At 53.3% G+C, this 57671-nt stretch carries 55 protein-coding genes, 1 tRNA gene, 1 other RNA gene, 1 pseudogene and 1 other annotated feature (2 of these 59 only partly in view); of the genes and pseudogenes, 31 read left to right on the plus strand and 27 right to left on the minus strand.

What is annotated here, in order from left to right; all coding sequences use genetic code 11:
* Positions 1-182: the 3' portion of a YciN family protein gene (locus KWG64_RS05245; RefSeq protein WP_152325942.1), read on the plus strand. 70 nt of this gene lie to the left of the window's left edge; the window shows 182 of its 252 coding nt (coding positions 71-252); its start codon lies off the left edge, out of view; the stop codon is at positions 180-182.
* A gap of 115 nt (positions 183-297) precedes the next feature.
* On the opposite strand, the gene sohB is transcribed toward KWG64_RS05245, so the two are convergent.
* Positions 298-1341 carry a protease SohB gene (gene sohB, locus KWG64_RS05250; RefSeq protein WP_218521152.1) on the minus strand — a complete coding sequence of 348 codons (1044 nt, stop codon included), beginning with the start codon at positions 1339-1341 and terminating at the stop codon, positions 298-300.
* A gap of 357 nt (positions 1342-1698) precedes the next feature.
* On the opposite strand from sohB, the gene KWG64_RS05255 reads away from it, so the two are divergent.
* Together KWG64_RS05255 and cobO are read left to right on the plus strand one after the other, a co-directional pair.
* Positions 1699-2460: a YciK family oxidoreductase gene (locus KWG64_RS05255; protein ID WP_195812563.1), complete on the plus strand. Its 762-nt coding sequence runs from the start codon at positions 1699-1701 to the stop codon at positions 2458-2460.
* A gap of 11 nt (positions 2461-2471) precedes the next feature.
* Entirely contained in the window at positions 2472-3062 is a 591-nt protein-coding gene (gene cobO, locus KWG64_RS05260) for a cob(I)yrinic acid a,c-diamide adenosyltransferase (RefSeq protein ID WP_195824562.1), read from the plus strand.
* Between the two features lie 42 nt (positions 3063-3104).
* Here cobO and cobT read toward each other — a convergent pair whose 3' ends face one another.
* The 7 genes from cobT to KWG64_RS05295 all read right to left on the minus strand — a co-directional run bounded on the left by cobT (position 3105) and on the right by KWG64_RS05295 (position 9335).
* Complete coding sequence (gene cobT, locus KWG64_RS05265; RefSeq protein WP_218521153.1) at positions 3105-4148, minus strand: nicotinate-nucleotide--dimethylbenzimidazole phosphoribosyltransferase; 1044 nt, start codon at positions 4146-4148, stop codon at positions 3105-3107.
* Positions 4149-4174: 26 nt separating this feature from the next.
* Positions 4175-4771, minus strand: a complete 597-nt coding sequence (gene cobC, locus KWG64_RS05270; protein ID WP_218521154.1) for an alpha-ribazole phosphatase — start codon at positions 4769-4771, stop codon at positions 4175-4177.
* A 16-nt stretch (positions 4772-4787) separates the two neighbouring features.
* Entirely contained in the window at positions 4788-5540 is a 753-nt protein-coding gene (gene cobS, locus KWG64_RS05275) for an adenosylcobinamide-GDP ribazoletransferase (protein WP_218521155.1), read from the minus strand.
* 13 nt (positions 5541-5553) lie between these two features.
* Complete coding sequence (cobU, locus tag KWG64_RS05280) at positions 5554-6108, minus strand: bifunctional adenosylcobinamide kinase/adenosylcobinamide-phosphate guanylyltransferase (protein ID WP_218521156.1); 555 nt, start codon at positions 6106-6108, stop codon at positions 5554-5556.
* Between the two features lie 122 nt (positions 6109-6230).
* Complete coding sequence (gene rluB, locus KWG64_RS05285) at positions 6231-7151, minus strand: 23S rRNA pseudouridine(2605) synthase RluB (RefSeq protein ID WP_255562107.1); 921 nt, start codon at positions 7149-7151, stop codon at positions 6231-6233.
* Between the two features lie 568 nt (positions 7152-7719).
* Entirely contained in the window at positions 7720-8340 is a 621-nt protein-coding gene (locus KWG64_RS05290; protein WP_195812569.1) for an L-threonylcarbamoyladenylate synthase, read from the minus strand.
* A gap of 71 nt (positions 8341-8411) precedes the next feature.
* Complete coding sequence (locus KWG64_RS05295) at positions 8412-9335, minus strand: PHP domain-containing protein (protein ID WP_255562092.1); 924 nt, start codon at positions 9333-9335, stop codon at positions 8412-8414.
* Between the two features lie 337 nt (positions 9336-9672).
* Positions 9673-9775, plus strand: a sequence feature (Trp leader region).
* Positions 9776-9817: 42 nt separating this feature from the next.
* Here KWG64_RS05295 and KWG64_RS05300 point away from each other — a divergent pair.
* The 6 genes and pseudogenes from KWG64_RS05300 (at position 9818) to KWG64_RS05330 (ending at position 16932) form a co-directional block, all read left to right on the plus strand.
* Positions 9818-11380, plus strand: a complete 1563-nt coding sequence (locus tag KWG64_RS05300) for an anthranilate synthase component 1 (protein ID WP_218521157.1) — start codon at positions 9818-9820, stop codon at positions 11378-11380.
* Position 11381: 1 nt separating this feature from the next.
* Positions 11382-12985 (plus strand): annotated as a pseudogene (gene trpD, locus KWG64_RS25605) (bifunctional anthranilate synthase glutamate amidotransferase component TrpG/anthranilate phosphoribosyltransferase TrpD).
* A 3-nt stretch (positions 12986-12988) separates the two neighbouring features.
* Positions 12989-14353 (plus strand): bifunctional indole-3-glycerol-phosphate synthase TrpC/phosphoribosylanthranilate isomerase TrpF, encoded by a 1365-nt coding sequence (trpCF, locus tag KWG64_RS05315; RefSeq protein WP_218521158.1) that lies wholly within the window; start codon positions 12989-12991, stop codon positions 14351-14353.
* 43 nt (positions 14354-14396) lie between these two features.
* A complete protein-coding gene (gene trpB / locus KWG64_RS05320; protein ID WP_152325927.1) occupies positions 14397-15587 on the plus strand; it encodes a tryptophan synthase subunit beta in 1191 nt (396 codons plus the stop codon).
* The gene (gene trpA, locus KWG64_RS05325; RefSeq protein ID WP_095921656.1) at positions 15587-16393 is read left to right on the plus strand and encodes a tryptophan synthase subunit alpha; all 807 of its coding nucleotides are present in this window, start codon (positions 15587-15589) and stop codon (positions 16391-16393) included. The genes trpB and trpA overlap by 1 nt, the downstream gene beginning before the upstream one ends.
* 224 nt (positions 16394-16617) lie before the next feature.
* Positions 16618-16932: a BON domain-containing protein gene (locus KWG64_RS05330; protein ID WP_218521159.1), complete on the plus strand. Its 315-nt coding sequence runs from the start codon at positions 16618-16620 to the stop codon at positions 16930-16932.
* A 72-nt stretch (positions 16933-17004) separates the two neighbouring features.
* Here KWG64_RS05330 and ompW read toward each other — a convergent pair whose 3' ends face one another.
* The gene (gene ompW, locus KWG64_RS05335; protein WP_195812572.1) at positions 17005-17637 is read right to left on the minus strand and encodes an outer membrane protein OmpW; all 633 of its coding nucleotides are present in this window, start codon (positions 17635-17637) and stop codon (positions 17005-17007) included.
* 292 nt (positions 17638-17929) lie between these two features.
* Between ompW and KWG64_RS05340 the strand changes: the two genes are divergently transcribed.
* The 4 genes from KWG64_RS05340 to yciA all read left to right on the plus strand — a co-directional run bounded on the left by KWG64_RS05340 (position 17930) and on the right by yciA (position 20333).
* Positions 17930-18331 carry a YkgJ family cysteine cluster protein gene (locus KWG64_RS05340; RefSeq protein WP_218521160.1) on the plus strand — a complete coding sequence of 134 codons (402 nt, stop codon included), beginning with the start codon at positions 17930-17932 and terminating at the stop codon, positions 18329-18331.
* A gap of 88 nt (positions 18332-18419) precedes the next feature.
* The gene (locus KWG64_RS05345; protein ID WP_218521161.1) at positions 18420-19175 is read left to right on the plus strand and encodes a YciC family protein; all 756 of its coding nucleotides are present in this window, start codon (positions 18420-18422) and stop codon (positions 19173-19175) included.
* A 99-nt stretch (positions 19176-19274) separates the two neighbouring features.
* Positions 19275-19814: a septation protein A gene (locus KWG64_RS05350; RefSeq protein ID WP_152325921.1), complete on the plus strand. Its 540-nt coding sequence runs from the start codon at positions 19275-19277 to the stop codon at positions 19812-19814.
* Between the two features lie 78 nt (positions 19815-19892).
* Positions 19893-20333 (plus strand): acyl-CoA thioester hydrolase YciA, encoded by a 441-nt coding sequence (gene yciA / locus KWG64_RS05355; RefSeq protein ID WP_104921632.1) that lies wholly within the window; start codon positions 19893-19895, stop codon positions 20331-20333.
* Positions 20334-20411: 78 nt separating this feature from the next.
* Here the strand turns inward: yciA and KWG64_RS05360 are convergent, their stop codons facing one another.
* The gene (locus KWG64_RS05360; protein WP_218521162.1) at positions 20412-21143 is read right to left on the minus strand and encodes an energy transducer TonB; all 732 of its coding nucleotides are present in this window, start codon (positions 21141-21143) and stop codon (positions 20412-20414) included.
* 213 nt (positions 21144-21356) lie between these two features.
* Here KWG64_RS05360 and KWG64_RS05365 point away from each other — a divergent pair, with 213 nt between their 5' ends.
* The 3 genes from KWG64_RS05365 (at position 21357) to KWG64_RS05375 (ending at position 22396) form a co-directional block, all read left to right on the plus strand.
* On the plus strand, positions 21357-21653 hold the full coding sequence (locus KWG64_RS05365; protein ID WP_218521163.1) for a YciI family protein: 297 nt from the start codon (positions 21357-21359) through the stop codon (positions 21651-21653).
* 174 nt (positions 21654-21827) lie between these two features.
* Positions 21828-22118 carry a zf-TFIIB domain-containing protein gene (locus KWG64_RS05370; protein WP_218521164.1) on the plus strand — a complete coding sequence of 97 codons (291 nt, stop codon included), beginning with the start codon at positions 21828-21830 and terminating at the stop codon, positions 22116-22118.
* Positions 22119-22234: 116 nt separating this feature from the next.
* Positions 22235-22396: a YnfU family zinc-binding protein gene (locus KWG64_RS05375; RefSeq protein ID WP_015697086.1), complete on the plus strand. Its 162-nt coding sequence runs from the start codon at positions 22235-22237 to the stop codon at positions 22394-22396.
* On the opposite strand, the gene KWG64_RS05380 is transcribed toward KWG64_RS05375, so the two are convergent.
* Entirely contained in the window at positions 22397-22579 is a 183-nt protein-coding gene (locus KWG64_RS05380; RefSeq protein ID WP_015697085.1) for a YciY family protein, read from the minus strand. It lies immediately after the preceding gene.
* Positions 22580-22868: 289 nt separating this feature from the next.
* Here KWG64_RS05380 and cls point away from each other — a divergent pair, with 289 nt between their 5' ends.
* Positions 22869-24329 (plus strand): cardiolipin synthase, encoded by a 1461-nt coding sequence (gene cls / locus KWG64_RS05385; protein ID WP_195812577.1) that lies wholly within the window; start codon positions 22869-22871, stop codon positions 24327-24329.
* A 75-nt stretch (positions 24330-24404) separates the two neighbouring features.
* Positions 24405-24734, plus strand: coding sequence for an HI1450 family dsDNA-mimic protein (locus KWG64_RS05390; RefSeq protein WP_195812954.1), 330 nt, complete (start codon positions 24405-24407; stop codon positions 24732-24734).
* Positions 24735-24930: 196 nt separating this feature from the next.
* Here the strand turns inward: KWG64_RS05390 and oppF are convergent, their stop codons facing one another.
* The 6 genes from oppF to KWG64_RS05420 form a co-directional block, all read right to left on the minus strand.
* A complete protein-coding gene (gene oppF, locus KWG64_RS05395; RefSeq protein WP_218521382.1) occupies positions 24931-25935 on the minus strand; it encodes a murein tripeptide/oligopeptide ABC transporter ATP binding protein OppF in 1005 nt (334 codons plus the stop codon).
* 29 nt (positions 25936-25964) lie between these two features.
* Positions 25965-26990 carry an ABC transporter ATP-binding protein gene (locus tag KWG64_RS05400; protein ID WP_195824549.1) on the minus strand — a complete coding sequence of 342 codons (1026 nt, stop codon included), beginning with the start codon at positions 26988-26990 and terminating at the stop codon, positions 25965-25967.
* Between the two features lie 11 nt (positions 26991-27001).
* Complete coding sequence (gene oppC / locus KWG64_RS05405) at positions 27002-27910, minus strand: oligopeptide ABC transporter permease OppC (RefSeq protein WP_152325915.1); 909 nt, start codon at positions 27908-27910, stop codon at positions 27002-27004.
* Between the two features lie 15 nt (positions 27911-27925).
* Positions 27926-28846, minus strand: a complete 921-nt coding sequence (gene oppB / locus KWG64_RS05410) for an oligopeptide ABC transporter permease OppB (protein ID WP_152325914.1) — start codon at positions 28844-28846, stop codon at positions 27926-27928.
* Between the two features lie 187 nt (positions 28847-29033).
* The gene (gene oppA / locus KWG64_RS05415) at positions 29034-30674 is read right to left on the minus strand and encodes an oligopeptide ABC transporter substrate-binding protein OppA (protein WP_195812579.1); all 1641 of its coding nucleotides are present in this window, start codon (positions 30672-30674) and stop codon (positions 29034-29036) included.
* Positions 30675-31850: 1176 nt separating this feature from the next.
* Positions 31851-32495, minus strand: a complete 645-nt coding sequence (locus tag KWG64_RS05420; protein ID WP_104921625.1) for a YchE family NAAT transporter — start codon at positions 32493-32495, stop codon at positions 31851-31853.
* 531 nt (positions 32496-33026) lie between these two features.
* Between KWG64_RS05420 and adhE the strand changes: the two genes are divergently transcribed.
* On the plus strand, positions 33027-35696 hold the full coding sequence (adhE, locus tag KWG64_RS05425) for a bifunctional acetaldehyde-CoA/alcohol dehydrogenase (protein WP_218521165.1): 2670 nt from the start codon (positions 33027-33029) through the stop codon (positions 35694-35696).
* Positions 35697-35816: 120 nt separating this feature from the next.
* Here adhE and KWG64_RS05430 read toward each other — a convergent pair whose 3' ends face one another.
* Entirely contained in the window at positions 35817-36425 is a 609-nt protein-coding gene (locus tag KWG64_RS05430; RefSeq protein WP_218521166.1) for a thymidine kinase, read from the minus strand.
* 615 nt (positions 36426-37040) lie between these two features.
* Between KWG64_RS05430 and hns the strand changes: the two genes are divergently transcribed.
* Positions 37041-37448 (plus strand): histone-like nucleoid-structuring protein H-NS, encoded by a 408-nt coding sequence (hns, locus tag KWG64_RS05435; protein ID WP_013575950.1) that lies wholly within the window; start codon positions 37041-37043, stop codon positions 37446-37448.
* 206 nt (positions 37449-37654) lie between these two features.
* Here the strand turns inward: hns and KWG64_RS05440 are convergent, their stop codons facing one another.
* From KWG64_RS05440 to rssA, 4 genes are all read right to left on the minus strand, one after another.
* A complete protein-coding gene (locus KWG64_RS05440; RefSeq protein ID WP_195824546.1) occupies positions 37655-38662 on the minus strand; it encodes an NAD-dependent epimerase in 1008 nt (335 codons plus the stop codon).
* A 9-nt stretch (positions 38663-38671) separates the two neighbouring features.
* The gene (locus KWG64_RS05445; protein ID WP_218521167.1) at positions 38672-40015 is read right to left on the minus strand and encodes a UDP-glucose/GDP-mannose dehydrogenase family protein; all 1344 of its coding nucleotides are present in this window, start codon (positions 40013-40015) and stop codon (positions 38672-38674) included.
* A gap of 214 nt (positions 40016-40229) precedes the next feature.
* The gene (gene rssB / locus KWG64_RS05450) at positions 40230-41243 is read right to left on the minus strand and encodes a two-component system response regulator RssB (protein WP_195812583.1); all 1014 of its coding nucleotides are present in this window, start codon (positions 41241-41243) and stop codon (positions 40230-40232) included.
* Between the two features lie 96 nt (positions 41244-41339).
* Positions 41340-42251, minus strand: coding sequence for a patatin-like phospholipase RssA (rssA, locus tag KWG64_RS05455; protein WP_152325907.1), 912 nt, complete (start codon positions 42249-42251; stop codon positions 41340-41342).
* Between the two features lie 138 nt (positions 42252-42389).
* On the opposite strand from rssA, the gene KWG64_RS05460 reads away from it, so the two are divergent.
* The 4 genes from KWG64_RS05460 to KWG64_RS05475 all read left to right on the plus strand — a co-directional run bounded on the left by KWG64_RS05460 (position 42390) and on the right by KWG64_RS05475 (position 44210).
* Positions 42390-42854: a YchJ family protein gene (locus tag KWG64_RS05460; RefSeq protein ID WP_218521168.1), complete on the plus strand. Its 465-nt coding sequence runs from the start codon at positions 42390-42392 to the stop codon at positions 42852-42854.
* A 46-nt stretch (positions 42855-42900) separates the two neighbouring features.
* Positions 42901-43749, plus strand: coding sequence for a formyltetrahydrofolate deformylase (gene purU / locus KWG64_RS05465; RefSeq protein ID WP_101076920.1), 849 nt, complete (start codon positions 42901-42903; stop codon positions 43747-43749).
* Between the two features lie 202 nt (positions 43750-43951).
* Positions 43952-44036 (plus strand) — tRNA-Tyr (locus KWG64_RS05470).
* Positions 44037-44080: 44 nt separating this feature from the next.
* A non-coding RNA gene (locus KWG64_RS05475) (RtT sRNA) lies at positions 44081-44210 on the plus strand.
* A gap of 55 nt (positions 44211-44265) precedes the next feature.
* Here the strand turns inward: KWG64_RS05475 and KWG64_RS05480 are convergent.
* The 3 genes from KWG64_RS05480 to KWG64_RS05490 are packed head-to-tail and all read right to left on the minus strand — an operon-like array spanning position 44266 to position 48673.
* Positions 44266-46086 carry an ABC transporter ATP-binding protein gene (locus KWG64_RS05480; RefSeq protein ID WP_218521169.1) on the minus strand — a complete coding sequence of 607 codons (1821 nt, stop codon included), beginning with the start codon at positions 46084-46086 and terminating at the stop codon, positions 44266-44268.
* A 1-nt stretch (position 46087) separates the two neighbouring features.
* Complete coding sequence (locus tag KWG64_RS05485) at positions 46088-47521, minus strand: M81 family metallopeptidase (protein ID WP_195824542.1); 1434 nt, start codon at positions 47519-47521, stop codon at positions 46088-46090.
* 12 nt (positions 47522-47533) lie between these two features.
* On the minus strand, positions 47534-48673 hold the full coding sequence (locus KWG64_RS05490; protein WP_195812588.1) for an ROK family transcriptional regulator: 1140 nt from the start codon (positions 48671-48673) through the stop codon (positions 47534-47536).
* Positions 48674-48897: 224 nt separating this feature from the next.
* On the opposite strand from KWG64_RS05490, the gene KWG64_RS05495 reads away from it, so the two are divergent.
* From KWG64_RS05495 to KWG64_RS05510, 4 genes are read left to right on the plus strand one after another with little or no spacing between them, the layout of a single operon-like run.
* On the plus strand, positions 48898-50442 hold the full coding sequence (locus KWG64_RS05495) for an ABC transporter substrate-binding protein (RefSeq protein ID WP_101076924.1): 1545 nt from the start codon (positions 48898-48900) through the stop codon (positions 50440-50442).
* A 27-nt stretch (positions 50443-50469) separates the two neighbouring features.
* Complete coding sequence (locus KWG64_RS05500) at positions 50470-51390, plus strand: ABC transporter permease (RefSeq protein WP_218521170.1); 921 nt, start codon at positions 50470-50472, stop codon at positions 51388-51390.
* Positions 51390-52256, plus strand: a complete 867-nt coding sequence (locus tag KWG64_RS05505; protein ID WP_218521171.1) for an ABC transporter permease — start codon at positions 51390-51392, stop codon at positions 52254-52256. The genes KWG64_RS05500 and KWG64_RS05505 overlap by 1 nt, the downstream gene beginning before the upstream one ends.
* The gene (locus tag KWG64_RS05510; RefSeq protein WP_218521172.1) at positions 52253-53182 is read left to right on the plus strand and encodes an ROK family protein; all 930 of its coding nucleotides are present in this window, start codon (positions 52253-52255) and stop codon (positions 53180-53182) included. Before KWG64_RS05505 ends, KWG64_RS05510 begins: the two co-directional genes overlap by 4 nt.
* Before the next feature lie 61 nt (positions 53183-53243).
* Here the strand turns inward: KWG64_RS05510 and KWG64_RS05515 are convergent, their stop codons facing one another.
* On the minus strand, positions 53244-54134 hold the full coding sequence (locus KWG64_RS05515; protein WP_218521173.1) for a dihydrodipicolinate synthase family protein: 891 nt from the start codon (positions 54132-54134) through the stop codon (positions 53244-53246).
* Between the two features lie 44 nt (positions 54135-54178).
* Positions 54179-54895 (minus strand): N-acetylmannosamine-6-phosphate 2-epimerase, encoded by a 717-nt coding sequence (locus KWG64_RS05520; protein WP_218521174.1) that lies wholly within the window; start codon positions 54893-54895, stop codon positions 54179-54181.
* 142 nt (positions 54896-55037) lie between these two features.
* Between KWG64_RS05520 and KWG64_RS05525 the strand changes: the two genes are divergently transcribed.
* The 3 genes from KWG64_RS05525 to KWG64_RS05535 form a co-directional block, all read left to right on the plus strand.
* Positions 55038-55910 carry an N-acetylmannosamine kinase gene (locus KWG64_RS05525; protein WP_218521175.1) on the plus strand — a complete coding sequence of 291 codons (873 nt, stop codon included), beginning with the start codon at positions 55038-55040 and terminating at the stop codon, positions 55908-55910.
* 102 nt (positions 55911-56012) lie between these two features.
* Positions 56013-56897, plus strand: a complete 885-nt coding sequence (locus KWG64_RS05530) for a MurR/RpiR family transcriptional regulator (RefSeq protein WP_218521176.1) — start codon at positions 56013-56015, stop codon at positions 56895-56897.
* Positions 56898-57197: 300 nt separating this feature from the next.
* Positions 57198-57671, plus strand: the 5' end (the start) of a protein-coding gene (locus tag KWG64_RS05535) for an MFS transporter (RefSeq protein ID WP_218521177.1). The gene runs 1056 nt beyond the window's last position; the window shows 474 of its 1530 coding nt (coding positions 1-474); the start codon lies at positions 57198-57200; the stop codon falls past the right edge of the window.

The raw sequence follows: 57671 nt of genomic DNA on the forward strand, positions 1-57671 counted from the left end.
ACGATGAGTATCTTAGCGGAATGGCTGCGACAGAAGTTGAACAGAAAGGCAATGTGCTGGTTTTCCGCGGTGAATTCTTCATGGATGAAAACGGTTTACCGACCCGAAAAACCACCGCGGTATTTAATATGTTTAAACACCTGGCCCATCTTTTTTCAGAAAAATACCATCTCGAAGATTGAGATAAAAAATCCGCTATAAATGAAAGCGCAACCGGTTAGCTTTCTCAGTAAACCGAGCCGATAAAAAAAGGGACCGAAGTCCCTTTTTCTTTGTGCTTTTAATGAGGCAAACCGTTTACAGCAACGGCTTCTGACTGCGCTGCAACCAGCGCAGGAACAGACGGTCAGCGCTTTCCGCCGCGCTGCCGGTGAATCTGTCCATCATGCGTTTACGGCGGGCATAACGCACCGCAATCACTTCATGATTTTTCATTTCAGCAATCAGTAAATCATCGCTTGTGCCGATGGCATCAATCAGCCCATTTTCACGCGCCTGCGTACCAAACCAGTGTTCACCGGTTGCCACGGTATCGATATCCAGTGAAGGACGATTCTGATGCACAAATTCCTTGAACAGCACGTGCGTTTCGTTGAGATCTTCGCGGAATTTCTCGCGCCCTTCTTCGGTGTTTTCACCGAGCAGCGTCAGGGTGCGTTTGAATTCTCCCGCCGTATGCAGTTCGATATCAATATCGTTCTTTTTCAATAAGCGGTTGAAGTTAGGGATCTGCGCAACGACGCCAATTGAACCGATAATGGCAAACGGTGCGGCGACAATGCGGTCAGCTACGCAGGCCATCATATATCCTCCGCTGGCGGCGACTTTATCTACCGCTACCGTCAGGCGGATCCCGCTCTGGCGCAGACGAACCAGCTGCGAAGCGGCCAGACCGTAACCGTGAACCACGCCGCCCGGGCTTTCCAGGCGCAACAGCACTTCGTCTTCCGGCGTGGCCACCGCAAGCACGGCTGAAATTTCTTCGCGCAGCGAAGTCACTTCATGCGCGTCCATACTGCCTTTGAAATCGAGAACATACAGGCAAGGTTTAGATTTGGTTCCCCCTGCTTTTGCCTGTAATTTTTTCTGTTTCGCTTCCGCTTTATCCTTTTTCTTCAATTCTTTACTGCGGATTTTCAGCTCCGCAGGACTCAGACGCGCGCTGCGCATTTCACGCTGCATTTCGCGGTACTGCTCCCCTAAATCGACCAGCTGCAACTCACCTTTTCCGTGAGATTTGCGATGACGAAGGCCAACCACCAATACCACCAGCGCACCAATGGCGATCACTACGGTCACTACTTTGGCCAAAAACAGCCCATAAAGAGAAAGTAAATCCACACAAACCGCCTTTTCGATGTGGTAATAAAACCGTTATGAAAGATGCTGAACATTCTAGACAATCGGCGCCGCGTCGTCTTGTTCGAAGATGACATCATGCCAGAGACTAAAAGTGAGTGCGCCATTGTTCCAATTTTGTTACAAAAGAGCTGTCTGTTTTTGGGTTAATTATTGAAACTCCAGCCCATTTAAGGCATATAACCGGTGATCAATTCCGAAACACCCCAAATTCACGCCAAAATGTCGGGCTCCGGTCGAGCGCAACTTCTCCCGTTCCCGGCATTTTTGATACTCAGCGCCCCTGATGTGAAGACGGCCATCGCCGCCACATCGCGCCCCGAACTATGAGGACTGCCCATGCATTACCATCCGAAATCTGACCTGCTCAACAACCGCATTATTCTGATCACCGGCGCAGGTGACGGCATCGGGCGCGAAGCGGCGCTGACCTACGCCCGCTTTGGCGCGCAGGTCATTTTACTCGGACGCACCGAAAGCAAACTGGCCAGCGTTCAGCAGGAAATTGCCGCGAAAAACCTGCGTCCTGCGTTCATTTATGCGCTCGATTTACTGACCGCCAGCGAGCAGGATTGCCAGCGCGTCGCCAGCCAGATTGCCGGATGGGTGCCGCATCTCGACGGCGTTTTACATAATGCCGGGCTGCTGACGGAGATTACGCCGATGGCCGAAATCAGATTGCAGGACTGGATGAACGTGATGCAGGTGAACGTCAACGCGACGTTTATGCTGACGCAGGCCTTGCTGCCGCTGCTGCTCAAACCGGCCAGCGCGTCGCTGGTGTTCACAACGTCCAGCGTCGGGCGCGAAGGCCGCAGCGGCTGGGGCGCGTACGCGGTATCGAAATTCGCCACCGAAGGCATGATGCAGGTGCTGGCCGAAGAACATAAACACACTGGTCTGCGGGTGAACTGCATTAATCCGGGCGGAACCCGCACCGGCATGCGCGCGTCGGCGTTCCCTGATGAAAACAAAGATAAACTCAAAACACCGGCTGACATCATGCCGCTGTATCTCTACCTGATGGGCGATGACAGCCGTCGTAAAACCGGTATCAGTTTTGATGCCCAGCCGGGCCGTAAAGCCGGTCCGGCCGAATAACGGAGCCGAACATGACTGAAGATCGCCACAAGCAGCGCCAGCAAAAGCTGAAAGAACAGGTTGATGCGCGCATTGACGCGGCAAAAGAGCAGCGCGGTATTTTGATTGTGTTTACCGGCAACGGCAAAGGCAAAACCACTGCCGCTTTCGGGACAGTAACCCGCGCCGTCGGGCACGGAATGCGCGCGGCGGTGATCCAGTTTATTAAAGGCGAATGGCCGAACGGCGAGAAAAATCTGCTGGAACCGCATGGCGTCGAATTTCAGGTGATGGCGACCGGTTTCACCTGGGAAACACAAAATAAAGAAACAGACACCGCCGCCTGTCAGGCCGTCTGGCAGCATGGAAAACGCATGCTGGCCGATGCCACGTTAGATCTCGTCGTGCTCGATGAACTGACGTATATGGTCAGTTTCGGCTATCTGGATTTGCAGGAAGTGGTTGATGCGCTTAATGCCCGTCCGGCGCACCAGACGGTGATTATCACCGGCCGCGGCTGCCATCGGGATCTGCTGGAGCTGGCCGATACCGTCAGCGAACTGCGTCCGGTGAAGCATGCTTTTGATGCGGGCATTATGGCGCAGCAGGGCATTGACTGGTAACACCCTGCTTTGCTTTTAAACGTAAGCGTTAAAACTTAAGTTTCAGAGCGTTATCTGACACTCCGCCAGTGTCGCCATTTCATTATGAACAGCGCAGGCAGCATCAATCAGCGGTAACGCCAGCGCGGCACCGCTGCCCTCGCCCAGACGCAAACTCAGATCAAAATAAGGCTGCAAACCCAGCGCCTCAAGGGCAATTGTCGCGCCCTGCTCCGCCGAAAGATGTGACGGAATAAGATACGGTTTCAGCGCCGGTGCCATCTGACAGGCCGCCAGTGCCGACGCGTAAGACAGGAAACCGTCCAGCACCACCGGAATTCCCGCCGCCGCCGCACCGATCATTGCGCCCGCCATACCGACAAGCTCGAACCCGCCGACTTTCGCCATCACATCCAGCGCATCCGCAGCATCCGGCTGATTCACCGCAATGGCTTTTTCCACCACGCTGATTTTATGGGCCAACCGCTCCGGCGGAAGATTAGCGCCCAGCCCGACCGTTTGCGCAGGGGCTGCGCCGGTGAGCACCGCCACCATCGCCGCCGCGGGCGTGGTGTTTGCCATGCCCAGCTCACCGACCGCCAGCAGAGATAACCCGCTTGCCGCTTTTGCAATCACACGCTCTGCGCTCCAGATCAGCAGCGATTCCGCCTGCTCACGGGTCATCGCCGGGCCGGTCGCAATATTGCCGGTGCCTTGCGCGACTTTGTGGTTCAGCGTGCCGGGAATGTCCGGGCCGAGTATCCCGCAGTCGACCAGCGTCACCTGCGCACCGGCGTTACGCGCCAGCACGGAAACACCGGCTTTTCCCTGCACAATATTCACCGCCTGAATTGCGGTGACGACCTGCGGCGAAGGCGTTACGCCTTCGTGCCATACGCCGTGATCGGCGGCCATCACCAGAATTTCTTTGCTGGGGAATTTCAGTGGTGCTTTACCGCGAATCGACGCCAGCTGAACGGCCAGTTGTTCCAGACGCCCGAGACTGCCCAGCGGTTTAACCAGGCTGTCCAGACGCTCTGCGGCAGCCCGTGCGGCCTCTGCGTCGGGTTCAGCAATCTGACGGATGATATTTGCCAGCGAAGCCATCGGTGTTCCTTATCGTGATTAAAAAGTTAAATACCGCTGTCGTTGAAACGTTGGATAACACAGGCGCCCGGGCTTAAATCGATTTCGCACAGGCAGCCTTGTTTAAACGGAAAGCGCCACATGTCAGCGGGCGCGAGTTTGAGCATCATCGCCAGCAGCAGGCTGAGCGACCCCTGATGCGCCACAATAGCCACGCGGTTTCCCTGCGGACGCAGGTGAATTTGCTGCAACGCCTGACGGATCCGCCCGGTGAATTCAGTGAAGGATTCGCCCTGAGGCACTGCCGCTTTTTGCCAGTCCTGACACCACTGCTGATAACCTTCTGCCTCCGAGGCCTCCAGCTCTTTGTGATGGCGCATTTCCCATTCGCCGAATCCCATTTCCCGGAGAAGAGGCTGGCTTTCTACAGCGATTTCGCGCCCTTTAACGATAAATTCTGCCGTGGCCAGGCTGCGCCGCATGCCGGAGTGGATCACGCAATCAAGCGGTGTTTGCGCCAGCTGGCGGGCGACGTGCTGCGCCTGGGTTTCGCCCTGCGCGGTCAGTGCGATATCGCTGCTGCCGCAGAAAACGCCGTCAACGTTTGCCTGAGTTTGTCCGTGTCGTATCAGATACAGTTTCATTTATTTTTTCCGGATCTCAGTGCCATAAAAGTAAGAACAGAAAAACCAGTTCGCTTAATTCGCAGGCCGCGCCTAACGTGTCACCGGTTTGTCCGCCTATGCGGCTGGCGACAAAGCGGCGGAAGGCAAAGGTAAAGCACAGCGTCACCAGCAGGGCAAACAGCGTGGAGAAACCGGCGATAAACAAAACCAGCGCAGCCATCAGCAGCAGCGTCGCATAAAAGCGCCCTTCGCTGATTTTGCCGATAAACAGGTTGCCCATGCCCGATTCCCGCGCGTAAGACTGCCTGAACATCATGACGGACATCATTCCCCGCCCGATAACCGGCGTTACGACCAGCACTGCAAACACTGCCAGCCCGTCGGCGCTTAACTGATAAATCAGCGTCGCGCGCAGCAAAATAGCGACAATCAGTGCCAGTGCGCCGTTGGTGCCAATGCGGCTGTCGCGCATAATCTCCAGAATGCGCTCCCGGCTGCGTACCGAAAACAACCCGTCGCAGGTGTCCGCCAGCCCGTCAAGGTGCAGTGCGCCGGTCAGCATAATGTGAGCGATAACCGCGGCAACCGCCGCCGGAAATGCGCCAACGTGCGGAACCAGAATCCCCCAGACCAGCGCAGAAAGCAGGCCGACTACCAGCCCGACGAATGGGAAACACACAATCCCGCGCGGGTAATCTTTCATTTCAACACCGTCACACCAGCGTTCTTTTACCGGTATGCGGGTGAGGAACTGCAACGTCGCGAGAAACAGACGCCATGTCATCATCGTAATATCCTTTTTACGCAGAAGTTTTTACCGGCACCGGGATCCCGGAAACCACCAGATATACGTCATCCGCCGCAGCCGCCAGTTGCTGGTTCACCCGCCCGGCGATGTCACGAAAGCGCCGCGACAACAGGTTATCCGGCACAATCCCCATACCGACTTCATTGGTGACGATAATCACTTCCGTTTCACAATGCTGCGCGGCGTCCGCCAGTCCAGTGATTTGCGCCAGAATATGCTGTTCGATGGCGGTGAAATCCATGGCTTCCGGCTCAGATTCACCGGCCATATCAAACAGCAGATTTGTGATCAGCGTTGTGATGCATTCAATCACGATCGTCGGGAATTCAGTCTGCTTCAGGCGCACAACGTCGCCTAAATCACGGTGACTTTCAAACGTGTGCCAGTGCGCCGGACGCTGCTGCTGGTGGAAGCGGATCCGCTCGGCCATTTCCGCATCCGTCACCGCTGACGTGGCGATATACAACACGTCTCCGCCCCGCTTTTCTGCGATCTGTTCAGCAAAACGACTTTTACCGCTGCGCGCACCGCCGGTAATCAGCATCATAATCGGCTCCCTTTGGATTGAGCGAACAATCATGTTTCGCCCTGATTTTTGTGCAAAAAAAACCGCAGCCGGTGAGAGCTGCGGTTTATGAGCATAACGGTTAGCCTTTCGCTTGTCAGCGATTAACCCCGTTTAGCCGGTCCGGTGGTACGACGTGCCGGAGCCACAGACGTGTGGCGCTTCACGGCGCGACGGATCTGGTTGGCTTTAACACGACGACGATCGCGCTCAACCGGCAGTTTGCTGACGGTTTCTTCGGTCATATCGACCAGTATGCGCAGATAGTTGATGTCCGGCAGATCCAGCTCTTTATAGCCGCCGCGAGGCAGGCCTTTAGGCAGGTTCAGGTCACCGTAACGCACGCGGATCAGACGGCTCACCTGAACGCCAACGGCTTCCCACAGACGGCGAACTTCGCGGTTACGCCCTTCTGTCAGGGTCACGTTGTACCACTGATTCAGGCCTTCGCCGCCCTGGAATTTGATGGAGCGGAAAGCGGCAGGGCCGTCTTCCAGCTGAACGCCACGGCTCAGTTGTTTGATTTTTTCATCATCAACCTGACCGAATACACGTACCGCATACTCACGTTCCACTTCACGGCTCGGGTGCATCAGGCGGTTAGCCAGTTCACCGTCGGTGGTGAATAACAACAGACCGGAGGTGTTAACGTCCAGACGACCCACGGCAATCCAGCGTGAACCGCGCATTTTCGGCAAACGGTCAAAGACGGTCGGACGCCCTTCCGGATCACTGCGCGTACACAGTTCGCCTTCCGGTTTGTAGTACGCCAGCACGCGGCAGACGGTGTCTTGAGACTCCATCACCGACAGGATGTGGCCGTCGAGACGGATTTTTGTCCCGCCGGTGACTTCAACACGATCGCCCAGCGTTGAGATTTTACCGTCAACGCTGACGCGGCCAGCCTGGATCATCGCTTCAACTTCACGACGTGAACCGTGGCCCGCACGCGCGAGAACTTTTTGCAGTTTTTCAGTTTGCCCTTCGGTGCTGTCCAGCGCATTTTTCGGCTTCTGGTACTTCACTTCTTCTTCGTCACCGTTTTCATCAAACAGTGCTTCAGCTTTAGGCTTGGTGCCACGTGGTTTCAGCGGACGCTTTTTATCATCACGCGCGTTGTCCGGACGTGCCGGTTTGCCCATGCGGGGTTTTTCAATGCGGGAATCAGAACGTGAATCGCTGCGACCTGCGTCAGCACGCGGTTTATCGGTACGCGGTTTGTCAGAACGTGGCTTATCGGTACGTGGCTTTTCACCACGCTTTTCAGCCCGCGACGGTTCCGGACGGCTTTTCGCTGCGCCGGAATTTCTGCCGCTTTTAGGCTTGTCACCAGACGAACGTGCCGGTTTGGATTTGTCGCTGGTGTGCTTCTGGGAATTATACTTCTCGCTCATTGAGCAGCCTCATTTGTCGCCTTCACAGGCGTCGGGGGGAGCCGGCAGCACAATGTGACCCATTGTCTGCCCGCCAAAATTCGTTTATTGCGCTTTAATACAACGACTTACAAAAAAGTCAGCCCGCCATTATACACATTTATCCGCAATTTGTATCCTGCTAAGGGATTTGCGGGCTGATTATTTTTCAAACAAGCAGTTACCGGAACGGCGTGGGATCGCCCGCGCCTTCGCGGACCACTTCCGGCGATGACTCGGTCAGATCGATGACCGTGGTCGGCTGCTGGCCCAGCGAACCGCCGTCAATGACCAGATCGACCAGTTTGCCCAGGTGATCTTTGATGTCTTCCGGATCAGACTCCGCAAAGTCATTGCCCGGCAGCATCAGCGTGGTGGACATCAGCGGCTCGCCCAGCGCGTCGAGCAGTGCAATTGCAATCGGGTTGGACGGCACGCGTAAACCGATCGTCTTACGCTTTTCGCTCATCAGACGGCGCGGCACTTCTTTCGTCGCTTTCAGAATAAACGTGTAGTTACCCGGCGTATTATTTTTGATCAGACGGAAAGCTGAGTTATCCACGTACGCGTATGTGGAAAGCTCAGACAAATCGCGGCAGACCAGCGTGAAGTTGTGGTTACCGTCCAGCTGACGGATACGGCAAATGCGCTCCATCGCGTTCTTTTCTTCCAGGCGACAGCCCAGCGCGTAGCCCGAATCGGTCGGGTAAACGATCACATTCCCTTTGCGCAGCAATTCAACCGCCTGACTGATCAGACGTGGCTGCGGATTTTCAGGATGAATATAGAAATATTGACTCATTGTTCCTCTCAATTCTTTTCAGGTCTGCCCTCTGTGACGTCAGCGTAAAAAATGACGTCATAAAGCAGGGTTCAGACCAGTTCAATTTCTGGCTTTTTTTCGGTGACCGGCCAGTTTTTCCACACCGGTTCCACACCTGCGGGAAGCCAAAGTTTGCGCCCCAGTTCAATCCACGAGCAGGGCTGATGGAAATCAGAACCTTGCGAAGCCAGCAGTTGATAATCGCGGGCAAAGGCCGCCAGCTGCGCGCGTTCGTTCGGCGCCTGCTGACACTGCGCGACTTCCATCGCATCACCGCCATGCTCAGAAAAATAGGCCAGCAGGCGTTTCAGCCATTTTGTCGACAGGTCATAACGTCCCGGATGCGCGACAACGGCCTGCCCGCCAGACTGATGAATAGCTTCAATAGATTGTTCTATTGTACACCACTGTGGCGGAACGTAGCCGGTCTTGCCTTTGGCGAGGTACTTTTTGAAGACCTGCGCGATGTTATCCGCCGCACCAAATTCAACCAGATACCGGGCAAAATGTGCGCGTGTGACCGCACCGCCCTGCGCCAGACGCAACGCTCCTTCCCACGCACCTTCGATGCGTGCTTTCGCCAACCGGCGACCCATTTCCTGCGCGCGCTGCTGGCGGAGTTCAGCCTGACTTTTCAGCAGACTCACCATCGCCGGATGTTCAGGGTCAATGCCTAATCCGACAATATGAATCTCATGGTTTTCCCACAGCGTCGAAATCTCAACGCCGTTCACCAGTTGCAGCGGAAGTTGCTTGCTGGCTATCGCCTGCGCTGCACGCGCCAGCCCTTCGATGCTGTCGTGATCGGTGATCGCCAGAACGCCAACCCGCATTTCAACGGCGCGGGCCACCAGCGCTTCGGGCGTTAAATAGCCGTCCGATGCGGTAGTGTGGCTGTGGAGATCGTAGATCCTGAATGCAGTGCCGGAAGTCTGATCGTCTGCTGAGGGTGAAGCTGTTGTTGGCGAAGTCATCGTCACGTCGGGGATTTAACCTGTTTCTGAATGCAGCACTTATCATAACGCGTTAGCGCTGTGCACGTTAGGGATGATTTCACCCGGTTTTTACGCACGGTTACGGTGCGATAACAATCTGACCGCACTAAAGGTGTGAAATCAGACAAATTGAGGGTTGACTTTGCCTTCATGAACTAGTTTACTAGTACGCAAGTTCACGGGATGATTCAGTAATGAACGGCGTGACAAACGAATTCAGAAAGTTTAGGTTTTAAGAACGCGCAGTTCTTATAAACACGAACTTTCCCAAACTTAAAAAGAGTGTCTGATGATGAAAACTCACATGATGGCGGTTCTCAGCTGGTGGCGTACTTCCCCTTGTCGGGCGGAGTAATCACGCATAGCTGTCATCAGACGCTGCAAGATTTCCGAAGCCCGCTTAACGCGGGCTTTTTTGTGGCCGTCTGTTTGAAAACGTTCAGAAAATTTCAGGAAGCAAAATGACTATTCAAAAACCACGTTTAGAATTGCTGACCGCACAAGGATGTTACCGCGGCGATCCAACGGCCATCTTTCATCAACTGTGCGGCGCGCGTCCGGCGACCCTGCTGCTGGAATCCTCAGAAGTCACCAGCAAGGAAAACCTGAAGAGCCTGTTGATTGTCGACAGCGCCCTGCGCATCACCGCGCTGGGTTCCCGGGTTTCCATTCAGGCACTGACACCGAACGGTGCGTCGTTGCTGCCGCTGATCGACAGCGCGCTGCCGTCTGAAATTCGCAATGACGTTCGCCCGAATGGCCGCGAACTGACTTTCCCGGCGATCGACCAGATGCAGGATGAAGATGCCCGTCTGCGTTCCCGCTCTGTTTTCGACGCCCTGCGCAGCATTCTGACTTCGGTGGAATCACCGGCACACGAGCGTGAAGCGATGTTCCTCGGCGGCCTGTTTGCTTATGACCTTGTTGCCGGTTTTGAAGATTTGCCGCAGTTAGCGTCCGACCAGCGTTGCCCGGATTTCTGCTTCTATCTGGCAGAAACCCTGCTGGTGCTCGACCACCAGAACCGCACCTGCCGTTTGCAGGCCAGCCTGTTTACGCCGTCTTCTGAGGAAAAACAGCGTCTGCATGAGCGTCTGGAACAGCTGCAACATCAGCTGCAATTGCCGCCACATAACATCCCGCACCAGAGCGTGCCGGAAATGCAGCTGAGCGTGAACCAGACCGATGAGGTTTTTGGTGCCGTGGTTGAGAAAATGAAAGTGGCGATCCGCGCCGGTGAAATCTTCCAGGTTGTGCCGTCACGCCGTTTCTCCCTGCCATGCCCTGCTCCGCTGGCGGCCTACGAAACGCTGAAAAACAACAACCCAAGTCCGTATATGTTCTTCATGCAGGACAACGATTTCACGCTGTTCGGCGCGTCACCGGAAAGCGCACTGAAATACGATGCAACTAACCGCCAGATTGAAATTTACCCGATTGCCGGTACCCGCCCGCGTGGTCGCCGTGCTGACGGCTCGCTGGATTTGGATCTCGACAGCCGCATCGAACTGGAAATGCGCACCGACCATAAAGAGCTGGCCGAGCATCTGATGCTGGTGGATTTAGCGCGTAACGATCTGGCGCGTATCTGCGAGCCGGGCAGCCGTTACGTCGCGGACCTGACCAAAGTTGACCGTTATTCCTTCGTGATGCATCTGGTGTCCCGCGTTGTTGGTACGCTGCGCGCCGATCTGGATGTGCTGCACGCTTATCAGGCCGTCATGAATATGGGCACGCTGACCGGCGCACCAAAAGTCCGCGCCATGCAGCTGATTTCAGCCTCTGAGCAAACCCGTCGAGGCAGTTACGGCGGCGCAGTGGGCTATTTCACCGCACACGGTGATCTGGACACCTGCATCGTCATCCGCTCCGCGTATGTGGAAGACGGCATTGCCACCGTTCAGGCGGGCGGCGGCGTGGTGCTCGATTCCGTTCCACAAGCCGAAGCTGACGAAACCCGTAATAAAGCCCGTGCCGTGCTGCGTGCCATCGCCACTGCCCACAATGCGAAAGAGGTATTTTAAGATGGCCGACATTTTACTCATCGATAACGTGGATTCCTTTACGTACAACCTGGTCGATCAGCTGCGTTCAAGCGGCCATAACGTGGTGATTTACCGCAATCAGATCCCGGCTGACGTGATTATCGAAAAACTCAGCCAGCTGGAAAAACCGGTGCTGGTGCTTTCTCCGGGCCCGGGTACACCGTCTGAAGCGGGCTGTATGCCGGAACTGCTGAAACGCTTGCGCGGTCAGTTACCGATTATCGGTATCTGTCTCGGACATCAGGCGATTGTGGAAACCTACGGCGGTTTCGTCGGTCAGGCAGGTGAAATCCTGCACGGTAAAGCCTCTTCTATTACGCATGACAACGAAGCGATGTTTGCGGGGATGAATAACCCGCTGCCGGTGGCGCGTTATCACTCGCTGGTCGGCAGTCAGATCCCGGAAGGGCTGACGGTTAACGCCCGTTACGGCGACATGGTGATGGCGGTGCGTCACGAAGAAGATCGCGTTTGCGGCTTCCAGTTCCATCCGGAATCCATTTTAACTTCACAGGGTGCGCGTCTGCTTGAGCAGACACTGGCCTGGGCTTTGGCGTAAGGAGAACTGTCATGAAAACGCAAACTATCCCCGGCATTCTCGAAAATCTGTATCAGGCTCAGGCGATGACACAGGAAGAAAGCCAGCAATTATTTACCGCCATCGTGAACGGTGAGCTGGAACCCGCGCAGTTAGCGGCGGCGCTGATCAGCATGAAGGTGCGCGGCGAGCAGCCCGCTGAAATCGCCGGTGCCGCAAAAGCGTTACTGGCACACGCCGAGCCGTTCCCGCGCCCTGATTACCCGTTCGCGGATATCGTCGGCACCGGCGGCGACGGCACCAACAGCATTAATATTTCCACCGCCAGCGCCTTTGTGGCGGCAGCCTGTGGTGCACGCGTGGCGAAACACGGCAACCGCAGCGTGTCCAGCCGTTCAGGTTCATCGGATTTACTGGCCGCTTTCGGCATTCGTCTGGATATGCCAGCGGAAGAGTCCCGCGCGGCGCTGGACGACTTGAATGTGTGCTTCCTGTTCGCACCGCAATATCACACCGGTTTCCGCCATGCGATGCCGGTGCGTAAAGCGCTGAAAACCCGCACGCTGTTCAACGTGCTTGGCCCGCTGATTAACCCGGCGCGTCCGCCGCTGGCACTGATTGGCGTGTACAGCCCGGAACTGGTGAAGCCGATTGCAGAAACCCTGCGCGCCCTCGGTTACGAGCGTGCGGCGGTGGTTCACGGCGGCGGAATGGATGAAGTGGCGATTCACTCGGCAACACAGGTTGCTGAACTGAAAGACGGCGAAATCACCACCTATGAAGTGACACCGCAGGACTTCGGGCTGGACAATTATCCGATCGAATCCCTGCTGGGCGGCGAGCCGGAAGAAAACCGTGACATTCTGGCACGCTTATTACAAGGTAAAGGTGATCCGGCCCATGAAGCCGCGGTAGCCGTCAATGTGGCGATGTTACTGCGTCTTTTCGGCCAGGAAGATTTGAAGCAAAACGCTCAACAGGCTTTAGATGTCATGCGCAGCGGTGAACCGTACCAGCGCGTGACTGCATTGGCAGCAAGAGGATAAGTGATGCAGCAGGAAACCGTGCTCCACAAGATTGTTCGCGATAAGGAAGTTTGGGTCGCGGAACGTAAAGAACAACAACCGCTGGCCAGCTTTCAGAACGAAATAACTCAAAGCCAGCGCAGTTTTTACGACGCGCTTCAGGGCGCAAGAACGGCTTTTATTCTTGAGTGCAAGCAGGCTTCTCCTTCCAAAGGAAAGATCCGCGAGAACTTTGATCCGGTAGAAATTGCCGGTGTTTACAAAAACTACGCATCGGCCATTTCCGTTCTGACGGACGAAAAATACTTCCAGGGCAGCTTTGATTTTCTGCCGCTGGTGAGCAAAACCGTCACGCAGCCGGTGCTGTGCAAAGACTTCATTATCGACCCGTATCAGATTCATCTGGCGCGCTTTTATCAGGCCGATGCCATTTTGCTGATGCTTTCCGTACTCAACGATGAACAATACGTGCAGCTCGCCGCCGTCGCACACAGCCTGAATATGGGCGTGCTCACCGAAGCCAGTAATGAAGAAGAGCTGGAACGTGCGGTGAATCTGAAAGCGAAAGTGGTCGGTATCAATAACCGTGATCTGCGCGATCTGTCGATTGACCTGAACCGTACGCGTGAACTGGCACCCCGCGTGCCGCACGGCGTGACGGTCATCAGCGAATCCGGCATTAATACCTACGGCCAGATCCGCGAACTCAGCCGTTTTGCCAACGGTTTCCTGATTGGCAGCGCGCTGATGTCAGAGCCAGACCTGAACACCGCCGTCAGCCGTGTGCTGCTTGGCGACAACAAAGTGTGCGGCCTGACCCGTGCGCAGGATGCGAAAGCCGCCCATGATGCCGGTGCGATTTACGGCGGACTAATTTTTGTCGACGCCTCTCCGCGTTTCGTGACGCAGCCGCAGGCGAAAGAAGTGCAAAACGGCGCACCGCTGAAATACGTCGGCGTATTCCGCGATACGCCACTGGCTGACGTCGCGCAAACCGCTCAGGCGCTGAATCTCACCGCCGTGCAACTTCATGGCGATGAAGATCAGGCGTATATCGACGCCCTGCGCAGCGAGCTGCCTTCTGCGGTGCAGATCTGGAAAGCGCTGAGCGTGAAAGACACGATGCCGGCACGCAATCTGAATCACGTTGACCGTTATGTTCTCGATAACGGTAAAGGTGGAACAGGGCATCGTTTCGACTGGAGCAAGCTGGCCGGGCAAGACCTGAGCAATGTTCTGCTGGCCGGTGGCCTGAGCGCAGATAATTGCGTCGAAGCCGCGCAACTTGGGTGTGCGGGTCTGGATTTCAATTCAGGCGTCGAGAGCGAACCGGGCATTAAAGATGCGGGTAAAATTACCGCCGTATTCCAGACATTGCGGGCTTATTAATTCCCCGCAGTGACGCAAAAATTGACAGACAGGATGGAATCACATGACTTTACTTAATCCCTATTTCGGCGAATTTGGCGGCCAGTACGTCCCGCAAATTCTGATGCCTGCGCTGGTGCAGCTGGAAGAAGCTTTTGTCAGCGCGCAGCGTGACCCGGCGTTTCAGGCTGAATTCATCGATTTACTGAAAAACTATGCAGGCCGCCCGACGGCGCTGACATTGTGTAAAAACCTGACCGCAGGCACTAAAACCAAGCTGTATCTCAAGCGTGAAGATCTGCTGCACGGTGGCGCACACAAAACAAACCAGGTGCTGGGTCAGGCGTTGCTGGCAAAGCGCATGGGCAAGACCGAAATCATCGCTGAAACCGGTGCCGGTCAGCACGGTGTGGCATCCGCTCTGGCCTGTGCCCTGCTCGGCCTGAAATGCCGGATTTATATGGGCGCGAAAGACATTGAACGCCAGTCACCGAACGTGTTCCGTATGCGTCTGATGGGCGCTGAAGTGATCCCGGTTCACAGCGGTTCTTCCACGCTGAAAGATGCCTGTAACGAGGCGCTGCGCGACTGGTCTGGCAGCTACGAAACCGCTCACTATATGCTGGGAACCGCTGCGGGCCCGCATCCGTATCCGACGATTGTGCGTGAATTCCAGCGCATGATTGGCGAAGAAACCAAAGCGCAAATGCAGGAACGCGAAGGCTGTCTGCCGGACGCCGTGATCGCCTGCGTCGGCGGTGGCTCTAACGCCATCGGCATGTTTGCTGATTTCATCGATGACACCAGCGTGAAGCTGATCGGTGTTGAACCGGGCGGGCTGGGTATCGAAACCGGGCAACACGGCGCGCCGCTTAAACACGGACACGTTGGTATCTATTTCGGGATGAAAGCCCCGATGATGCAAACCTCAGAAGGCCAGATTGAAGAATCTTATTCCATTTCTGCCGGTCTGGATTTCCCGTCTGTCGGGCCGCAGCATGCTTTCCTGAACAGCATCGGCCGCGCGGAATATGTGTCGATTACCGATGATGAAGCGCTGGACGCCTTTAAAGAATTGTCCCGCCATGAAGGGATTATTCCGGCACTGGAATCTTCACACGCGCTGGCTTATGCGCTGAAACTCATCAAGGAAACGCCAGAGAAAGAACAAATTCTGGTGGTGAATCTTTCTGGCCGCGGCGATAAAGATATTTTCACCGTACATGACATCCTGACTGCCCGGGGAGAAATTTAATGGAACGTTATCAGCAATTATTTAAGCGTCTGGAAAGCAAAAAAGAAGGTGCCTTTGTTCCCTTCGTGACGCTGGGCGATCCGGGCGTTGAACTGTCGCTCTCTATTATTGACACGCTGATTGAAGCCGGTGCCGACGCACTCGAGCTGGGCATTCCGTTCTCTGATCCGCTGGCCGATGGTCCGACGATTCAGAACGCCAACCTGCGCGCGTTTGCCGCCGGTGTGACGCCAACGCAATGCTTCAATATGCTGGCGCGCATTCGCGAAAAACATCCGGATATCCCGATTGGCCTGCTGATGTACGCCAACCTGGTGTTCCATAACGGCATTGAAACTTTCTACCAGCGTTGCGCTGAAGTGGGCGTAGACTCCGTACTGGTTGCCGACGTGCCGTTTGAAGAATCTGCCCCGTTCCGTGCGGCGGCGTTACGTCACGGCATCGCGCCGATCTTCATCTGCCCGCCGAATGCGTCAGACGATCTGCTGCGTGAGATTTCCTCTCATGGCCGCGGCTACACCTATTTGCTGTCACGCGCCGGTGTGACCGGGACGGAAAAACGCGCCCTGACACCGCTGAATCATCTGGTGGATAAACTGCGTGAATATAACGCAGCGCCGCCTTTGCAGGGCTTCGGTATTTCTGAACCTTCACAGGTGAAAGAAACGCTGGCCGCCGGTGCGGCGGGTGCGATTTCCGGTTCCGCGACGGTACGCATCATCGAGAATAATCAGCATCAGCCATCAGAAATGCTGGCTCAGCTTTCCCGTTTCGTCAGTGAAATGAAAGCCGCCACCCGCGCATAATCACAAGCGTTTCGGCGAACAGAACCTTATTCAATGCCTGACTAAGGTTCTGTTTCTTTTAAATTCTTACGTTTTTTTTCTCCATTCGATTTGTATAAACCCCGCCAATAATCCAAACTAAAATCACTCGGCAAATCAATAACAATACGGGTGCTCGAAGTATTGTTTGCCTGAGTCTGAATCGGGTGACTTTTGGTTTTATAACAAAGCATGGAGAGTTATTTATGAAGCTATTCAAGACATTGTCTGCTTTCTGCATTGCCGCTGTGGTCGTCATGGCCGTGGCTGCCTGCGCACCGACAAAAAAATCTGAAGGCACGGGTGGTTACATCGATGACACCGTAGTCACCACGAAAGTCAAATCCGCCCTGCTGGCCGATAAGACCATCAAATCACGGGAAATCAGCGTTGAGACCTTCAAAGGCCGCGTTCAGTTAAGTGGTTTCGTGACGTCAACGGCAGATGCAAACCGTGCGGTAGAAGTCACGCGTGGCGTGGCGGGTGTACGTTCCATCGAGAACGATATGCGACTGAAATAATCAGAGATCTTTCTGATGAAATGCGAAGAGGCGCCAGAGCGCCTCTTTTTTTATGCAACGTGACACGCAATATCAGAAACGATAGCCGACGCCAAACATAAAGACCCATGGATCAATCCGGGTGTTGATGTTTTGCTGCTCGCCACCCGCTTTGAATTTAACTTCTGTATCGATATCCATCCACCAGACGGACATGTTGATCAGCCAGTTATCATCCAGGTTATAATCCAGACCCGCCTGCGTGGCCACGCCCCAGGAATCTTTCACGCTCAGATCAGAAAGCCCGGCATCACGCCCGGTCTGGTTGAAATTCGTATCGTAGAACGTGGTGTAGTTGATACCCAAACCGAGGTACGGACGCAGTTTGTCACGCTTATCCCCGAAGTAGTATTGCGCCATCAATGACGGCGGTAACTGTTTAACTTCAGCGATTGTTCCGGTGCTATTCAGACCGACTTTATGCTGGAACGGCGTCGCAGCCAGCAGTTCCATCCCGATGTTGTCGGTGAACATGTAGCCGAGCGTCAAACCCATCTGCGTGTTGTTATTGATGTTAAAAGAACCCAGCCCCAGCACGTTGTCTGAACCTTCGGTTGGACGAACGGTTGCTGTCCCTACACGAACAATCACATCCCCTGCTTCATGTGCGCTCGCGATTGCCGGAAATGCCGCTGCTGCCACTAATGCCCAATATGCTGCTTTCATTGTCCCTTCCCTTTGTATGGTTTATTTATTGGCCGCGCGAATGATACCTACTCTTTGGTACGGTTTGATCAATGCGGGATCACATCTTTAAAACAATTTTCCAGAAATTGCATCTTTCTCAATCCGATCTAAATCTCTAAAAACAAAGGAATTGATCTGCATCAAAAACGAGGGGATTTTGCTGTTTCATGAAAGCCCGAAATTTCAGTTGCTAAAAAAAATGCCGCTGCGTAATTTGCATGAACCCTGTTGGTTTTGGTTTGGTGCCGTAAGGAGTCGGTAGCTTCCCAAGATGAGCGAAATTAATAATCCTTGTATGACCTGTGGCGCATGCTGCGCCTATTTCCGTGTTTCATTTTATTGGGCTGAATCTGAAGAGGCTGGCGGCGTTGTTCCGCAGGCACTGACAGAGCAAGTCACGCCTTTTTTGAGCTGCATGAAAGGCACCAACAGCAAGACGCCTCGCTGTGTGGCTCTGGAAGGGGAAGTGGGACAATCGGTTTCCTGTTCTGTTTACCTTAACCGCCCGACACCCTGCCGCGAGTTTGATCAGTCGGGGCTGAACGGTGTCGCCAATACGGCCTGCGATCGCGCACGTGCGCGTTACGGCCTGCCGCCGCTGGATGTGGATTTACCGATGATTGATGTCGGGGCTTTCACGCCAGTGCTGGCAGAGGTTCATCAGGCTGACTGACAGGAAGTCAGCGCAAAAGTATCGGCGGGGGCCTATTACAGGTTACAATCCCCGCCTTGTTATTTTTAGCTTGTGCCAAGGAGCGTCCATGTCTATCACGGCCAGTACGTTGTACCGTGACAGTTATAATTTTTCGCGTAATCAGCTGAGTAGCGTTTTCGCGCTTTCCCTGCTGGCCGCATTAATTACCGTCATATTGAGCTGGATTTTAAGCCCGTCAGCCGATCAGCTTGATGCTATCGGGCAACTTATGAACAACATGGCGGGCATGAGCGTCGCCGATATGATGGGTTTCATTGAACAACAGGTCACGCCGGAACAGCAAAGCGCCATTTTCCGCTACAGCATTGCGGCGCTGTTCTCAACGCTTGCCGGAAATGTGATTCTGGTTGGCGGGATCCTGACGCTGATCCAGCTGGTTTCACAGGGCGTGCGCGCCAGCGTAACCCAGGTGGTGACCGCTTCTTTGCCTGTGTTGCCGCGCTTAATCCTTTTGCTGTTCGTCTTCAGCGTGATGTTCCGTCTCGGTCTGGCACTGCTTTTCGTGCCTGCATTTCTGATTGCCATTGCCTGGTCAATGTCGCCAATCATCGCCTGTAAAGAGCAGGTCGGGATGTTTAAAGCCATGCGCCTGAGCACCCGTCTGGCCTTCAGCCATGTGCGCCTGGTTGCGCCGGGCGTTTTGATGTGGATTCTGGCGCAGGTGGTTCTGATGCTTTTCGTCGGCGCGTTAAGTGCGTTGAATCCGATGATAAGCGCGGTGATTTTCGGCGCGCTCAGCAATGTCATCACGGCATTTATCCTGATTTATCTGTTCCGTCTTTACATGAAATTACATGTTTAATAGTGACATAACTTTTTAAGGGGCGCTCCGGCGCCCTTTTCTTTTGTCCGGTAAATGATTCCGGTATAGTCATCACAAACATAAAACATGGAATGAAGTATGAAGCAGCTCCTCGATTTTCTTCCCCTGATTGTCTTTTTTGTGGTTTATAAGCTTTACGACATTTTTGTCGCATCAGGCGCGTTGATCGCTGCCACTGCGCTGGCGTTAGTCATCACCTGGGTGATGTATCGCAAAATTGAGAAAATGACGTTAATCACCTTCGCCATGGTGGCTGTTTTTGGCACCCTGACGCTGGTCTTCCATAATGATGAATTCATTAAATGGAAAGTCACCGTCATTTACGTTCTGTTCTCCGGCGCTTTACTGATAAGCCAGCTGGTTCTGAAAAAGCCTCTGATTCAGCGCATGTTGGGCAAAGAGCTGACGCTTCCCGACCACGTCTGGAATAAGCTGAATGTCAGCTGGGCGATTTTCTTCCTGCTGTGCGGTCTGGCAAATATCTACGTGGCTTTCTGGCTGCCACAGAATATCTGGGTTAACTTCAAAGTGTTCGGGCTGACTGTTCTGACGCTGGTCTTCACGCTGCTCAGCGGCATCTATATTTACCGGCACATGCCGGATGATGAAAAAAAATAAGCATTCTTCTGCACGGGCCTTCTTTTGAAGGCCTTCGTTGTTTTGAATAAAACATTGATCACTGTGAAGCAATCAAACATGAACGAAAAACAAAGTTTACCCAATGGTGAAATGGTACTGCGCACGCTGGCCATGCCGGCTGACACCAATGCAAACGGCGATATCTTTGGCGGATGGCTGATGTCACAGATGGACATGGGCGGCGCGATCCAGGCGAAGGAAATCGCTAAAGGCCGCGTAGTGACCGTTCGTGTGGACGGCATGACGTTCCTCAAGCCAGTAGCGGTAGGTGATGTGGTGTGTTGTTATGCACGCTGTATTCGTACCGGCAACAGCTCGATCACCATCAACGTTGAAGTGTGGGTGAAGAAGGTCTCCTCTGAGCCTATCGGACAGCGCTACAGAGCCACTGAAGCGGTGTTCACGTACGTTGCGGTAGATGAGTCTGGAAAATCCCGCCAGCTGCCTGATGGCCGCAGCAATTTCAGTGTCGATTCTGGCGGTGTTTCTCAGGATTAAACAGAACACGAACAGTATGAAAGACAAAGGTCGCCATGAAGGCGACCTTTTTTATGGAGCAACGGGCACGATGCCGCTTTATTCGACGGTGGTGCCGCCTTTGATTTTGAACACCAGGTTAACCACTAAGTTGCTGGCGGCCTTCGGTTCGTAACGCCATTTCCCCATCGCCTGTTTCACTTCACGCTCAAACATATTGCGCGGCTCAGCGGAAAGGACGCGGATATTTTGTACGCGGCCATCACCGTCGACATCAAACTGCACGCGGACACGCCCTTCGATACGCAGCGCCAGCGCACGCGCCGGATACATGGGTTCACCACGTTGCAGCGGTCGCGGCCCGGTATTGCTCTGGGCATTGGTGGACGCAGGTGGCTGGCTCACTGGCTTCGTCACCGGCTGATTGCTGGTGACGGGCGCGGTTTGTACCGTTTGCGTTGGTTTTTCTACCGGACGTTCAACCGGTTTCACTTTTGGCTTCACGACCGGTTTTTTCACCGGCTTAGGTTTAGGCTTCGGCGGTTCCGGGATCACAACCGCTTCCGGCGGCGGCGGAGGCTCTGGCACCACTTCCGGTTCAGGCTCAGGTTCCGGCGGTGTTGGCTCAGGCTGTGGTGGCGGCGGAGGTGGCGCAAAGTCAGCCGGGTTGACCATCGTCACACTCATGACTTTTTGTTCCTGCGTCGGCAACTTGATTGACTCACCGACTGCCATGTACAAAACACCCGCAATAACAGCAACGTGCAAAGTGACAGAAAGAACGGCAGGCAACGTAACCTTGCGGATAAATCTAAACTTTTTTAGCGGCATAATGATTCATTTTCCCCGTGAAGCCGCAAGTTTAAATGTAAATAGCAATCATATTCAACACCGAGATGACAACTATTCTCAAATAACCTTTGCTTTGATCCCACGCAAAGCACTTTCCCCGGGCTTCAGGTTTAGCTATGTTGATTCTGCAAAATGATCTGACTGCCGATGGCGGCCAGAAATTGCTCAATAAAAACCCATTAAAGGTGACTCATGCTTTACGTTATTTATTCTGAAGACGTTTCCGACTCACTGGAAAAACGCACGCTTGCGCGCCCGGCGCACATCGAACGTCTGAAAATATTACAGGAACAAGGCCGCGTCCTGATTGGCGGCCCGACACCGGCCATCGACAGCGAAGATCCGGGCGCTGCGGGAATGACCGGTTCCCTGCTAGTCGTCGAATTTGAAACGCTGGAAGCCGCCAAAGTGTGGGCTGACGCTGATCCGTATGTTGCCGCAGGTGTCTACAAATCGGTGACGGTGAAACCGTTCAAACGCGTATTCTGATTTCCGGCGGGCAGTCTCATGCTGCCCGCCTTCTGCTTATCTGCGCTTCATCCCTGCCGCTGCCCTTCTTTTAAGCAACTTTACTTTTGCTTACAGCAATTGATTGTCTAAATATCCGGTTACCTGAACATTCACTGCATCACTTATTAATCAATACCGAGCGGAGAGCCCGATATGCAATGTCCTGTATGCAAAGAAAGTCAGCTGGTTATGTCAGAACGTCAGGGGATAGAAATCGACTATTGCCCGGATTGCCGTGGCGTCTGGCTGGATCGGGGAGAGCTGGATAAAATCATCGAGAAATCCGCTGTGATTCAGCAGACGGAACGCCCTTCCGCACCGCGCTATGAAGAACCTGCGCGCCGCGACGATCACCGCCATCACAGCGAGCATAACAATCGCGGGCACTATTCCTCACAAAAGCCGTATAAAAAGAAGAGTTTTCTTTCTGAGCTTTTCGACTGAGTAACGGAAAGCGCGCGCCGCAGCAGAAACGCTCTGGCGCCATTTCTCCAAAGCCGTCACATTGCTTTCATCCGTTGTGTGTTAGGATGCCTACCCCTGCCCACGAGGTAAGCACTATGTCATTCTTCGACGGATTGAAGTTTCTAACCAGTACGACCACGAAGGTCACCTGCCCGGAATGCGGTTACGTTTCTGAACAGATGAGCGCTAAAGTTCGCAAAAACTCCACGCTGGTGTGTAAAAAATGTGGCGCGCTGTTTCAGCCTAAATCCCGCTAATCACGCATTCCATTCGTAGTTCACGGCATACAATGACAAACGCTGATGTTGCTGATGATGAATCTGACGAATTCGGTAGATGTGACGATAGCGTCTCGACTGACCTTCCAGCCAGCGGCTTCTCCGGCGCTGAGTCTGGCGTAACATGCGCCAGCGGCCGACTTCATTTTTACTGCGTTTCATTCACCTGTGTCCCGTGATGACCGTTATTAACGGAAGCGTTTCTTAGCCGGAAAATTTCTCATCGTAAAAAACTGCGGGGACATTATAGGCCGATGACGTTGTGATCCAAGTCTTGTTTTTCCCTTATTCAGCGTTATCAGCTAACCTTGATGTCAGGACAGTGAAAGTTTTATTAATCGGATACAGATTTAAGAGGTAGCTGATTGATTGGTGGGATAAAGTTGGTTAAATGTTCCCCCCTTTCCCGTACACTCACTTCGACAGCTTGCGAACAGGATTTTTCGCCTTTATGACAACATTTTATACGGTAATCAGCGGACTTCTGGTTTTCGGTTACTGGTTACTGATTGCCGGCGTGACCTTGCGCATTTTGATGAAACGCCGCGCAGTGCCTTCCGCCATGGCGTGGTTGCTGATTATCTACATCATTCCGCTGGTCGGTATTATTGCCTATCTTTCATTCGGTGAACTGCATTTAGGTAAACGCCGCGCCGAGCGAGCAAAAGCCATGTGGCCTTCAACGGCGCGCTGGCTGAACGATCTCAAAGACTGCAAACGTATTTTTGCCACTGAAAACAGCGAAATTGCCGCGTCACTTTTTCAGCTCTGCGAACGCCGCCAGGGCATCGCCGGTGTTAAAGGCAATCAGCTGCAATTGCTGACAACCAGTGATGACGTGCTGAAAGCCATGATGCGCGACATCGGTCTGGCACGCAGCAACATCGAGATGGTGTTTTACATCTGGCAACCCGGCGGGCTTGTGGATCAGGTTGCAGAATCGCTGATGGCCGCATCGCGTCGCGGGATCCACTGCCGTCTGATGCTGGATTCCGCAGGCAGCGTCGCATTCTTCCGCAGCCCTTATCCGGCCATGATGCGCAATGCCGGTATTGAAGTTGTGGAAGCGTTGCAGGTGAATCTTTTCCGCGTGTTCCTGCGCCGCATGGACTTACGTCAGCACCGTAAAGTCGTGCTCATCGACAACTATGTGGCCTATACCGGCAGCATGAATATGGTCGATCCGCGCTTCTTTAAACAAAATGCCGGCGTGGGTCAGTGGATTGATCTGATGGCACGTATGGAAGGCCCGGTGGCGACCACCATGGGCATTGTGTATTCCTGTGACTGGGAAATTGAAACGGGTAAACGCATTCTGCCGCCCGAACCCGATCTCAATCAGATGCCGTTCGAGCAGGAAAGCGGCCATACGATTCAGGTGATCGCGTCCGGTCCGGGTTTCCCGGAAGATATGATCCATCAGGCGCTTCTGACCGCCACGTATTCTGCGCGTGAACAACTGGTGATGACCACGCCCTATCTCGTGCCGAGCGATGATTTATTGCACGCGATTTGTACCGCCGCACAGCGTGGCGTGGACGTCAGTATTATTCTGCCGATGAAGAATGATTCAATGATGGTTGGCTGGGCGAGCCGGGCATTCTTTGGCGAACTGCTGGAAGCTGGTGTCAAAATTTATCAGTTTGAAGACGGTCTGTTGCATACCAAAAGTATTCTGGTCGACGGCCAGCTCAGTCTGGTCGGCACCGTGAATCTGGATATGCGCAGCCTGTGGCTGAATTTCGAGATTACGCTGGTCATTGATGATGCCGGGTTTGGTGATGATCTGGGGCGTGTTCAGGAAGATTATATTGCCCGTTCGCATCTGCTGGATGTTGAGGCGTGGCTGAAACGGCCTTTCTGGCACCGCATCGTCGAACGTTTGTTCTACTTTTTCAGTCCGCTGCTGTAAAAGCCGCGTCGGGCGTGATGTAATACACGCAGTACCGGCTTGTATAAGCCTGAATACATTCATCTGTAAACGAGAATTAATATGGACCTGAATAATCGCCTGACCGAAGACGAAACGCTTGAACAAGCCTATGACATCTTTCTGGAGCTGGCCGGAGATAACCTTGATCCGGCAGATATCCTGATCTTCAATCTGCAATTTGAAGAACGCGGCGGCGCTGAATTATATGATCCGGCGGAAGACTGGGTTGAGCATGTTGATTTCGACTTAAACCCGGATTTCTTCGCCGAAGTCGTCATCGGCCTGGCCGATGCGGAAGACCAGCCGATTAATGATATTTTCGCACGCGTTTTATTGTGCCGCGAGAAAGATCACAAGCTGTGTCACATCCTCTGGAAAGAATAATCTTACCCGTCATCCTTCAAGCTGTCCCTGCGTTGGCTGCCTTCATTCACCCCGGTCACATACTTATGTATGCTCCCGGGAATTTATTCAGTTGCCGCCTTGATATAGCTTGAATGATTTAGGGTTAGTTGGATGCTGAAGAAGAAAAACCTGCCAATGGCAGGTTTTTTTATGCGTCAGTTTTGGCGCCTGGTCATCAGAGCGGATCAACTTTCAGGCAGGAAACCGCATGGCGGAAACTGCCTTCCAGCAACGGGCGGGTTATCGCACATTCCGGACCGGCAATCGGGCAGCGCGTACGGAACACACACCCGGATGGCGGGTTGATCGGCGAAGGCAACTCCCCTTCCAGCAGCTGGATGGTTTTGTTGCGCTCTTTGTCCGGGTCCGGAACCGGCACCGCAGACATCAGCGCGCGGGTATACGGATGCTGAGGATTGTTATACACCTCGTCATACGTGCCCAGCTCAACCGCGTGGCCCAGATACATCACCAGAACACGGTCAGAAATATGTTTAACCACCGCCAGATCGTGCGCGATGAAAATCAGTGACAGGCCCATTTCACGCTGCAATTGCTGCAACAGGTTGACGACCTGCGCCTGAATAGAAACGTCCAGCGCTGAAACCGGTTCGTCACAGATAATCAGTTTTGGCTCAAGGATCAGCGCGCGGGCAATACCGATACGCTGGCACTGGCCGCCCGAAAATTCGTGAGGGTAACGGTTGATCAGGTTAGGCAACAGCCCGACCTTCAGCATCATCGCCTTCACTTTTTCTTTCACCTCGGTACGAGGCATTTTCGGGTTATAGGTTTTCAGCGGCTCAGCGATGATTTCGCCGATGGTCATACGCGGATTCAGGGACGCCAGCGGATCCTGGAAAATCATCTGGATATCGCTGCGCGTGTGACGCCATTCGCTGTCAGACATGTTCAGCAGATCTTTGCCCAGCCAGGCCACACGCCCGTCTGTGGCTTTAACCAGGCCAATCAGTGCGCGGGCAAACGTCGATTTGCCGCAACCCGATTCGCCTACCACGCCCAGCGTTTCGCCTTCGTAAAGACGCAGCGTCACGCCGTCTACCGCTTTCAGCGTTTTGGACGATTGCCAGAACCATTGTTTGCCGTCTTTGATGTCGAAATGGACTTTAAGATCCGCCACTTCGAGCAGGACTTTTTTCTCGGGCGCGAACGAATTCATAGCCGCACTGTTCATTACTGTGTTGTCTGTCATACCAGTTCCTCCAGCGGCTTGTAGCAGGCACGTAAGCGACCATCACCGAAACGCTCAAGCGGCGGCGCAGAGGCACAAATATCCATGGCATGCGGGCAACGTGGCTGGAACGGACAGCCTTTCGGCAGACGCAGCAGGTTCGGCGGGTTGCCAGGAATGGTCAGCATCGCCCCACCCTCGGCATCCAGACGCGGAACTGCATTGAGCAGGCCGATGGAATACGGATGGCAAGGTTCGTAGAAGACATCGCGTGCGCGGCCATATTCCATGGTGCGACCGGCATACATCACCAGCACTTTGTCGCAAATACCGGCAACCACACCCAGGTCATGGGTAATCATGATAATGGCGGTATTAAACTCAGCTTTCAGCTCGTTGAGTAAGGTCATGATCTGCGCCTGAACGGTCACGTCCAGCGCCGTGGTTGGCTCATCGGCAATCAGCAATTTCGGGCGGCACAACAAGGCCATTGCAATCATGACGCGCTGGCGCATACCACCCGAGAATTCATGCGGGTACATTTTCATACGCTTGCGGGCTTCCGGCATTTTCACCGCATCCAGCATACGCACGGACTCTTCAAACGCTTCGCGTTTGCTCATCTTTTTGTGCAAAACCAGGACTTCCATCAGCTGTTCGCCAACGCGCATGTACGGGTTGAGGGACGTCATCGGATCCTGGAAAATCATCGAAATCTGTTCTGCACGCAGCTTATTCAGCTGGTGTTGTGGCAGGTTCAGGATTTCGCGACCGTTGAATTTCGCCGTTCCGCCGATGCGGCCGTTGCTGGCCAGCAACCCCATCAGGGCGAAGGCGGTCTGGGATTTACCGGAACCGGATTCCCCGACAATACCGAGCGTTTCACCGGCACGCAGATCGAAGTTAAGGTCGTTAACGGCGGTAACATCACCGTCCGGTGTCCCGAAGGTCACGCGCAGGTCTTTGACATCTAAAAGAATCGGCGACGCTGTGCCCTCAGTTGCGGCAGGTGCTGCAAATGTGGAATGTTCAATTGTGCTCATGGTCGCACTCCTTAACGATCTTTCGGGTCGAGGGCATCACGCAGGCCATCGCCGATAAAATTGAAACAGAACAGAGTGACAACCAGGAAACCTGCCGGGAACAGCAGCAACCAGGGTGAAACTTCCATCGAGTTGGCGCCGTCGCTCAGCAACGCGCCCCAGCTGCTCAGTGGCTCCTGCGTACCCAAACCCAGGAAGCTCAGGAAGGATTCGAACAGGATCATGCTTGGAACCAGCAGTGACGCATACACCACCACAACGCCCAGCACGTTAGGAACGATGTGACGCAAAACGATATTGCGCGTGTTCACACCACTCACCAGCGCGGCTTCGATGAATTCTTTGCGTTTCAGGCTGAGGGTCTGGCCGCGAACAATACGCGCCATGTCCAGCCAGGACACCATCCCGATTGCCACGAAGATCAACAGGATATTCTGCCCGAAGAACGTCACCAGCAGGATAACGAAGAACATGAACGGGAAGGAGTTAAGGATTTCCAGCAGGCGCATCATGGCGGAGTCGATTTTCCCCCCCAGATAGCCGGACAAAGATCCGTACAGCGTTCCGAGGATCACTGCCACCAGGGCCGCAGCCACACCTACCATCAGGGAAATGCGTCCGCCGATAGCCACACGCACCAGCAAATCACGGCCAGAAGAATCGGTGCCGAAATAGTGGTGAGAGGCGAAATCAGGCGCGCCAGACATCATGTTCCAGTCAGTATCGTCGTAGGCAAACTGTGACAACATCGGCGCAAACGTAACGAAGAGTGCGATAAATGCCAGCACAATCAGGCTGGTAACCGCAGCGCGGTTATGCATAAACCGGCGTCGCGCATCCTGCCACAAACTGCGGCCTTCAACTTCCAGCTTTTCGCTGAAGTTTTCGACGACGTCGCTATTTTTTTTACTTAAGATCATTGACGTACTCCGGCATTAATAACGGATTTTCGGGTCGATGACGGCGTACAGCACGTCGACGATTGCATTGAACAAAATGGTCAATGCGCCCACCAAAATGGTCAGGCTGAGAACCAGCGAGTAGTCACGGTTTAATGCTCCGTTAACAAACAGCTGGCCGATGCCCGGCAATCCGAAAATGCTCTCGATAACCATAGAACCGGTGATAATCCCAACGAAAGCCGGCCCCATATAAGACAGTACCGGCAGCAGCGCGGGTTTCAGTGCGTGACGCAGGATAATGCGACGCAGCGGTAAACCTTTGGCGCGAGCCGTACGGATGAAGTTGGAGTGCAGAATTTCAATCATAGAACCGCGGGTGATACGCGCGATACTGGCAATATACGCCAGTGAGAGTGCGACCATCGGCAGGATCATGTATTTCGCTCCGCCGCCATTCCAGCCACCGCCCGGCAGCCATTTCAGGGTAATCGCAAATATCAGCACCAGTAACGGCGCAACCACGAAACTGGGGATAACCACCCCGGTCATCGCGACGCCCATCACGGTATAATCCCATTTCGTGTTTTGATTCAGCGCAGCAACAACCCCCGCCGAGACACCAAAGAAAATCGCCATGATAAATGCCGCCAGCCCGAGTTTCGCGGAAACCGGGAACGAGGCCGCAACCAGATCATTAACGGTGTAATCCTTGTACTTGAACGACGGGCCGAAATCGCCTTTCGCCAGCTGTTCTAAATAGTGGAAATATTGCTTATACATCGGGTCATTGAGGTGGTATTTCGCCTCAATGTTCGCCATCACTTCTGGCGGAAGATTACGCTCACCCGTAAAAGGGCTGCCCGGTGCGAGACGCATCATAAAAAACGAAATGGTGATCAGAATGAATAGCGTCGGAATCGCTTCCAGACAGCGGCGTAAAATAAACTTTAACATTGCCCGTACCTGTTTCTAAGCCTGTCACTACAGCTTGATAGTTTATGGCTTGGTCACGACGGCCATCGGGTGATTACCGTCGTGGTGGCTCTTTGCTTCAGCACGAAAATTTCGCGCTAAAAACTTTACCTTCATCAAAATATAACGAGCAGGGCAGCTCGGGGATGCCCTGCTCAGCACTATTTAATTAGTGTTTGATGATGTACAGATCTTTCACGTAGACGTTGTCTTGTGGATCTTTACCGGTGTAACCCCCGACGTAAGGTTTCACCAGACGGGCGTTCACATAGTAATAAACAGGTACGATGGCAGAGTCTTTATCCAGCTGAGTTTCCGCTTTCTGATACAGCGCCGCGCGTTCTTCGTCAGTTTTCACATTCAGAGTATCAGCGATGTCTTTATCAAACGCCGGGCTCTTATAGTGCGCGGTGTTGTTGCTGCTGTCAGACAGCATGGTGTTCAGGAAGGAAGAAGGTTCGTTGTAGTCAGAGCACCAGCCCGCACGCGCAACGTCGAAGTTGCCCTGATGACGGCTGTCGAGGAAGGTTTTCCATTCCTGGTTGACCAGTTTAACGTCGACGCCCAGGTTTTTCTTCCAGATAGCGGCAGCCGCGATAGCCAGTTTTTTGTGCAGATCAGAAGTGTTGTACAGCAGATCAAACGTCAGAGGCTTAGCGGAAGTGTAACCTGCTTCAGCCAGCAGTTTTTTCGCCTGCTCGTTACGTTGTTCCTGTGTTTCTTTGAACCAGGCCGGAGGCGTCAGTTTTGCACCATCGGTGTAAGGCGGGGTGTAGCCGTACGCTGGCAGATCGCCCTGCGCTTTCACTTTGTTCACGATGATGTCGCGATCCAGGCCCAGTTTCAGCGCTTCACGAACGCGGGAATCAGTGAATGGTGCTTTCTGGTTGTTGATTTCGTAGTAGTAAGTACACAGATACGGGTCAACATGAACTTCAGCCGGGATTTCTTTTTTCAGTTTCTGGAACAATTCGATCGGCATGTTGTTGTAAGTCATGTCGATTTCGCCGCTGCGGTAGCGGTTTACGTCTGTCACTTCAGAAGAGATTGGCAGGTAAGTCACCTGGTTGATTACAGTTTTCGCGTTGTCCCAGTAAGTCGGGCTGCGTTCCAGAACGATACGTTCGTTGACGGTCCAGGCTTTCAGGGTGTACGCGCCGTTGCTCACGTAGTTTTCAGGCTGAGTCCATTTGTCGCCAAATTTCTCAACCACTTTTTTATTTACCGGCTTCATCGCGGTGTGAGACAGCATTTTTACGAAATATGGAACAGGTTCGGTCAGTGTCACTTGCAGGGTATGGTCATCAATCGCCTTCACACCCAGGGTATCAGGGCTTTTCTTGCCGCTGATGATGTCATCAATGTTTTCGATGTGGCCGTATTGCAGGTAGCTCTCGTATGGAGAAGCGGTTTTCGGGTCAGCCAGGCGCTGCCAGCTGTAAACGAAATCTTCTGCAGTGACAGGATCGCCATTTGACCATTTAGCTTCCGGACGCAGGTGGAAGGTCCAGACTTTAAAATCTTTGTTATCCCAGCTGGTTGCTACGCCAGGGATTACGCTGCCGTCTTTGCTGTCGGTATTGACCAGGCCTTCAAGCAGATCACGGATTACGTTTGATTCCGGCACGCCTTCAACTTTATGCGGGTCAAGTGACTGAACTTCAGAACCGTTATTACGCACCAGTTCTTGTTTTGCAGCCAGTGTCACGCCAGCAGGCACATTGGCCGCAAATGCGTTATTGACAGAAATTGTGCCCACTGCAGCCATGATGCATGCAGCCAGCAGATTTTTTTTTGTGATGTTGGTCATTTTTATTTAACTCCAATTTTTATTATGAACTTGCACACCCGGGTGCAAGATAAACCCTTGCTGGGTCAATGGGTTTCAAAAGCAGGAACGAATTGCTCGAGAAAGGCCCCCCATGTAGTACCACCCGCAGATGGCTGTCCCCTATTACTGCATGTTGCTACATCTCAGGTTTGATGAAACGTCAGGCTGTATTCGCCGTGCGGTTTCCGGGATCGTTGAGGATGATCCCACTCCATTTGATAACCCCGTACGCCACTCCACAATGTTCAGTCGCACACCAGGCAATCACATTCTGTTATTTCTGTACTTCACCCGATTATTTTCTTTTAACCCGAATTAAGGCGATAGAAAATCCGTCGCAGTTAAGCGCTGTCATTCATTTTAATCAGAAGAAGTACTGAAGATTTGTTTTGTTGAATCGGGAGAGTCAACACAAGGTTGTTAATTGTCGTCATCTCAGTGCCTGACTTTCTTTTCACGGAAAGCGAGCGAGGATAATTTTGTGATACGCATGATGACACGACACTCTCCAAAACAAATGAAATTGCTTCAATCTCTCTATGCCTGGCAAGATTCATTCTCACTCAGAGCATGACTCTAAACAAAATTCCATTTTTGAAGACGATTTGAAAATTATCAGAAGCCTGATACGGGCGCCAATAAATTTTGCAAATTTGTTACGTAATTCTCTTTTATGCGTTAAGTGTGCCAGAAGGACACCCACGACCTCGCATCAGATATGACACTTAACCCATTGTTATATGTCGAGTTAACACGCTGTTTCTCACACCTTTTTGTAAAGGCGGTTGTTCAGGAACTGCTCTGACACAATCAGTTAACAATGGGATGATTTCAAGGATAAAGCGCTGTTAACTGCTGTGTTAACACTAATAACATCTCGGTACGGCCTGCACAAGCCTTACAGAATGATGTGGATAAATTAACGGCAATACGGGCAATAAATAACAGTATTTAGCGAAGAATTAGCTAAGTTTATTAGAATAAATGGAGACTTGGATTAAAAAGGAAGGTGAGACGTAGATTTACGCCACATTAGGGTGCAAATGCTCTCAATTAAGCCATTAGCTGCACTATATTAATGCATAGTATTATAAGAAGGGGTAATAATTCTCACGGATAACGTTAATGTATCCGCGAGAATTTGCAGGCTAAGAATCAGAGCAAACCGGGGAAAATAGCTTTAATACCGGTGACGATAAACTCAATACCGAGTGACATCAGTAAAAGACCCATGATACGGGTAATGACGTTGATGCCGGTTTGCCCTAACAGGCGGACTAATAAAGGTGCCGCACGGAACAGCAACCAGCAACAAAATGCAAAGAAGATGATGGCAACGGTCAGCCCCAGCAGATTCTGCCAGCCGTTGTAGCGTGAGCTCCAGACAATCGTCGAGCTTATCGCACCCGGCCCGGCCATCAGCGGTAACGCCAGCGGAACCACGCCAACGTTTTCACGGATCGCCGTTTCTGACTTCTCCTGTTTATTCTGCTTATCTTCACCCAGCTTGCCGCTGATCATCGACATCGCTATCGTCACCACCAGGATACCGCCGGCAATACGGAACGAATCAATGGAAATCCCGAACAGGTGCAAAATCGCATCGCCAAGGAAAAGCGCCGTCGACAAAATAATGGCCACTGACAGGTTGGCTGTCATGTTGGTCTTATTACGCCCTGCCGCTGCCTGATAGCTGGTCATGCTGATAAACACCGGCAAGATCCCCACCGGGTTGACCAGTGCAAAAAGGCCGACGAAAAATTTGATATACCCTGAAAAATCTAATAAAGATTGGCTCACGCAGAACTCCGCACAAATATGCCAGCAGAAGAAGGTTTTGATGGGCGCTAATGTACTGGAATCCCCGTAAAGGCGCCACGCCGTTTCATAGTTTTTATCACCAGATTTCGAAATAAAGGTAGTGAATAAGGCTTTTGTTAAAAATGAGTTTTTTTATTGATAACTTTAGCTACTAAACTGTATTATCCATGGGTAAATTTGATAATCATTCTCAACAACACCCTGCTGAAAGGTGTCAGCATCGGTATTTAGTGATCCAGATCAAATTCACCCTGCCTACAAATAGGTAAGCTCAGTACATAGTCACTCAGCGTTACTTGAAGACAAAACGTTCAGTGATAAAGGTGATTTAAAAGATATCGACTTTACCCGGTGCTTCACAACTGAAAGCTCTTTGAGCAAATAAAGAGACAAAGACAACACATTGAGATCCTTAGCATTAATTAGTTTCTCACGGTGACTGATAGCAGGTCTATACTAGTCTTTGGCGGATTATTTACTAAAAGAGTTTAACTTTATCAGGAGAGCATTATGGCTGTAACAAATGTCGCTGAACTAAACGCACTCGTAGCACGAGTCAAGAAGGCACAGCGCGAATATGCCAACTTCAGTCAAGAACAAGTAGATAAGATTTTCGCTGCCGCCGCCCTGGCTGCTGCCGATTCTCGAATTCTCCTTGCCAAACTGGCTGTTGAAGAATCCGGAATGGGTATCGTCGAAGACAAAGTGATCAAAAACCACTTCGCCTCTGAATATATCTACAATGCTTACAAAGATGAAAAGACCTGTGGCATTCTGGGTCAGGATGATACTTTCGGTACCATCACTATCGCTGAGCCAATCGGCCTGATCTGCGGTATCGTTCCAACCACCAACCCGACTTCCACTGCGATTTTCAAAGCGCTTATTAGCCTGAAAACCCGTAACGGCATCATCTTCTCCCCGCACCCACGTGCAAAAAATGCGACCAACAAAGCTGCTGATATCGTGCTGCAAGCCGCTATCGCTGCTGGTGCACCAAAAGACATCATCGGCTGGATTGATGAACCAAGTGTAGAACTGTCTAACCAATTAATGCATCACCCTGACCTGAACCTGATTCTGGCAACCGGTGGTCCTGGCATGGTTAAAGCCGCATACAGCTCTGGTAAACCAGCGATCGGTGTAGGTGCAGGTAACACCCCAGTTGTTGTTGACGAAACTGCCGACATCAAACGTGTTGTCGCTTCTGTTCTGATGTCTAAAACCTTCGATAACGGCGTAATCTGTGCTTCTGAACAGTCCATTATCGTCGTTGATTCTGCTTATAACGCAGTTCGCGAACGCTTCGCTTCCCATGGCGGCTACATGCTGCAGGGCAAAGAGCTGAAAGCGGTTTCTGATATCATCCTTAAAAACGGTGGCCTGAACGCTGCTATCGTAGGTCAGCCAGCAGTGAAAATTGCTGAAATGGCCAGCATCAAAGTTCCTGCTAACACCAAAGTGTTAATCGGCGAAGTCAGCGTTGTTGACGAATCTGAACCGTTTGCACACGAAAAACTGTCCCCTACCCTGGCAATGTACCGTGCTAAAGATTTCGAAGATGCGGTAAACAAAGCTGAGAAACTGGTAGAAATGGGCGGTATCGGCCACACATCTTGTCTGTACACAGACCAGGACAACCAACCAGAACGTGTGAACTATTTTGGCAACAAAATGAAAACCGCACGTATCCTGATCAACACCCCGGCTTCACAGGGTGGTATCGGTGACCTGTATAACTTCAAACTTGCTCCTTCTCTGACGCTGGGTTGCGGTTCATGGGGTGGTAACTCCATCTCTGAAAACGTCGGTCCTAAACACTTGATCAACAAGAAAACTGTAGCGAAGCGAGCAGAAAACATGTTGTGGCATAAACTTCCGAAATCAATCTACTTCCGCCGTGGCTCACTGCCAATCGCGCTGGAAGAAGTGGCAACGGATGGAGCGAAACGCGCCTTCATCGTGACTGACCGTTACCTGTTCAACAACGGCTATGCTGACCAGATCACCAGCGTTCTGAAAGGTCATGGCATTGAAACTGAAGTGTTCTTCGAAGTTGAAGCGGATCCAACACTGAGCATCGTTCGTAAAGGTGCTGAGCAAATGAATTCCTTCAAACCAGACGTTATCATCGCTCTGGGTGGCGGTTCCCCAATGGATGCCGCGAAGATCATGTGGGTTCTGTACGAACACCCGGACACTCAGTTTGAAGATTTGGCGCTGCGCTTTATGGATATCCGTAAACGTATCTACAAATTCCCGAAAATGGGCGTGAAAGCAAAAATGATTGCGGTCACCACCACTTCCGGTACCGGTTCTGAAGTCACTCCGTTCGCCGTTGTCACCGACGATGCAACTGGTCAGAAATATCCACTGGCTGACTATGCACTGACACCTGATATGGCTATCGTTGACGCAAACCTCGTCATGAACATGCCGAAATCACTGTGTGCCTTCGGTGGTCTGGATGCAGTGACTCACGCACTTGAAGCTTACGTTTCTGTACTGGCTAATGAATATTCTGACGGTCAGGCTCTGCAGGCACTGAAATTGCTGAAAGAAAACCTGCCAGCCAGCTACAAAGACGGTGCTAAAAACCCGGTAGCTCGTGAACGTGTTCACAATGCGGCAACTATCGCGGGTATCGCGTTTGCCAACGCCTTCCTGGGGGTTTGCCACTCAATGGCCCACAAACTGGGCTCTGAGTTCCATATCCCACACGGCCTTGCTAACGCCATGTTGATTTCTAACGTGATCCGCTACAACGCCAACGATAACCCAACCAAACAGACTGCTTTCAGTCAGTATGACCGCCCGCAAGCGCGTCGCCGTTACGCAGAAGTTGCTGACCATCTGGGTCTGGGCGCTCCTGGTGACCGTACTGCACAGAAAATTGCAAAACTGCTGAACTGGTTGGATGAAATCAAAGCGGAACTGGGCATCCCAACGTCTATCCGTGAAGCTGGCGTTCAGGAAGCAGACTTCCTGGCTAAAGTAGATAAACTGTCTGAAGATGCGTTCGATGATCAGTGTACCGGTGCTAACCCACGTTACCCTCTGATTGCAGAACTGAAACAGATTCTGATGGATACCTACTATGGTCGCGAATTCAGCGAAGAAGTTGCTGAAGAAGTGGTTGTTGCAGCGCCTAAAGCTGAGAAGAAAACCAGCAAAAAATAATCTGCTTAGATTCTGATAGCAAAAAACCCGCCGGAAGGCGGGTTTTTTATTTCAGGAAACAAATTAGGCTAAACGGTTTATCCTGACGACATCATCCTTTCCAGAAGCGCTGTAATGGCCTCAGACGGACTTAGGGTCATCCTTCGTGTCAATAGCCGCCATCGCCTCTTTGTAATGCTTACGGCACACGGAAACGTAGCTTTCATCCCCGCCAATAACAACCTGTGCGCCATCATGCAGCGCATTGCCATTTTCATCTAAACGCAGATTACGGTTTGCCTTACGGCCACAATGGCAAATCGTTTTGAGCTCAACCAGCTTGTCCGCCCAGGCCAGTAAATATTCACTGCCCTCAAAAAGCTCGCCACGAAAATCCGTCCGCAGCCCATAACAAAGCACAGGCACATCCAGATCGTCCACAACGTCTGTGAGCTGCGATACCTGCGACTTGGTAAGAAACTGGCACTCATCTATCAAAACGCAGCTCAGACGCTGTGAGCGGTTCTCCTGCGCTATCAGATTGAAGAGCTCAGTGTCTTTGTTATAAAGCTCTGCATCGGACGACAGCCCGATACGGGAGCTGACTTTCCCAACGCCAAAGCGATGATCTAATTCTGCGGTCAGCACCAGTGTACGCATACCACGTTCTTGATAATTATATGAAGATTGCAACAACGAGGTAGACTTACCGGCATTCATTGCCGAGTAATAAAAATAAAGCTGAGCCATGAAACAGTGACCCCATAATGTATTGGATGGCATAAATTTTCGGCGGCTATTGTACCACACGCCAGCCAGCCTATAACAATAAGTAGAAAGGGATTATCCCCTTCCTGTCGATGTGTCATTGCATTTGAAAAAAACACAGAAACTTACAAACAGAGATTATAAAAGCATTAGATGATAATTAGTTAACGTTACTCATTACCTACGGATGTACTCCTTATATGTTACAGGGTCGCCATAATTGTATTGTCTATACATTAATGGGCGATCCCAGGGAGATCCAATGTATTGATCATTCGCCGGGCAGGATCTTCGCGCGCTCATTTGCCATATCTTTACATTGAATGTCTTCACTTATCCTTTAATTTTGTGAACAATCGCATGCTTATAAAACTCCCTATGAAAAGCAACAATAACCCCTGGCAAAGTATTGAAACGCGGGTTATGGCCCCCAGATAAATAGCCGGTCTGGCCCCAACTATATTTTCATACGATAAACACTATTTGCTTTAAATGCGTAAATTAAGGTCAGGCAAACAAATTGGCTATTGCAGAATAGCAAAGAGCATTCTATTATTAGCCAAACGCCCCCCACCAATATAATTCGAGACTAGTATAATGAGCGAAGCATTAAAGATTCTGAACAACATCCGTACTCTGCGTGCGCAAGCAAGAGAATGCACTCTGGAAACTCTGGAAGAGATGCTGGAAAAATTAGAAGTTGTTGTGAACGAGCGTCGCGAAGAAGATTCTCAGGCAGCTGCTGAGATTGAAGAGCGCACACGTAAACTGCAACAATATCGCGAAATGCTGATTGCTGACGGTATTGATCCTAACGAATTGCTGCAAACTATGGCTGCTACTAAAGCAACCGGTAAAGCAAAACGTGCAGCACGTCCTGCTAAATACAAATACGTTGATGAGAACGGCGAAAACAAAACCTGGACTGGCCAGGGTCGTACTCCAGCTGTAATCAAGAAAGCAATCGAAGAGCAAGGTAAATCACTGGACGATTTCCTGCTGTAATTGCCCTTATTAACAGCAATGTTAATACAAAAAGCCCGTCATCACTGACGGGCTTTTTTTTACTTTTAAAACCGCGCGTTTTCTCATTCGCAATTCACGCTTTTAAACTACGCAAAGCAATAAATCAGCACGATTAAATAACCATCAGAATAAGCTGAATTCATAAAAAAGGCCGCCCACAGGCAGCCTTCATCGAAAAAACAAACTCAGACCTGATAGAACCCGCGATACCAGTCGACAAAGTTCTGCACGCCCTGCTCCACCGGTGTTTCAGGCTTGAAGTTAATAGCCTTATACAACGGCGCTGTATCAGCGCTGGTGTCTTTTACATCACCAGGCTGCATCGGCAGCAGGTTTTTATCCGCCACCGTACCCAGAGCCTTCTCCAGCGCGCTGATATACGTCATCAGCTTAACCGGATTGTTATTACCGATATTATAAACAGCGTATGGTGCAGAGCTGCTTGCCGGAGAACCATTTTCTACTGTCCACTCTGCATCAGGCTGCGGGATAACATCCTGCAAACGTACAATCGATTCCGCGATATCATCAATATAAGTAAAGTCACGGTACATTTCGCCGCGGTTATAAACATCAATACTCTGCCCGGCAATCATGGCTTTGGTAAATTTAAACAATGCCATATCCGGACGGCCCCACGGACCGTATACGGTAAAGAATCGTAATCCGGTCGTAGGAATACCATAAAGATGTGAATAAGTGTGAGCCATTAATTCGTTGGCTTTTTTGGTCGCGGCATATAATGAAACCGGATGATCAACAGAATCATCCGTTGAGAAAGGCTGTTTTTTGTTCAGGCCATAAACCGAGCTGGACGAGGCATACAACAAATGCCCGACTTTATTATGACGACAACCTTCCAGAACGTTAACAAAACCGATGAGGTTAGAATCAGCATACGCTAAAGGGTTTTCGATGGAATATCGGACACCAGCCTGCGCAGCCAAATGAATAACGCGCTCAAAACGCTGCTCTGCAAACAATGCCGCCATACCTTCACGGTCAGCCAAATCCAGCTTAATAAACGTAAAGCCGTCTTTATTCTCAAGCTGAGCGAGCCGGGCAAGTTTGAGGTTGACGTCATAATAGTCATTCAGATTATCAAGACCGACAACTGAATGGCCTGCCGCCAGCAAACGTTGTGACACATAGAACCCAATAAAGCCCGCTGCGCCGGTTACCAGATATTTCATGAAGTCTCCTTACAAAACGGGATTGATTGATGCACCACGGCCAATGCCATAGTAAGTAAATCCGCGTTTTTCCAAACGTTCCGGATCGTATAAATTACGACCGTCAAAAATGACCGGCTCTTTCAATGCCTTTTTAATGGCATCAAAGTCTGGCGCGCGGAAATTCTGCCACTCGGTACAAATAATCAACGCATCGGCATTTTGTAATGCGGACTCTTTTGTCCCCATCAATTCCAGATCGTCACGTTGCCCGTAAATACGCTGAGTTTCATTCATCGCTTCCGGGTCATACGCTTTGATTTTTGCACCGGCAGCCCAGAGCTGTTCCATTAATATGCGGCTGGATGCTTCACGCATGTCGTCGGTATTTGGTTTGAATGACAGGCCCCAAAGCGCAAATGTTTTGCCTTTCAGGTCATCACCAAAGTGGCGCTGAATGAACGTTGGCAATTTATATTTTTGCTGATAATTGACCTGCTCAACAGCCTGAAGCAATTTTGGCTGGTAGCCAATGTGCTCAGCGGTACGGATCAGCGCCTGAACGTCTTTCGGGAAACAGGAACCGCCGTAACCGCAGCCTGGATAAATGAAGTGGTAACCGATGCGGGAATCAGAACCAATACCCTGACGCACTTTTTCGATATCTGCGCCCAGCATTTCAGCCAGATTGGACATCTCATTCATAAAGCTGATTTTGGTCGCCAGCATGCAGTTTGCAGCGTATTTGGTCAGCTCTGCGCTGCGGATATCCATCAGGATCATGCGGTCGTGATTGCGGTTGAACGGCTCGTACAGTTCACGGATAGGGTCAATGGCATCCGGATTATCCGTACCAATAACGATACGCTCAGGTCGCATGCAGTCAGCCACTGCCGCGCCTTCTTTGAGGAATTCAGGGTTGGAGACCACGTTAAAATCGATATCAACGCCGCGTTCTTTGAGTTTCTCCGTCATCACAGCGCGAACTTTATCGGCGGTGCCAACAGGAACGGTGGATTTATCAATGACCACTTTAGGTTCGGTCATGTGCTCGGCGATGGTGCGCGCCACAGCCGTGACATATTTCAAGTCTGCGGAGCCATCTTCATCCGGAGGTGTACCGACAGCAATAAACTGAACCGTTGCGTGCGCCACGCCTTCAGCCGCATTGGTGCTGAACAACAAACGCCCTGCTTCATAGTTCTGCTGAACCAGCGGAGTTAAACCTGGTTCGAAAATTGGGATCTGCCCATTTTTCAGGTTTTCTACCTTTTTAGCATCAACATCGATGCACAATACTTCATGCCCGACTTCAGCAAGAACCGCCGCCTGAACAAGTCCGACGTAACCGATACCAAAAACTGTTACTTTCATCAGCGAATTCCTATTTGTTATTTATAATCAACGCAAAATAGACAGCCAAAATTCCGAACCGGATTATACCAGTTTCAGCCGCTCGTGCCGCTGGAAAGGCATATTTTGCATAAGATAGGTCTTAGAAGAAGGGGATAAAACAGAAAGGCAAAATAACCTGCGGAAAAAATACTCAATATTATGAAGACATTGTTATTAATACGTCAGAATTTGCTCACTCAACTGAGAGCATTAATCTCAGACGTCCACCCGATCCCCACACCTGACACTGCCACGCCTCACACCGCTGACTGATCTGATTGGAATACGTTGCCCCGGTGGTGCCCAGCGGAACGCCATTACTTAGCTGAATCATATTTGTCCCGGTATTTACGTTCGCGTGTAATCCCGCTGACACCAGAATGAGGTTTTTTTGTTCAGCATGATAATAACCCAGTAACAACGGGAATTGTCCGTCGAGATTGGCTTGTTTGAATACATGATTCACTTGTTTCAGTAATGTCGACATTTGCGGTAAACGCTGATGCTGATTACTCAAATGTTCCCGCAACAAACTGTTGAAAATAGCGCGCAGTAATAATGCCGCGAGAACGCCATTTTCATTTGCACGCGTCACATCCAGACAATAAAAACCCAAATCTTTCGAAGACAGCGCCGCAATATCGAGCACCAGGCCCGGCTTATCCGCCGTGGTCAGTTGCCGGTAATTAATCCGGCAATGCGCCAGCGTTTGCTGAACCGGCGGCTGCAATTCCTGCAATAAACGCTGCGCCTCGTTGGGATTACGGCACAGCGCTTCCCAGTCCTGGACCAGCGAACTCTCCTCCATCGCCTGCGATGAAAACAGTTTGGGATATAAAGAAGAGAGCAGCGCCTCGCGCAAACGCTGGAGATCATTAATCGGTTTGAGCAGAACATCTTCGACGCCAAGCCGCAGCATCGACGCCACGTCGGTCATTTTATCGGTCGCGGAGATCACCAGAACGGGGATTTTATTGCCCTGCAATCTTAAGTTTTCGACAAACTCCATGCCGCCCATTTCGGGCATCGCTAAATCGCAGAGGATGAGATCAGGGGGATAATCTTCGACCAGAGACAATGCTTCCAGCCCGTTTTGCGCTTCTGTAAAGGTGGCACCCAGGGAACTTACATAGCCAGCAAGGAGAGATCGAAAAACCGCTTCGTCTTCAACGATGAGAATATGCTTGCTTGTAAGTGGCTTGTCCATCAGGGTCCCCCAGAATTTCTTATTCTAATAGTGGCTCATAAAGCCTGTTTCTGCTTGGCAGAATTGTCAGATTCCGGCAATCACATTTTAAACCATTCAGAACTGTCTATTTTTTATCAGGGGCAGCAAATGCTCTCTCTGTTTTTCAACGGCGAGGCGTCCGGCCTCAATCGCTTCTTCAGCACGATGAAAATCCAGCGTCGAGATTTGCGGACAATAAGGCTGGATCAGCACATCCGGCGGATCCCCTGCCATACGGTTACGTTTGAGCCGGTTTTCCAGCACCTGAATGGACGTGGACATAATCTCCATCGCCGACGGGCTGACATTCGGTTTGCGCGCGTTTGGCCGGGTCAGGCGCTGGCGAATTCTGTCACGCCAGCTCAGATCTTTCTCAGTATCCAGTGCTTCGCCGGTAGGTTGTACGGTCAGTAAATCCTGTTGCATCAGATGAGCGTCATGCTGCAAATCGACGGCAATCACGATATCCGCCCCCAAAGCGCGGGTCAGCGAGATGGGCACCGGGTTCACCACCGCGCCATCGACCAGCCAGTAACCGTTATGCCAGACCGGTGCCAGCAGGCCGGGCATACTACAGGACGCGCGCACTGCCTCAGGCAAATCCCCTTTGGTCAGCCACAACTCGCGCCCGGTGCTCAGGTTTGTCGCCACCGCGCCGAATTTCTTCGAACACTTTTCAAAATCCGTGATGCGGATAATCTGCCCGACGGCGTTAAACACGCGCTCGCCGCGCAACAGGCCACCGCGTTTCCAGGAGAAATCCATCAGCCGCAGTACGTCCCAGTAACTGAACGAACGCACCCAGCTTTCCATCGACGGCAAGCGGCCACTGACATATGCCGCGCCCACCAGCGCGCCGACGGAACATCCGGCCACCACATCGACCTCGATATCCATATCTTTCAGGGCATTGATCACCCCGATATGTGCCCATCCTTTTGCTGCGCCGGAGCCTAACGCGAGGCCAATGGTGACTTTTCTGCTCATCTGATGACCTTAATATTGCGCAATAGTGAAGAATCGGCCGGGAAGCGCGTTGTCACCCGGCAAGTTTGTTAGGTAACATATCACTTTGGTGCATTCAATAGCGCAACCTGCGCACCGGCAGCCGATTCAGGAGTTCCCGTGTCACAACTTTGCCCTTGTTGCAGCAACCTTTCCTATGAAGAATGCTGCCAGCCATACCTTTCTGAGACCGAAGTGGCGCCCACTCCGTCGGCCTTAATGCGTTCGCGGTACACCGCGTATGCGATGCAAAATGCGAGTTATCTGATCGCCACCTGGCACCCGGACTGTCAGCCCGAACAATGGCGCAGCAGTTTACAGGAAGGCTTCGCCAATACGCACTGGCAAGGATTGCAGGTTATTGCGTCGCAGGACGGACGTGATGCAAACGAAGGCTTTGTCGAGTTTGCAGCGCGTTTCACCGAGCCCGGTGATGAAAAAGTTCATCTCATCCATGAACGCTCGCGATTTCTTCGTTTGAAAGATCGCTGGTACTATATCGACGGAATTAAACCGCAGACAGGCCGCAATGACGCCTGCCCGTGCGGATCGGGTAAAAAATATAAGAAGTGCTGCGGTAAATAAACCGGCTGCTTAATTAATACGAGAATTCGACAGGATCCACACCCTCATGCCGCAACAGAACGTACAAACTAAGGTGTTACGCACCATTTGCCCTGACGCAAAAGGTCTGATCGCCAAAATCACCAACATTTGCTACAAACACGAACTCAACATCGTGCAAAACAACGAATTTGTGGATCACCGCACCGGGCGCTTCTTCATGCGTACCGAGCTGGAAGGGATCTTCAACGACAACACCTTGCTCGCCGATCTGGACAGCGCGCTGCCTGCCGGTTCAGTGCGTGAACTCAACAGCACCGGGCGTCGCCGCATCGTGATTCTGGTCACCAAGGAAGCACATTGTCTGGGCGACCTGCTGATGAAAGCGGCTTACGGCGGTCTGGATGTGGAAATTGCTGCGGTTATCGGTAACCACGATACACTGCAAACGCTGGTTGAGCGTTTTGATATTCCGTTCCATCTGGTCAGCCACGATGGCCTGACCCGCGAACAGCACGACAGCGCTATGATTGCGCAAATCGACCAGTACCAGCCTGATTATGTGGTCCTGGCGAAATACATGCGCGTCCTCACGCCAGGTTTTGTCCAGCATTACCCGCATCAGGTGATCAACATTCACCACTCATTCCTGCCGGCCTTTATCGGTGCACGTCCGTATCATCAGGCTTACGAACGTGGCGTGAAACTGATTGGTGCCACGGCGCACTACGTTAATGACAATCTGGACGAAGGTCCGATCATCATGCAGGACGTTATCAACGTCGATCACACCTATACCGCTGAAGATATGATGCGTGCAGGCCGTGACGTTGAGAAAAATGTGCTCAGCCGCGCGTTATACCGCGTGCTGGCGCAGCGCGTATTTGTTTACGGTAACCGCACCGTTATTCTGTAATCCGCGCGCCTGACGGTGCTTTTCGCTCAGAGAAGCACCGTTAAGGGCAAAAAAACCGCAAACGAACTTTTTTATCGCTTTCAGCGCTTTACACATCCGTTTCATTTGGTATTATGCGCCCCGTTCGCAGCTAACCGCTGTAACGAGAAATCATCCATGTAGCGCATGATGATTTTAAAAGAGTAAAGACCACGAAAATTGTGGTGGGGTTCCCGAGCGGCCAAAGGGAGCAGACTGTAAATCTGCCGTCATCGACTTCGAAGGTTCGAATCCTTCCCCCACCACCATCTCAAGTAGTTCGCCATACCTTCCGGTAAAAACAAAAAATCAAGTAAAGCACAAATCGGGAAGGATAGAGAATCTTCGACCCGAAGGTTCGAGCCGAGCGAAGCGAGACAACGTTGCGCAGCAACGGCCCGAAGGGCGAGGACGCAGGCCGAGTCATCCTTCCCCCACCACCATCTCAAGACTCATCCCTGAGTCTCTTCTCCAAAAAGCACCTTTCCAGATTCCAATTCAAACCTGAACAAAATGTCCCGCTGATACTTCCTGATATTGCCTTTGCGGTGGAATATAACCGTTATCGCGCACCGGGCTTTTCAGCTCATCGACCTGCATCTGCCTTTTCAGCATTCTGCGCGACGGATCTGGCACCGGCACTGACGCCATAAGTTTGCGCGTGTACGGATGCTGCGGATTATCGAATATCGCCGCACGCGGTCCGATCTCCACAATTTCCCCCAGATACATGACTGCCACGCGATGGCTAACCCGCTCTACTACCGCCATATCGTGCGAAATAAACAGATACGACAGATTCATGCTTTCCTGCAAATCGAGCAGCAGATTGACCACCTGCGCTTTCACTGACACATCCAGCGCGGAAACCGATTCGTCGGCCACAATCACTTTTGGATCCAACGTCAGCGCGCGGGCGATACAAATTCGCTGACGCTGCCCGCCGGAAAATTCATGCGGAAAACGACGCATCATATCCGCCGACAGCCCGACTTTTTGCATCAGCGACGCCGCTTTTTCCCGCGCATCACTGCGGTTATGCAGTTTGTGTTGCAGCATCGGTTCGATCAGCGCGTCGCCAATGCGCATACGCGGATTCAGGCTGGCAAACGGATCCTGAAAAATCATCTGGATACGCTGACGCATTTGCAAAATATCGCGTTTACCCAGATTCATCACATCAAAACCGTCGAAATCAATCGCACCGCTATGCGGTTTTAGCAAACGCGTCACGGCGCGGCCGGTCGTCGATTTTCCGCAGCCGGATTCCCCGACCAGTGAAAGCGTTTCGCCCTGGAATAATTCGAAGCTGATGTTTTCAACCGCATGCACCGCGCCGACCTGACGGCTGAACACCCCGCCATAGACCGGAAAACGCGCGCTCAGATTCTTCACCGAAAGCAGCGGCGTCACCCCGGCATCGACCGTTCCGGACACTTCCTGCGGCGTATTCGCCTCACCGGTTTGCAGATTGATTTGCGGGAAACGCAGCGGCCAGTCGCGGCCACGCATTGATCCGAGTTTGGGCACGGCGGCCAGCAGCGCGCGGGTATAAGGATGTTGCGGGCGATGGAAAATATCCTCCGTCGCCCCGCTTTCCACCGCTTCGCCGCGATACATCACCAGCGTCCGGTCGGCGATTTCCGCCACCACGCCCATATCGTGCGTGATGAACAAAACGGCCATGTCCTCTTCTTCCTGCAACGTCTTGATCAAGTCCAGAATCTGTCCCTGAATCGTCACGTCCAGCGCAGTTGTCGGTTCATCGGCAATCAGCAGTTTGGGTTTCAGCGCCAGCGCCATGGCAATCATCACGCGCTGACGCATCCCGCCGGAAAACTGATGCGGGTATTCATCAAACCGTTTTGCCGCATTGGGAATGCGCACCTTCTCCAGCAGTTTCAGCGTTTCCGCCCGTGCCTGCGAAGAGGACATTCCCCGGTGACGTTTCAGGCTTTCGGCGATTTGCCGCCCGATGCTGAACGTCGGATTGAGCGACGTCATCGGTTCCTGAAAAATCATCGCCATCTCGTTGCCGCGAATATCACGCATCTCCTTGTCCGATAACGCCAGCAAACTGCGCTGATTCAGCCGTACTTCTCCTTCAATCTGGCTGTTTTGCGCCTTGAGCAGACGCATCACCGACAGCGACGTTACGCTTTTTCCCGAGCCGGATTCGCCGACAATCGCCAGCGTTTCGCCGGGATAAACGTCAAACGACAAATCGCGCACCACCGGCAGCCAGTCGTCTTCGCCGCGAAAGGACGTGGTCAGATGCTTAACGCTCAGCACGGGCTGACGGTTTTGCGGCTCGTTCATCTTATTTGCTCCTTGCCGACAGCTGAACCTGCGGCACATAGCTGAAATCGCGGTCGAACGGGAAAGTTTTGCGCGCCTTGCGGTTGCGCGGAAGACGTTCGACGAACTGATCGACCACACCGTTCGACAGAGCCATCAGATTCGGGCTGGCAATCGGCGCCAGCTCCGGTGACAGATAACCGGATTTCACCACCACGATATCGGCGGTATGCGGATCCAGCTCCAGCACAGTGAAATCGCTGATGTTGTGGTACGGGCGACGGCGCGCCGACACCACCACGTCAATGCCGCCAGTGCGCAATACCGCCTGGCGGTCAGCCGGTGCCAGCGCATCGAGCAGGAAAATCACCTCAAACTCGCCTTTCACCTGCGGGCTGGAGTGATCCAGCGAAGCGCCCAGTGTCAGCGTTAATACTGACCCGACACCGGCGTTAAACGCCGCGTCAGTCGCAGGCGCGTCAGCAATTCCGGCCACCACCACATTTTGCGCATACTGCTTAATCAGTTCCTGCAACACGTCAGCACGATCACCGACGCCACCGCCGGTCGGGTTATCGCCGGAATCTGCCAGCACCACGGGACGGGTTTCGCAGGCAATCGCCTTGCGCACGCAGGCTTCCACCGTGTCGGTTTCACAACCGAACACGAAATCTTCACGCGCATCCCAGTAAGCTTGCGCCAGAGTGGTTGCCTGAACTTCGAGCGCCGCACGATCCGTGCCGGTCATGATCACCGCCGCCGTCGCACGCGGTTCATCGGCCCAGACATAACCGACCATCAGCGAGCTGTCCCAAACGCCGTCCACTTCATCCATTTCCGGCAGACGGGCATACAAACTTTTCGCCGGTTCATCTTCCGTGCTGGTGCGTTCACCCGGCAGCACAACCGGAACCGGTACCCACAGCAGCGTCGGTTTTTCGCCGGTTTGCAAATGCTTCACTAACATGGCCACCGAGCGGCGCATGGTTTCTTCCACGTCGATGTGCGGCGCGGTGCGGTACGTTGAAAACATATCAATGGCATCGATAATTCGCTGCGAAACATTGCCGTGCAAATCGTAACTGACGCTGATCGGGCAATCCGGCCCGACGGCTTTGCGCGCAGCGGCAATCCAGTCGCCTTCCGCATCTTCCAGCCCCTCGACATACATCGCGCCGTGCATCGCCAGATACAGGCCATCAAACGGTTTTTGCGCGTCCAGCCCGGCCAGCATTTCCGCTTTGAATTTGTCGTAAGTCGCCCGCGCGACCGGCCCGCCGGCAATGGCGCGGGCGTGGATTGTCGGCAAAAACGTCGCCGGATAATCTTGCAGGAAACGAAAACGCGGCGACGCCAGCAGCTGGGCGTCACGAACCACAGTGAAATCCTTTTCCTCGTTGAGAACCGGGTTGTAAGTGCTGCATTCAATATGAATACCGCTGACAGCTATACGCATGTTGATGATTCCTCAGACTGGCTTCAGGCCGACAAGAAAGCGGTGCGCAGCAATGCTTGCCGCCGCGCGCGCCCAGGTGTCGTCGTTTAGGGTGAAAGTGCGAACCGGCGTTTTCCCGGCGTTACCCGGCAACACGTTGGCTTCGATAGATTGCTGAACCACAGTGCCAAACAGGCCGGAAAAATCCGCGTCCTGATGGGCAATCAGGATCATGTCCGGGTCGTTAATCTGAATAAGATGGGATATGGCCAGGCCAAGCGCAGAACCGGCGCGATGCAGAATGCGGATAGCCGCGCTGACACCCTGCATCGCCTGTTGTTCCAGCCCGCCGATGGTGGTGGCGTCCAGCCCTTCGGCTCTGGCCATTTCCGCAATCGCATTGAGCGAGGCCAGCGTGTCCAGACAACCGCGCTTTCCGCAGCGGCACGGCGAACCGTTGAGCTCCAGCGTGCAGTGGGCAATTTCCCCGGCACCGCCGTGCAGCCCGCGGTGCAGTTTTCCGGCAATGAAATGCGCGCTGCCAATCCCCGCACCGTGGCTGACCAGTGTAAAACTGCTCAGATCACGCGCCTGACCGAAGTTTTTCTCACTCACCGCCAGCGCTTTGGCGTCGTTCTCAATCGCCACGTCCATACCGGTGGCCTGCGAAATCAGCTTCGCCAGCGGCACATCGCGCCAGCCCAGCAGCGCCGACTGCACGCAGGTGGACTGATGTTCATCAATCAGGCCCGATAACGTCACCCCGAGCCCGACCATTTTTTTGGCCGCTTCAGGATGCGGTTCAAGTAGGGCCGGCAGCGCCAGCGCGATGTTTTCCGCCAGCCGCTGCGGGTCAGAATCAGCCGCAAAAGACACCCGCGAGAGAATTTCGCCGTGCAGATTGATCAGCGCCATCTGCGCCGGATTTTGCAGCAAAGAAACGCCTGCAAACCACGCGCCGTCCGGGTGAACCACAAGGCGCACCGACGGCCTTCCCTGCCCGCTGCCGGGCACCGTTTCGGCCTCATGCAGAAAACCGGCGTCGATCATCTCGCGAACCACGCCGCCTATCGCCGCCTTGCTCATTCCCGAAAGCTGCGCCAGCTCTGTGCGGCTGATGCCGCCGGAGGCGTTGACCGCCCCCAATATCTGACGTTGCAAAGTTGTTAGCATATTCGTTTCGCTGCTCTCAGTTTTGGCTCATCCGCATTGACATTAAACGGTAAAAATGGATATATCAATGCCAATTAGTTCACAAAATAAACTAAATGTTTCGACATAAGTATTTCATATGAACTATTTGTTAAAAAATGTCTTGTAATGAGATCTGTCGAATAACGCAATAAAACGACGTAGCCAGAACCACTTAATCCGATTTTTCACGCAGAGGGCAGAACATGAAGATTACCCGTTACATCCGGCGTCCCGTGCAGTTATCACTGCTAAGCAGCGCCCTTCTCGCCGCGTTTTCGTTGCCGGTTTTCGCCGCCACGCTGAACGTGATGCAAAACGAAGCGCCGCGCAGCATGGATCCGGGCAACCAGACCGCCACGTTTACCGGCACGGTACTGGACCCGATGTACGAAGGTCTGCTGCGCATGTCGCCTCAGCTGAAACCGGAAGCCGCGCTCGCCACCTCATGGAGCAGCGATGAAAGCGGTCTGGTCTGGACATTCAAACTGCGCAGCGGTGTGACATTCCACGACGGCACGCCGTTTAACGCCGACGCCGTAGTCGCCAACTTTGCCCGCCATCTCGACACCAAACGCGGGCTGGCCGCCAGCGGACGTCTTCGCACCTTCCTCGACAGCGTGACCAAAACCGACGAATCCACCGTTGTCTTCAAACTGAAAAAACCGTATCCGGCCTTCCTCAATTTACTCACCACCGGCGCGTGTCTGATGGTCAGCCCGGCGGCGGATAAAACCGGCACGCTCGACAGCAAAGCCGTCGGCACCGGCCCGTACAAAATGGTGCAATACAAAACCGGCGAATTCGTGCTGGAAGAAAAATATCCGGGCTACTGGGGCGATAAAGCCGCCGGGCCGGACGACATCAAATGGACGTGGAGCGCCGAACCGTCAGTCATGAACATGGCGTTGCAGGCCGGTGAAACCGACGTCATCAACCCGGTGCCGCCGCAGTTCGCCCGCGTGCTGAAAAACAATCCGAAATTCAGCCTGCATGAAAGCCCGGGTGCCGCCGTGTTCTGGGTCGCGCTCAACACCGATCTCAAACCGCTTAGCGACGTTCGCGTCCGTCAGGCGCTGAACTACGCCACCGACCGCGACGGGCTGGTGCGCGCCATCATGTCCGGCTTCGCGCAACCGGCGAATTCCCCGCTGGCACCGGTTACCGCCGGTTATGACAAAACGCTGAACCCGTATCCGCTGGATCTCGCCAAAGCCAAAGCGCTGTTAAAAGAAGCCGGTGTCGCCGACGGATTCAGCATGTCGATTGCGGTACAAGGTCAGGACGCGCGGATCGGCCAGGTGCTGCAAAGCATGTGGGCGAAAATTGGCGTGAAACTGGACGTGCGCATTATGGAAAGCGGCGTGTGGACCAAAGCCGCGTTTGCCGATCAGGCCGGAAAAAAAGCCGATAACACCGGCGCAATTCTGGCGTCATGGTCTTCCGGCGCGAACGGCGCAGACCTGCAACTTCGTCCGCTGTATTACAGCAAAAGCTTCGCACCCGGCGGCGCAAACCTCGGCTTCTTTAACGATCCGAAACTCGATGAAATGTTAGATAAAGCCGCGTCAACGCTGGATGAAAATACCCGCAACGCGATTTACGTCGAGGCGCAGAAAGAAATCAACCAGCAGGCGCCGCAGGTCTTGCTGTATTACCAGAATGATTTGTACGCCACCGGCACCGGGATTTCCGGCGTGACGATGATTCCGGGCGGTCAGATCGTGGTCAAAGACGCACAGAAAAAATAACAGCGTCATTTACGGTGGAAAAGAGTGATGAAAGCCTATCTTGCCAAAAAGCTAATCGCTTTCCCGATCATCCTGATCGGGGTTTCGATGCTGATTTTTGTGTCCATCCGTGCGCTGCCGGGCGATCCGGCACGCCTGATGGCCGGGCCTGAAGCCACACAGGAAGCGGTGGACGCCATGCGCGTGCGCCTCGGACTGGATCAGCCGCTGGTCACGCAATATCTGCATTTTGCCGGTAACGTGCTGCACGGCAATCTCGGCGTCTCGTTGCAGTCGCAACAACCGGTGACGCAGGAAATCGGCGAGCGTATGCCGTACACCCTGATGCTCGCCGTGCTGTCATATTTTCTGGCGGTAGCGATTGGCGTTCCGGCGGGCATGATAGGCGCGATTTACCGCAACCGCTGGCCGGATTTTGGCGTGATGCTGCTGGCGATTGCCGGTGCGTCCATCGCCAACTTCTGGCTCGGGCTGATGGCAATGAATACCTTTTCGGTGAATCTCGGCTGGCTGCCGCTGCTCGGCGCGACGTCGTGGAAAAGCTACATTTTGCCCTCGGTCACGCTGGCGGTTTTACCGATGGCCGTGATGGCACGCATGACGCGTTCGAGCATGCTCGACGTCTTGTCGGAAGATTACATCCGCACCGCGCGCGCCAAAGGGTTATCCGCCACCACGGTTTATTGCAGCCACGCCTTTCGCAACGCACTGATCCCGATTGTCACCATTGTGGCGCTCAATTTCGGCAGTCTGATTGGCGGCGCGGTGGTCACGGAATCCGTCTTCAACTGGCCGGGTATTGGCCGGCTGCTGGTCGATTCCGTGCGCTATCGTGATTATCCGGTGATCCAGGGCGTCGCGCTGGTGGCCGTTTGCGGCGTGGTGGTGATGAACCTGCTCGGTGAATTACTGATAGCCTTCCTGAATCCAAAAATAAGGTTCGACTAATGTCTGCCATTATCACGCAATTACCCCGTCGCAAACCGCGCACGCTGAGGTTGTTTCGCTGGTGCTGGCGTCATCCTGCGGTGACGCTCGGCGGCCTGATTGTCGGCCTGATCGTTCTGATGGGGTTATTCGCGCCGCTGATCGCCCGCCACGATCCTTATGCACAGGATCTGATTGATACCCTGCTCGCGCCAAACGCTGAACACTGGTTTGGCACCGACGATTATGGCCGCGATATCTTTGCCCGCGTCATTTACGGTGCCCGGATTTCCATTGTCGAAGTGGTGCTGAGCGTCGGACTGGCGATGATTATCGGCATTCCGCTGGGGATTATTGCCGGTATGGCCGGTCGTTATACCGACATGATCATCATGTGGTTTATGGACATGCTGTTTGCGTTTCCGGGCATCGTGCTGGCGATTCTGGTGGTCAGCATTCTCGGCGGCGGGCTGGTTAACTTACTGATCGCCATTTCCCTGTTTGCGATCCCGGTCTATGCGCGTCTGAGCCGTAACCTCACGCTCGGTTTAAAGCAGATGGAATATGTCGAAGCCGCGCAGGCGCTCGGCTTGTCGAATTACCGGATTATCGTCCATTACATTCTGCGCAACGCCATCGGCCCGATCATTGTGCAATCGACGCTGACGGCGGGCACCGTTATTCTCGCTGCCGCCAGCCTCTCATTTCTGGGTCTGGGCGTGCAGCCGCCGATGCCGGAATGGGGTACCATGATGAGCGATGGCCGTAACTTCCTCGGCATTAATATTTACCTTTCGCTGTTCCCGGGTCTGGCCATTATGCTGACCGTGCTTGGTTTTAACGTACTGGGCGACGGGCTGCGCGACTTACTGGACACACGCTCATGAGTTCTGCGGTTTTCTGCGCCGATATCGGCGGTTCATTTATTAAGTTTGGCGTTTCACGCGCTTCCGGCGAAGTGGAAGAATGCGGCAAAGTACCGACACCCGTTTCGTCGTGGGATGATTTCGTGGCGGCGATGCAAAACTTCATCACACAGTTTGGCGGTGATTTACCCGCGTCTGCCCCGCTGGCGATCTCCACCGCCGGGCTGGTTTCTCCGCAAACCGGCGAACTGCTGGCGACCAACATTCCGGCCTTTACCGGACGTTCACTGGCAAAAGATCTGAGCGCGGCGCTGAACCGCCCGGTTACCGCCGCCAACGACGCCGACTGTTTTGCACTGGCCGAAGCCCATGCCGGAAACGCGCAAAATCATGCGGTGGTTGTGGCGATTATTCTGGGTACCGGCGTCGGTGGCGGCGTGGTCATTAACGGCCATCTGGTTCGCGGCCACGGTGGCGTCACCGGTGAATGGGGACACGGCGCCATCACGCGCACCGAAGTCATCATTGACGGCGAAACCTATGCGGTTCCGCGTCTCAAATGCGGCTGCGGTCAGACCGGTTGCCTCGATATGCTGGGTGCCGCGCGCGGCCTTGAACGCCTGCATAAGCATTTCCATCAGCAGGATAAAACCAGCCTGGAGATCGTCAGCGGCTGGCAAGACGGTAATGCGGCCTGCGGGCTGACGGTAAACGCCTGGCTGCAAATCGTATCCGAACCGCTGGCGCTGCTGGTGAATATTCTCGGCCCTTCACGGATTGTCGCGGGCGGCGGCCTGGCGTCTGCAACGGCGCTGATGGCGGCGCTGGATCAGACGGTGCGTAAAGGAGTTTTACATAATTATGCGGAGACACTGCTGGTACCGGGGAAATTTCTGACAGCTGGCGGGCTGGTAGGGGCATCGGTGATGGGGAGAATAGAAGGATAGTTTTTGCTCCTCCCCCTGCGAAGGGGGAGGTTGGGAGGGGGTTTAGCAACGAACTCCCGGGCTATAAACCTAATGCATCACGCATGCGGTTTTCGACGGTTCGTTTTTGTTCCCCGGTCAGTGCGCGCAGCGGAAGGCGCGGGTTGCCGGCGTCGATGCCGTGCAGTTTCATCGCGGCTTTGCCTGCGGCGACGCCACCGAATTCCACCAGTACGCGGATCAGCGCCACAACGCGATCCATGCCCTGACGGACGGCGGTCTGATTCCCGGCGTTAAAGTCATCAATGATTTTATGGAACAGCGGCGCGGCGTAGTTATAGGTGCTGCCGACTGCGCCGGTGGCACCGACGGCCAGACCGCCGGGCAGATGTTCGTCGACGCCAAACGGAATATCGAATTTACCGCCGCTGACGCGCTGGCAGCGCTGGAATTCATACAAATCTGCGCTGTTGAATTTAATACCGGACAGGTTCGGGATTTTGGATTCGCCCTTGATCAGGAACTGTTCCATATCCAGATTCACGCCAGACATGCCGGAATGGTAATAATAGAAACCTTTTGACGGTGCCGCCGACGCTATCGCCTGGCAGTAATCAATCAGGTCATCCACGTTTGCCGGTTTAAAGAAGCACGGCCCGATAACCGACGTGGCAAAAATATCCAGCGTTTCGGCGTGGCGCGATAATTCCACCGCATCTTTAATACTAAGTGCACCGGTGTGCAGCGTAATGCTTAATTTGCCCTGCGCGGCTTTCACCCAGCGTTCGGCGATTTTTTTACGTTCTTCAACTGAACAGTGAATGCCTTCACCGGTAGTTCCGCAGACGTAAACGCCCTTAACGCCATCGTTCACCAGATGTTCCGCTATCTGATCGATGACCGGAAAATTCACCTCACCCTGCGCATCAAACGGCGTGTGTGGAGCAGCAATCAGACCTGTTAATTTTTTCATGTGCTTTCTCATCAATGGGAAGTTAAGGGAATCAGTCCGTTTTTTCAGAAACCGGTCAGTTTGTTCTTTTCGTTTTGCGCAATGGCCTCACAAAACCAGCCGCAAATATGTTCGATACGCGTCACGGCAGATCCGACGGTAACGGCGTAAGCGCCCGCCGCCATCACTTCAGCGGCCAGCGCGGGGGAGTTGTAACGGCCTTCGGCAATCACCCTGCATCCGGCCTGCGCCAGTGCGCGGACCAGCGCGATATCCGGCGTTTCGGGCACCGGCGTTTGGGTATAGCCCGAGAGCGTTGTGCCGATAAAATCACAGCCCAGTTTTTGCGACAGCAGGCCATCTTCGAGGCATGATGCGTCGGCCATTGTCAGGCACCCGGCTTCGCGGGCGCGCTGATACAACGCCTCAGCCGGCACGGGGCGAAAACGCTGTGTGACGTCAAAAGCAATAATGTCGGCTCCGGCGGCGCTCAGCGCGTCCACGTCTTCCAGCCACGGCGTGATCCGCACGTCAGAATCCGGCAGGTCGCGTTTAATAATGCCGATAACCGGTGCATCCGTTGCCCGGCGCACCGCTTCAATGTTGCGGATGCCTTCAATACGCAGCGCCACCGCCCCGCCGTCGAGCGCTGCGCACGCCATCGCGGCGACGATTTCCGGTTTGTCCATGGCACTGCCGGGCACTGGCTGGCAGGAAACGATCAGCCCGCGGGCAAGCCGGGTCAGGAGATCATTCATGTTGCGCACGTTTATCTTTACCATGAACCTAAAACTCCAATATTAAATTTTAAATGAAGTATAACTCCAATCATGGTAGATCTTTTGTTCTCAGGGCGCAATGGCGCAAATCGCCGTTACCGCTTCATGTTAGTGACCGGCATTCAGTTTTGTGAGGAAAACTCAGATGGGAAACGCGTTAGCACTGGATATTGGCGGGACAAAAATTGCAGCGGCCATTGTGGCGGAAGACGGCACGCTGTCGGAACGTCAGCAGATCGCCACGCCCCGCGGTGATGCCGCCGGGTTAGCCGGCGCGCTGGAAAAACTGATTACGCCGTGGCGTAACCGGGTGGATCTGATTGCCGTCGCCTCGACCGGCATTATCAGCCAGGGGCGGCTGACCGCGCTGAACCCGGCGAATCTCGGCGGGCTGGCGGGGTTTCCTTTGCAGGACTGCATCCGCGCCGTAGCGGATTTACCGAATGTCGTGCTCAATGACGGACAGGCCGCGGCGTGGGCGGAATATCAGACCGTGAAGGAAACCTGCGATAACGCGCTGTTTGTCACCGTCTCAACCGGCGTGGGCGGCGGAATTATCTGGAACAGAAAATTATTAACCGGCCGCAACGGACTGGCCGGGCACATCGGCCATACCGCGTTTGATCCGCAAGGCGGACTTTGCGGCTGCGGGCGTCGCGGTTGTGTCGAAAGCGTCGCATCGGGCACCGCCATCGGCCATGCGATGATGGAGAATGCCAGTCCGCTGGGCGCGGAACAGGTTTTCGAACGCGCCCGCGCGGGGAACAGCGAGGCGCAACGGGTGATCGGCCGTTCAGCGGCCGCCGTTGCGTCAATGCTGGCAGACATGCATATTTCGCTGGATCTGGACGTCGTCATAATGGGCGGCAGCGTCGGGCTGGCGGAAGGGTATCGGGAAAAAGTGGCGCATGCGCTTAACCAGTTACCGGCGATTTACCGGGTTGCGCTGCTTCCGGCGCATCACCGGCAAGACAGCGGTTTAATCGGCGCAGCGTTATGGGCCAGAGCCACGCTGTAGCCCTGCGCGGCGGTAATCAGGCTTCACGGAATCAGCCAACTATGTAATGATGTGCACCGGTTAAATCATTGTTTCTGTCACTTTTTCCCCCGAGGTGTCCACGTGAAAACGGGTGCTCAACATTTCAAACCAGGTAAAATTCTTGATGCTCTGGGGGCGATGCAAAACAGCCTGACCCGCTCCGCGCAGCGCATTGCGGTTTATATTCAGGCCGAACCTTCCAAAGTCACGCAACTTTCCCTCGCTGAACTTTCCACCCTCACGCAGGCCGGTGAAGCCACGATTATTCGTTTCTGCCGCACGCTGGGTTACAAAGGTTTTCAGGATTTCAAAATGGATCTGGCGATCGAAGTGGCGACGCGTCCGGATCCTGAAGAAAGCCTGCTGGACGCCGATGTTCAGGACGCCGACAGCCCGCAGGCGATTGCCGGAAGACTGCAGTCGGCCATCAATAACGTGCTGACCGAAACTATCAATCTGCTGTCGATGGAAAACGTCGAACAGGTGGTGAAACTGATGCGCCCCGCTGACCGGATTTGTATTTTCGGGCTGGGCTCTTCCGGCATCACCGCTGAAGACGCCAAAAGCAAGCTCATGCGTATCGGGCTGCGCGTTGACGCGGCGACCAACAACCATTTCATGTACATGCAGGCTTCGCTGATGAAGCCCGGCGATGTCGCCATCGGCATCAGCCATTCCGGCACCTCCGCCGAAACGGTGCATGCGCTGAAACTGGCGAAAGAAGCCGGAGCGACCACCGTCGCGCTGACTCACAATGTCGGTTCTCCCATCACCGACATGGCCGATTACGTGCTGATTAACGGCAACAAGCAGGGTCAGTTGCAGGGCGACTCCATCGGCACCAAAATCGCACAACTGTTCGTTCTCGACCTGATTTACGCGCTGCTGGTGAAAGCCGATCCGGTGCAGGCGGAGCAAACCAAACGTAAAACCACGCAGGCCATCAGCCAGCACGGCACCCGCTAAAACCATTTCCTGCCGCATTTTCAGGCTTTCATCGCGCTGATCCTTTTTCAGCGCGCCTTCTGACCTCTCCATCCTGCTGCTTATCTTTCCCTGTTCAGCATTTCACCTTCTTTATCACACTTTTCTCAGTCCGTGATTGAAATGCCGGAGCGATCGAATACACTCAAGTGGAGTTTTACTCCTAATTGACATTTCACTTGGAGCAAAACACGAAACGACCAGAAGACAAAAACAGAGACGATGAGCGACCCCTGACAACAATTTTGCCCGTGACCGACGGGATGTGGAGAGAGCGACGATATGAGCAATTCATTACGACCTCATGCTGACAGGCCAGAGACAAAAGCGCCCCGCTGGTACAAACAATTGTCACCTGCGCAATGGAAAGCCTTCGCCGCCGCCTGGGTCGGTTACGCCCTGGACGGGTTTGATTTTGTGATTATCACGCTGGTGCTGACGGACATTAAACAGGAGTTCGGCCTGACGCTTTTACAGGCCAGCAGCCTGATTTCCGCCGCCTTCATCTCCCGCTGGTTTGGCGGATTAGTGCTCGGCGCGATGGGCGACCGGTATGGCCGCAAGCTGGCGATGATCACCAGCATCGTCCTGTTTTCCTGCGGCACGCTGGCCTGCGGGCTGGCTCCGGGTTACACCACATTATTTATCGCGCGCCTGATTATCGGCATCGGCATGGCGGGCGAGTACGGCTCCAGCTCAACGTATGTGATGGAAAGCTGGCCGAAAAACATGCGTAACAAAGCCAGCGGATTTCTG

This window comes from Rahnella sp. PD12R, from assembly GCF_019200965.1.
Lineage (GTDB): Bacteria > Pseudomonadota > Gammaproteobacteria > Enterobacterales > Enterobacteriaceae > Rahnella > Rahnella laticis.

Bases quoted from the DNA above. Each gene is read 5' to 3' on its own strand.
- KWG64_RS05520 (WP_218521174.1), bottom strand. From the start codon at position 54,895: ATGGTAAAGATAAACGTGCGCAACATGAATGATCTCCTGACCCGGCTT.
- KWG64_RS05330 (WP_218521159.1), top strand. From the start codon at position 16,618: ATGAAGCTATTCAAGACATTGTCTGCTTTCTGCATTGCCGCTGTGGTC.
- KWG64_RS05380 (WP_015697085.1), bottom strand. From the start codon at position 22,579: ATGAAACGCAGTAAAAATGAAGTCGGCCGCTGGCGCATGTTACGCCAG.
- KWG64_RS05490 (WP_195812588.1), bottom strand. From the start codon at position 48,673: ATGCTAACAACTTTGCAACGTCAGATATTGGGGGCGGTCAACGCCTCC.
- KWG64_RS05375 (WP_015697086.1), top strand. From the start codon at position 22,235: ATGTCATTCTTCGACGGATTGAAGTTTCTAACCAGTACGACCACGAAG.
- cobS (WP_218521155.1), bottom strand. From the start codon at position 5,540: ATGATGACATGGCGTCTGTTTCTCGCGACGTTGCAGTTCCTCACCCGC.
- KWG64_RS05485 (WP_195824542.1), bottom strand. From the start codon at position 47,521: ATGCGTATAGCTGTCAGCGGTATTCATATTGAATGCAGCACTTACAAC.
- oppB (WP_152325914.1), bottom strand. From the start codon at position 28,846: ATGTTAAAGTTTATTTTACGCCGCTGTCTGGAAGCGATTCCGACGCTA.
- KWG64_RS05255 (WP_195812563.1), top strand. From the start codon at position 1,699: ATGCATTACCATCCGAAATCTGACCTGCTCAACAACCGCATTATTCTG.
- KWG64_RS05430 (WP_218521166.1), bottom strand. From the start codon at position 36,425: ATGGCTCAGCTTTATTTTTATTACTCGGCAATGAATGCCGGTAAGTCT.
- KWG64_RS05350 (WP_152325921.1), top strand. From the start codon at position 19,275: ATGAAGCAGCTCCTCGATTTTCTTCCCCTGATTGTCTTTTTTGTGGTT.
- KWG64_RS05495 (WP_101076924.1), top strand. From the start codon at position 48,898: ATGAAGATTACCCGTTACATCCGGCGTCCCGTGCAGTTATCACTGCTA.
- ompW (WP_195812572.1), bottom strand. From the start codon at position 17,637: ATGAAAGCAGCATATTGGGCATTAGTGGCAGCAGCGGCATTTCCGGCA.
- KWG64_RS05400 (WP_195824549.1), bottom strand. From the start codon at position 26,990: ATGAGCACAATTGAACATTCCACATTTGCAGCACCTGCCGCAACTGAG.
- KWG64_RS05290 (WP_195812569.1), bottom strand. From the start codon at position 8,340: ATGAGTCAATATTTCTATATTCATCCTGAAAATCCGCAGCCACGTCTG.
- trpCF (WP_218521158.1), top strand. From the start codon at position 12,989: ATGCAGCAGGAAACCGTGCTCCACAAGATTGTTCGCGATAAGGAAGTT.
- KWG64_RS05340 (WP_218521160.1), top strand. From the start codon at position 17,930: ATGAGCGAAATTAATAATCCTTGTATGACCTGTGGCGCATGCTGCGCC.
- trpA (WP_095921656.1), top strand. From the start codon at position 15,587: ATGGAACGTTATCAGCAATTATTTAAGCGTCTGGAAAGCAAAAAAGAA.
- KWG64_RS05505 (WP_218521171.1), top strand. From the start codon at position 51,390: ATGTCTGCCATTATCACGCAATTACCCCGTCGCAAACCGCGCACGCTG.
- rssB (WP_195812583.1), bottom strand. From the start codon at position 41,243: ATGGACAAGCCACTTACAAGCAAGCATATTCTCATCGTTGAAGACGAA.
- oppF (WP_218521382.1), bottom strand. From the start codon at position 25,935: ATGAATTCGTTCGCGCCCGAGAAAAAAGTCCTGCTCGAAGTGGCGGAT.
- KWG64_RS05345 (WP_218521161.1), top strand. From the start codon at position 18,420: ATGTCTATCACGGCCAGTACGTTGTACCGTGACAGTTATAATTTTTCG.
- KWG64_RS05445 (WP_218521167.1), bottom strand. From the start codon at position 40,015: ATGAAAGTAACAGTTTTTGGTATCGGTTACGTCGGACTTGTTCAGGCG.
- cls (WP_195812577.1), top strand. From the start codon at position 22,869: ATGACAACATTTTATACGGTAATCAGCGGACTTCTGGTTTTCGGTTAC.
- cobT (WP_218521153.1), bottom strand. From the start codon at position 4,148: ATGGCTTCGCTGGCAAATATCATCCGTCAGATTGCTGAACCCGACGCA.
- KWG64_RS05300 (WP_218521157.1), top strand. From the start codon at position 9,818: ATGACTATTCAAAAACCACGTTTAGAATTGCTGACCGCACAAGGATGT.
- KWG64_RS05500 (WP_218521170.1), top strand. From the start codon at position 50,470: ATGAAAGCCTATCTTGCCAAAAAGCTAATCGCTTTCCCGATCATCCTG.
- rssA (WP_152325907.1), bottom strand. From the start codon at position 42,251: ATGAGCAGAAAAGTCACCATTGGCCTCGCGTTAGGCTCCGGCGCAGCA.
- KWG64_RS05440 (WP_195824546.1), bottom strand. From the start codon at position 38,662: ATGAAATATCTGGTAACCGGCGCAGCGGGCTTTATTGGGTTCTATGTG.
- adhE (WP_218521165.1), top strand. From the start codon at position 33,027: ATGGCTGTAACAAATGTCGCTGAACTAAACGCACTCGTAGCACGAGTC.
- oppC (WP_152325915.1), bottom strand. From the start codon at position 27,910: ATGATCTTAAGTAAAAAAAATAGCGACGTCGTCGAAAACTTCAGCGAA.
- KWG64_RS05525 (WP_218521175.1), top strand. From the start codon at position 55,038: ATGGGAAACGCGTTAGCACTGGATATTGGCGGGACAAAAATTGCAGCG.
- KWG64_RS05365 (WP_218521163.1), top strand. From the start codon at position 21,357: ATGCTTTACGTTATTTATTCTGAAGACGTTTCCGACTCACTGGAAAAA.
- oppA (WP_195812579.1), bottom strand. From the start codon at position 30,674: ATGACCAACATCACAAAAAAAAATCTGCTGGCTGCATGCATCATGGCT.
- hns (WP_013575950.1), top strand. From the start codon at position 37,041: ATGAGCGAAGCATTAAAGATTCTGAACAACATCCGTACTCTGCGTGCG.
- KWG64_RS05295 (WP_255562092.1), bottom strand. From the start codon at position 9,335: ATGACTTCGCCAACAACAGCTTCACCCTCAGCAGACGATCAGACTTCC.
- yciA (WP_104921632.1), top strand. From the start codon at position 19,893: ATGAACGAAAAACAAAGTTTACCCAATGGTGAAATGGTACTGCGCACG.
- KWG64_RS05480 (WP_218521169.1), bottom strand. From the start codon at position 46,086: ATGAACGAGCCGCAAAACCGTCAGCCCGTGCTGAGCGTTAAGCATCTG.
- KWG64_RS05515 (WP_218521173.1), bottom strand. From the start codon at position 54,134: ATGAAAAAATTAACAGGTCTGATTGCTGCTCCACACACGCCGTTTGAT.
- cobC (WP_218521154.1), bottom strand. From the start codon at position 4,771: ATGAAACTGTATCTGATACGACACGGACAAACTCAGGCAAACGTTGAC.
- KWG64_RS05370 (WP_218521164.1), top strand. From the start codon at position 21,828: ATGCAATGTCCTGTATGCAAAGAAAGTCAGCTGGTTATGTCAGAACGT.
- purU (WP_101076920.1), top strand. From the start codon at position 42,901: ATGCCGCAACAGAACGTACAAACTAAGGTGTTACGCACCATTTGCCCT.
- KWG64_RS05360 (WP_218521162.1), bottom strand. From the start codon at position 21,143: ATGCCGCTAAAAAAGTTTAGATTTATCCGCAAGGTTACGTTGCCTGCC.
- cobU (WP_218521156.1), bottom strand. From the start codon at position 6,108: ATGATGCTGATTACCGGCGGTGCGCGCAGCGGTAAAAGTCGTTTTGCT.
- cobO (WP_195824562.1), top strand. From the start codon at position 2,472: ATGACTGAAGATCGCCACAAGCAGCGCCAGCAAAAGCTGAAAGAACAG.
- trpB (WP_152325927.1), top strand. From the start codon at position 14,397: ATGACTTTACTTAATCCCTATTTCGGCGAATTTGGCGGCCAGTACGTC.
- KWG64_RS05510 (WP_218521172.1), top strand. From the start codon at position 52,253: ATGAGTTCTGCGGTTTTCTGCGCCGATATCGGCGGTTCATTTATTAAG.